Raw genomic sequence first — 54,316 nt, forward strand, 5'->3', positions numbered from 1 at the left:
CCATTGTTGCTGGCGGCCTTCGCCGAGGTCTGGGTCGCCAAGGACCGTGCCGCCGGCGCCCGCGCCGCCGTCGAGAACGGCGCTACCGTGATCGTGCTGGACGACGGGTTCCAGAACCCCTCGGTGGCCAAGACATTCTCGATCATCGTGGTGGATGCGGCCCGCGGCTTTGGCAACGGCTTGTGCCTGCCGGCCGGACCGCTGCGCGAACCGGTCGACGTGGGGCTGCAACGGGCCGATCTGGTGCTGTCGCTGGGCGACTCGGCCGCGCAGGAGCGGTTCGCGCAGCTATGGGGCGACAAGCTGGGCGTTGCGCACGCAACCGGTCAGGTCACGGCGCTGCAAACCGGGATGGACTGGAGCGAAACTCCGGTTCTGGCCTTTGCCGGTATCGGCCACCCCGAGAAGTTCTTTCAGACCCTGCGCCAACAGGGTGCGCGCCTGCTGCGGGCCGAGGCGCTGGATGATCACCAGCCGCTGACGCCGGCCCTGATGACCCGGTTGGAAAACGAGGCGCGGCTGCTGGGCGCGCAGATGGTCACCACCGAGAAAGACGCCGTGCGCCTGCCGCCCGCCTTCCGCAGCAAGGTCATCACCCTGCCGGTGCGCTTGCAGGTGGATCAGGCCGACGACGTGCGACAACGGTTGCTGACGGCCGCGCCGCCGCCCTAGTCGTCTTCGCCCAGTTTCGGGGCGGGGCGCGACAGGTTCAGATCGGCATCCGAAAAGACAAACGGCGCGCGAATCCCCGGCACCCCGTCCAGGTCGATCTGCATGCCGCGCGCGATCACCTGCGGATCGGCCATGACCTCGTCCAGCGTATTGATCGGCCCGGCGGGGATGCCCTGCGCCTCGCAGGCGGCCAGCAGGTCGGCTTTGGCCCAGGTCGCCGTGGCCCCGTTCAGCCGTGCAATCAGGGTGCGGCGATTGGCCAGCCGGTCCTTGTTGTGCAGGTATTCGGGCGCCTCGGCCATGTCGGGCAGGTTCAACACCCGGCACAGGCGCTGATATTGCCGGTCATTACCGGTGGCGATGATGATGTAACCGTCGGCACAGTCGAACACCTGGTAGGGCGCCAGGTTCACATGCGCGTTGCCCATGCGCTGCGGCACTTGACCCGTGGTCAGATAGTTCAGCGCCTGGTTTGCCGTGACCGCCACGGCCACATCCAGAAGGGCCATGTCCACATGCTGCCCACGCCCTGTGCGCTGGCGCTGGTGCAAGGCGGCCAGAACCCCGGCCACCGCATAAATGCCGGTGAACACGTCGGTGATCGCCACGCCTGCCTTCTGCGGCTGGCCGTCGGGCTCTCCGGTCACGGACATCAGCCCGGACATGCCCTGGATGATGAAATCATACCCGGCCCGATGCGCATATGGCCCGGTCTGCCCGAACCCGGTGATGGAGCAATAGACGAGGCGCGGGTTCAACTGGCTGAGGTTGTCAAAGTCCAGCCCGTACTTCTTCAGCCCGCCGACCTTGAAATTCTCGATCACCACATCGGCGTCAGCGACCAGCGCGCGCACCTTCTGCTGCCCTTCGGGGGTCGAGAAATCGGCGATCACAGACGCCTTTCCGCGATTGGTCGAATGGTAATAGGCCGCCGAGACATCCTGATCGCGGGTCACGAAGGGCGGACCCCAGGCGCGGGTGTCGTCGCCGGCCGGGGATTCCACCTTGATGACCTCGGCGCCCAGATCGGCAAAGGTCTGGCCGGCCCAGGGGCCAGCCAGAATGCGCGCCAGTTCGACAACCTTGAGACCGGCCAGAGGCCCGGTCATCAGTTGCCCAGTTCCTTTTCGATCAGCGCCTTGAACTCGTCATAGGACTGGTTGTCGACCTTCTTGCCGTTGACGACAAAGGACGGGGTGGCCTGGATACCGTCTTTCTCGGCGTTTTTCTGGTACCAGGCGACGAGGGTCTGCGCCTTGGTGCCGTCCTGCAGGCAGGCTTCCAGCTGATCGTTGCTCAGCCCGGCCAGACGGCCGATCTTGCGCAGTTCTTCCACGATCTCGGCCGGGCCGCCGGCGCGTGTCCATTCGGACTGGCCCTGATAGATCAGGTCAGTGATGCCAAAGAACTTTTCGGGGCCACCACAGCGCGCCACCATCGACGCCCAGATGCCGTAGCGGTCGAAATAGACCTCGCGGTAGATGAACTTGACCTTGCCGGTGTCGATGTATTCCTTCTTGAGCTGCTTGTACGGCCCCTGATGGAAGTTCGCGCAGTGCGGGCAGGTATAGGACGCGTATTCGATGATCTCGACCGGTGCATCCTCGGCCCCCTGCACCATCTCGACGATGGTCGAGGTGTCCAGATCGGCGTTTTGCGCTTCGGCGCTGCCGACCAGTTGTGGCACAGGCACGGTGCTTGGCGATTGGGTCAGCCAATAGCCGCCTGCGGCCAGCGCCACGGCCGCGCAGATTACGGTTGCAATACGGCTCATACTCAGCCCTTTCTCAGCGTTTTTGTTTGGATAGAACGTTCCGGCCCAGTCGTTCAAGGGCCGCGCGCAGATCCTGGTCGTGAACTTCGCGCGTCACTTTGTCTGCCTCGGCAACGACTTCCGGTGCGATGGTGGGTTTCGCCTGTTTCGGCCGATGCTCGAAACTGGCCTGCCCCTCGGCAAATCCTGTGGGAGCGGTCTGGGTGATGCGGATGCGGCTTATGGCACTGTAGCCATAGACGGCATTCACCTTGTCGCGCAGATGGTCCTTCTGCATCTCGAGCATCGGGGCCTGAGGTCCGGTGGTCAGCACGGTCAGCGTGGCGCCGAGCCCACCCTTGCCATAGCCCACCTTGACCGGCCGTGCGATGGCGGCGATGTCGGGGCCCACGATATCGGCCCAATGGGTCAACAGACGCGACACGGCAAAGCCGCGACTTTCACCGGCTTTGCGGATCCGATCGCTCAGCAAGGACGCGGTGCGTTTGAACCCGCGGGTGGTGGACCGTCTTGGTTGCATCTGGTTTCCAACTCTTGCGCCGCTATTGTAATGGGCGTGCATCCGGGCGCCAGCGAAACCCGACAGAGAAATGGATAAAACTTGCGTGACACCGCCACTTTCGACCTGAGCCGCAGCCTGCTTGCCTGGTACGACCGACATGCCCGCGATCTGCCGTGGCGGGTCAGCCCCGCCGACAGGGCCGCGGGCGTGCAGCCCGACCCCTATCGCGTGTGGCTGTCCGAGGTGATGTTGCAGCAGACCACAGTGGCCGCCGTGCGGGATTATTTCCTGCGCTTCACCGCGCGTTGGCCGAATGTCCGGGCGCTGGCCGCTGCGCCCGATGACCAGGTGATGGCGGAATGGGCCGGGCTGGGCTATTACGCCCGCGCCCGCAACCTGCTGAAATGCGCCCGCGCGGTGGTGGACCAGCACGACGGGCACTTTCCCAACAGCCATGATGCGCTGCTGAAGCTGCCCGGCATCGGCCCTTACACCGCCGCCGCCATCGCGGCCATCGCCTTTGACCGGCCCGAAACCGTGCTGGACGGAAATGTCGAGCGGGTCATGGCCCGGCTGCACGACATCCACGACCCGCTGCCGAAATCGAAACCTCTGCTGAAGGCGAAGGCCGCCGCGCTGACCCCGGAGGAACGCCCCGGCGATTATGCCCAGGCGGTGATGGATCTGGGCGCCACGATCTGTACGCCGAAGTCTCCGGCCTGTGGCATTTGCCCCCTGCGAGATCCGTGCCAGGCCCGCACCGCCGGAACACAGGCCGACCTGCCGCGCAAGACGCCCAAGGCGCCGAAGCCCACCCGGCTTGGCCACGTCTACATTGCACAGCGCGCCGATGGCGCAATCCTTTTGGAGCGCCGCCCGGAAACCGGGCTGTTGGGCGGGATGCTGGGCTTTCCGGGCTCGGACTGGGCCGAGGACGCGGCCGAAGCGCCGCCCTTTCCGGCCGATTGGACCCTGCTGCCCGCCGAGGTGCGCCATACCTTTACCCATTTCCACCTGATCCTGCGCGTCTGGACCGCCGCTGTACCCGCGGAGGTGAGCCCCGAGGGGTCGGTGGTGATGCCTAAACATGCCTTTCGCCCCGGCGACCTTCCGACCGTGATGCGCAAGGCGCATGATCTGTGGCGCGGCAGTTCTGCATCTGGGAAAATGGATCGGGCGGGATTATCCTGACGGCAGAGTTTCGGAGCCTGAACCATGATCCCGACTGACACCCTGTCGCGCTGGCAAACAGCCCTTCCTTTCTGGGTTTCGTTCCTATTGATCCCGATCCTTTGGTTCACCGCTTTTGCCGGCGGCTGGTGGGTGCTGCTGGTGCCGCTGTCCACCTGGTGGTTGTTTGCAGCGCTGGACGGGTTGACCGGGCTGAACCTTGAAAACGCCGACCCCGAAACGCCCGAGGACGCGCTGCGTTGGTACGTCCTGCTGACCAAGGCCTGGGTTCCCGTCCAGTTTCTTACACTCTATGGCTTGATCTGGTACGCCACCCGCGCCGAACACCTGTCATCGCTGGAAAAGATCGGGCTGTTCTTCGGGATGGGCGTGATCTCGGGCACGATCGGCATCAATTACAGCCACGAGTTGATGCACCAGAAGGGCCGGCTGGAGCGTTGGCTGGGTGATATCCTACTGGCGATGGTTCTGTATTCGCATTTTCGGTCCGAACACCTGCTGGTGCATCACCGCTACGTGGGCACGCCGCGCGACCCGGTGACCGCGCGCTACAACGAAGGGTTCCACCGCTTCTACCCGCGCGTCCTGCGCCAGTGCCTGGTGTCCGCGTTTCAGGCCGAAAAGGCCAAGCTGGCGCGCAAGGGGCTGAACTGGACGGACCGGGCGAACCCGTTCTGGCGGTATTGGGCGCTGCAGGGATTGATGCTGGCGCTGGCGCTGCTGCTCGGCGGGTGGGCGGGGCTGGGGCTGTTCCTGGTTCAGGCCGGCACTGCGATCTGGCAGCTGGAGCTGGTCAACTATGTCGAGCATTATGGGCTGACGCGCAAATACTTGGGCGACGGCAAGTACGAATATGTCCGGCCGCGCCATTCGTGGAACGCCGCGCACAAGGCCTCGAACTGGCTGCTAATCAATCTGCAACGCCACTCGGACCACCATTACAAGCCCAACCGGCGGTTTCCGCTGCTGCAGAACCACCCTGCCGAAGCGGCCCCGCAACTGCCCTATGGCTATCCGGTGATGACGATCGCGGCGATGGTCCCGCCGCTGTGGCGGCGTGTGATGAACCCGCGGGTGCGGGCTTGGCGGCGACAGTACTACCCCGAGATCACGGACTGGAAGCCGTACAACAAGGCAATGCTTCCGATGCCACGGTCCTGAGAGCGGTCAACGCAGCGCCCAGATATCGACCGGCCGCTCGACGCCGCCAACCGCCTGTGCATCGTGGCGCTGGAACCCGTTCATCAGATCGGCAGCCGTCGACGCTTCGCTTAGGGCCTTTTCGCGCAGCGCGTCGCTGATGACAATCCGCGCACCCATCTTTCGCGTCATTGCTTCAAGCTTGGCAGCCAGATTGACCGCGTCTCCGATCACCGCGAATTCCAGCCGGTTGGCCCCGATGTCGCCCAGAACGACCGGACCGTAGTGAACACCGATGCCAACCTGAATCTCCTGCTCGCCTGCCCGTCGGCGTTCCAGATTCCAACGGTCGATGATGTCAGCCATTGACCGCGCGCAGGACAGGGCGTTGACCGCGTCCAGCGGGGTTGGAACCGGCGTGCCGAACGTGGCCATCAGCCCGTCGCCCAGATACTTGTCCAAGGTTCCGTGGTGATGGAACACCTCGGCCTCCATTCGCGCATGGAAGCCCCGCAGCACCTCGATCACCTCATACGGGTCGCGGCCGGCAGCGAATTTCGTGAAGCCCACGATGTCGATGAACAGAACCGCGATGTTTTCCTTGCGCACCTGCTTGAGCGGTTCGTCGTTCTGGCTCAGCTCCTCGACCACGTTGGGCGAGAAGTATCGCGACAGGTTGGCGCGTTCCCGCTCCAGTCCGGCATTTGAGATCAACAGGCGATTGAGCCGCCGCATCGACACGCCCAGCGTAACCGCGACCATCATGAACACGATCACCTCTTGCACGCGCATCGGAACCATGAAGCTGTTGGGGTCCAACAGTTCGGCCACGGCCGGATAGCCCTGCAACGCGGTGGCAACCTTTTCGCTGAGGCCAGAGATGGGCGTGGCCACCCACCAGGCGACGATCCAGCCCGCCGTCCACATCAGGGCCGTCCAGCTGCCCATGGCGATCACCGTGCGCCAGGAATAGGCCAGCGTACCTGCGGCCAGGATGATGAAGAAATACTGGAAATTGTCGAACCGGTACTGCATCGCCAGCGGGCGCACATCGTCGCTGAACGGGTTGGGAACGACCATGCCCAGCGTCATGATCAGCAGATCGGCGAAAATCAGCAGAAGCTCGATCCGGGATTGGCCCACACGGCCAGCGCGCCGGATCAGCCAGCCGTTGCCGCAGAGCAGCAGCAGGATGAAATGATACCACATCACATCCCAGTTCGGATTCAGAAACACCAGCAGGACACCGGTCAACGCCATGGCGATCCAGCGGGCGCGGACGGCCAGTTCCAGCCCCTCGCGCTTGTGCCGTTCCAGCGCGGCTTCGGTGTATTTGTTGTCCAAATTGAATTTGTCCGGCGTGGTCACGAAAAACCGCTGAAACCGGGATTGGCTGGCCGTGGTATCAGACATTTCTGATGCTCCCTCGCTATGTAGCGGGATATGGGGTCGAACCATCCAAACATCACGGGGCCAAAAACAAAAGACCCCGCCGGGTTCGGCGGGGCAAGGCTTGGTACCATGTGTCAGGCCACAGGCACCGGCGGTATTGGTGTGATCAGTTGTGCAGTTCGGCCCGGATCTGCTGGCGCAGCACGTCGATCGGAACGGTTTTTCCGTCGCGCTTGAAGCACCAGTATGTCCAGCCATTGCAGGACGGCGCGTTTTCCAGATGCGCGCCCACCTGATGGATCGAGCCCTTGATGTTGTCGCCCACCAGCGTGCCGTCGGCCCGCACCTTGGCCTTGTGCCGCTGGTTCATCGAATACAGCTCTTCGCCCGGGCGCAGCATTCCGCGTTCGACCAACTGGCCGAAGGGCACGCGCGGCTCGGCGCGTTTGCTGGCGCTGACCTCGAGCGCGTCACGGTCGAACTTGCGCACCTTGGCGATGCGCTTTTCGGCCACCTTGCGATAGCTGTCCTCACGCTCGATCCCGATGAACTCGCGGCCCAGCATCTTGGCCACCGCGCCGGTGGTTCCGGTGCCGAAGAACGGGTCAAGCACCACGTCACCCGGATTGGTCGAACCAACCAGAACCCTGTGCAACAGCGACTCGGGCTTTTGCGTAGGGTGCGCCTTGTCACCATTTTCATCTTTCAGGCGCTCGTGGCCCGTGCAGATCGGCAGCACCCAGTCGCTGCGCATCTGCACGCCTTCATTCAAGGCCTTCAGCGCCTCATAGTTGAAGGTGTATTTCGCCCCTTCCCGCTTGCTGGCCCAGATCATCGTTTCATGCGCGTTGGTGAACCGCTTGCCCCGGAAATTCGGCATCGGGTTCGACTTGCGCCAGATCACGTCGTTCAAAATCCAATAGCCCGCATCCTGCAGGGCCGAGCCCACGCGGAAGATGTTATGATACGAGCCGATCACCCAGATCGCCCCATTGGGCTTGAGCAGGCGATGCGCGGCCTTCAGCCACTCGCGGGTAAACTGGTCATAGGCGGCAAAGCTCGAGAACTGGTCCCAATGATCATCGACCGCATCCACCTGGCTGTTGTCCGGGCGATGCAACTGTCCTTTCAGTTGCAAATTATACGGCGGATCCGCAAAAATCAGGTCAACTGACGCCTCGGGCAGACTGTTCATCACCTCGATGCAGTCGCCAGATAGAATCGTGTTTAAAGGGAGCGCGGATGCGCCCTTTGTCTTGGTAGTTGTCATGTCTCTGCCTCAAGTTCCACGGCGCTTTTGCGCTCATTTGGTTGAGACTAGGATGAGTCAAACCGGATTCGGCGTCAAATTCTTTTTTGAATCAGAGGGTTACGATTTACTCTTGATACAAGATATTGTGGACGGGCTTGAACGAACGTCTATGGTGTGGGGTTACCCCAAGATTTTGCAGCGCCTCGCGGTGTTGTTTGGACGGATAGCCCGCATTGGTTTCCCAGCCGTAGCCCGGATGCTGTTGCGCCAAATCCACCATCAGTTGATCGCGCCAATTCTTTGCAAGGATCGACGCCGCCGCAATCGAGACTGACTTCGCGTCCCCTTTGACCACAGCCTGCGCCGGCAAGGTCAGCCCTTTGGGGATCAGATTGCCGTCGATCAACAGGTAGTCCGGCGCAGGATGCAGGGCGGCGACGGCGCGCTCCATCGCCAGATGAGAGGCATACAAGATATTGAGGTCATCAATTTCCTCAACCGACGCCTCGGCAATGGCAAACTCGGCCCGGGCGCGCAGATCTTCGTCAAGGGTGCGCCGCTTTCGCGCCGTCAGCTTCTTGGAGTCATTCAAACCGTCGGGGATGTCTTGCGGATTCAGAATGACCGCAGCCGCCACGACCGGACCGGCCAACGGGCCGCGGCCTACCTCATCTACACCGGCTATTCGGGGGTAGCCCTGCGCAATCAGCGCCTGTTCCAATTCAAACGTCAGAGTCGTCATCCCCTCGGCAAACCGCTTTTTGGTCCGAACCGCAACAAAAAAGAAGGAGGCGACCCAGGCCGCCCCCTTCCCGTACAGCGCTTCTGCGGCGCTGCTCCTGCTCGAAACCGACTACTGGTAAACCACGCGGTATCCTTTCTGGCGCAGGCAGGCGGGTTCGTAGGCCCGCTTCACCTTCTTGCCGTCCCAGAACCCCACTTTGCACTGTTGTGGCAGGCTATCGGCATGTTTGTAGTGTTTCTCGAGGCAATTCGGCCCCAGCAAAGGACGTTTCTTCGAATAGCCGTTGTAGGTCTTCAGGCAACGTTGCGGCAGGTCGTAGCGGGCGACGCGCCGGGGCAGCGGGCGGATATGATCGGGCCGAACGTTTTGCGGCTGGTAGACATAGTTGTTCTGCCGGGTGACACGCTCTTTGCGCTTTTCCTTGTTATAGTGATTGACGGCCGCACCGATGATGGCAATGGCCGCCAACCCGCCCAGAATATCATGGGCGTCGGCCGCCTTGGCCTGGGATGCGGAAACGCCGGTGATGGCGACTGCGGTGGCGACGACGAGGGCGATGAACTTCCGGTGCATGACAAGTGTCCTTTCAAAGCTGGACGCGGCGCCACTGGCTGACCGCGAAACTGATGCAACAGCTTTCGGCCACCCGCCGACAGACAAGCAATAACGGCCCGGTGTTATCCGATATCATCGCCGCAAACCCTTTGAGATATTGAATATCGTGCCAAGCCATGCGCAGGATGCAGCCTATGAAACAGATCCTCTCTTTCCTGGTCGTTGCGACGTTGATATCGCTGAGCACCACCGTTTCGGCGGCCGAATGCTATGCCGATTACAAGGCCAAACAGGACGACCCGCTGCGCCTGCACTATGGCGTGATGCAGGTGTCCGCCTGCAAAAAGGGGCAAGCCAAGCAAGAGGTGGCCAAAAGGCTGAAATCCTCGGGGTGGACGTTGCTCAACGTGATCAGCGTTTTTGGACCGGAAGGGTTGGATCAAAGGAAGGCCAATGCCGGAAAATTCTATCTCCGTTTCTGAGGCGCGGCGGTCTGGCACCCGGCTGGTGGGAGCAGGCATCGCCGCAATCGTCGTGATCCTGATCACGGCCGCCGCCTTCTTGTTCTGGACCCTGCCCGATGCCAATGCTTTCAACGCTCGGGTCGAGCGGCTGTTCGTCGAAAGTGATCTGACCACCCAGGCTGAAATCCGATTGCTGGAGATCCTCGCGCAATCCGGAACCGCATTTGCCGACACGCTGGCCAGCTACCGGATGGTGATCTTCGTGCTGCTGATCTTTGCCACGGCCATGCTGTTGGCCGCCTTGGTCTTTCTGGTGATGCTGGTGACGTTGAACCGTCGAATGGCCCAGATCGAGCGCACGGGAATCCAGGTCACGTCGCTGCTGATCAGTCGCGAAGAGAACACCGTCTACCTGAACAACATGGATTTCAAGCTGACGCCCGCAGCGATGGAAACACTGGCCGTCCTGGCCGAGTCCCGCCTTGACGACGAAGTGCTGTCGGGGGTTCAGATCGAAGCCATGATCTCTGGCCGAGACATATCGGACTGTGACGAAGCTGCCGGGGCCACGCGCATCAAACGGCTGCGGGACGCGCTGGGCAATCAGATGGTCAGCGAGCTGCTGGTCAAAAACATCGCCAAAAAGGGCTATATGCTGGCGATCGAAAAAGACGTGATCCAGATGGTCTGACCACCTCGGCCGTGGATCGCGATCGGTAAATTCTGTGTTGCGCCCCTTGGAAATCGGGCTGCAAAAGCCCATCCTCTAGGGACCCGGGCAAGGGAGACGGCCGATGAATGTCCACGCCACACGGAATACGAACGGCTACGGAATTTCGATCGAAACGCTTGACGGCAGGGTTGCCATCTACCGCGATGACATCCTTCTGGCTGAAAGCACGAATGCCAAGGTCATGTATGAAACCCGGCTGCCGCCTGCGATTTATGTTCCGCGCGAAGACGTGCGCGTTGATCTGAGCGGCGAGACCGAGTTGCAGACCTTCTGCCCGTTCAAGGGCACGGCAACCTATCACGATGTCCTGATTGGCGATGAACGGTTGGCAAACTCGGTTTGGGCCTACGAGGATTCCCTGCCTGAAAGCAAAGCCATTCAGGGTCACATCGGCTTCATGCCGGCGGCCTACACTCATATCGATCTGGGCGACAATCAATTGCGCCAACCGCGAGACGGCAACATCAGCGGCCCGTTGATCGATTGGTTGATGCGTGGCGCGGGGTCGATCTCAACACCGGAAGATTTCACCAAGACCCTGGCCGAAAAAATGCTGGAACACGGCATCGCCATTCAGCGCCTCAGCATCCTTGTCTGGTCGCTGCATCCCCTGATCGCAGGCAAGCACTACATCTGGGAAAAGGGTGCCGAGGAGATTTCGACCAATATTCCAACCTACGAGATTCACGACCACCCCGCGTTCATCAACAGCCCCTTGCGGCATGTCTCGAACGGATTGGGCGGCGTTCGGCAACGGCTGAACGTAGACAACCCCCACAACAGTTTCCCCATCATGGAGGACCTGCGCGCCAAGGGGGGCACCGATTACGTGGCAATGCCTCTGCCGTTTTCCGACGGGCGTATCAATGTCCTGACGTTGACCTGCGACCACCCCAACGGCTTTACCACGGAAAACCTGGGGCTTGTCTTTGAGTGCTCGGCCGTCATCGCCCGCTACTATGAGGTGTTCATGCAGCGCGAGAATTCTCAGGCCCTTCTCGAGACCTATGTGGGCAAACGAACCGGGGCCCGCGTTTTGGGCGGCGACATTCGTCGCGGCGACGGCGATGACATCGACGCGGCCATCATGTTCTGTGACCTGCGCAACTCGACCAGCCTGGAAGAGGATCTGGGCCGCACGGAATACATCAACCTGTTGAACGAATTCTTCGAAACGGTGTCCGGCATCGTCCACGACAACGACGGTGAGGTTCTAAAATTCATCGGCGACGCCGTTCTTGCGGTTTTCCCGGCAGGTGAGGACCCCGGCAAGGCACGGTCAGACGCTCAGCGCAGTGCCGTTGAAATCGTCGAGAAATTGGCCGAGCTGCGTCGCTCCGACAAGAACCGGCAATGCGATTGCTCGATCGGCGTATCGTTCGGGCGTGTCACGTACGGAAATGTCGGTTCGCGCGAGCGGCTTGATTTCACGGTGATCGGACATGCAGCCAATGTCGCGGCGCGGTTGGGCGAGTTCGGCAAGCTCAATGGCCATCGGATCGTCGTTTCCGAAGATATCGAGCCGGCCTGTTCCCGGGCCGTTCCATTGGGGCCGGTCGACTTGCACAACGTTTCGCATCCGGTGATGTCTTTTGCCTTGCAGACATCCGCTGATACGGTTCTGGATGCCTGAGCATCCGGCACCCTTGCCCCCCCGATCCCAAATAGCCATTCATAGCTGCGCACGGCACTGGTGCGCTTTCTGATCCTGGCGCGAGGTACTGACCTTAGCCCGAACGGTTCAACTTGCGGCGCCCAGCAAAATCAACGCAGTTTGCGCGGGAGAAATCGAACTCTGCATCTGTGCGATCTGAGTTCGGGCGAGATAAGTATCCGTCAGTTCGGCAATTGCATCGGCATCGACGAACTGCGAAAGGTTCGGCGAACCGGTCACTCTGCTCAGCTTGTCCCGAAATACGTCCAGCTGCTTGTCGATATCCAGCTGGCCAAAGCTTGACGGCAGGCCCAACGCTGTTTCCATCATGCTACGCAACGGCGGCAGGCTCATCAGATCGTACCACTTCTTGGTCTCGCTTCCGGACTGCCCGGCAAGGTCTTTCAAAGCGTGCTGGGCAAAAAGTGCGATCCGCATCGAGTCGTCGGTTTCTCCGACCGAGCTTTCGAACCCGGCGACGACATTCTTCTGAGCGATCTTGTCCATGTCAGTGATCAGTGCGGTTTTCCGAACTTCGCCCGGACCCAAGCCGAATGCTTCAGAAAACTCCCGATATCTGCTGTCAGCAAGCCGGTTCGCAAGGGCGTCATCCGAACTCGTACCGTCTGACAAGACCTTTTGAATGAAGTACCGATTGTCCAGGTCACCTTCCAATCCGAACGCGCCCAACGCGACCTGCAGCAGTCGCCGGTCAGAGACCAGATCTTCTGCCGATCGGACGTTTCGGATGTTTTCCACAAAATACTGCGTGTCCCGGTCATTGACCGCCGAGGTGGAAAAGGCCTGCAACTGGGCGTCATAGGTGCGCTGCAAAAAACGCCACCCCACGATACCCCCAGTTGGAATGACCGGGAGGAATGTCATTGCCGATAGGCCATCAGACGCTCTTCGCGCGGCAGCAACGATCGAAGCGCCTTCAGGCATTTGTAGTACTGCTCGGTCACCAGGGCTTCGGTCGCCTGTGCCAGGACCCGGCGACTGTCGACATCCGTGAAGACCTGGCTCAGTTCCTCGATCCGTCGCAGCAGCTGTTGTTTTGCGTCTCCGGCTTCCAGATCTCCGGACAGGACCAGCTGGGCCGCGTAACACACGCGCCGGACCGGGGTTGTCACTTCGTCGGGATGTATCGCGTCGCGCAACCGAAGGACATTTGCCTCGGGCGTCATGATTGAAAAGCGGGTCCGCCGATCGCCGTTCTCAATCACTACGCCATTGATCAAAACCCGCTCTTTCGGCGCCAGCTTCAGAACCAGCCCGCCCATTACGCGGTCCCCCGCTGACGCAGCCCGCGCAAAACCGCCAGATTGATTTCAAGCAGCGGCTCGACCCCAGCCTTGCTGGCCAGCACCCGGCCCGTGTGCTGCTCGGTGAACTCGGCCAGATAGAAGATCCGCGCGCGCAGCTCATTCGGCAGTGCATTGTCCGAATCCACGACGCCGTTGGCCAGAACGGACCACAAGCGGCGGTTTTCATGCAGGGCCTGAACAAAGCCCGCGAAATCCGAGGCTTTGCGCGCGGCCGCTGCCTTGAGCCGATGCGTGATCTTTGAAATCGCCTCATATTCGGTATCACGCGGGGTTCGCGTCGGAGCGGCGGACTGAGCATATGCCCGTTGGGCAAGCGTTTGCGGGGTCACTTGAAATCCTTTCAAAAGGCCGTCGTGTTTGCAGTCACGGTCGGGGCGCGTTGGTCACGCCCCGACCAAGTTTCCGCCTTAGCGGAACAGCGACAGGATCGACTGCGGGGCCTGGTTGGCGATCGACAGCGATTGTGTCGCCAATTGCTGCTGTACCTGCAGGGCCTGTAGACGGGCCGAAGTCTCTTCCATATCGGCGTCCACCAGCGAGCCGATGCCGGATTTGAAAGAGTCAGTCAGGTTCGAGATGAACTCCTTCTGCGTCTCGATCCGCCCTTGCGCCGAACCGAACGCGGCCGACGCGTCAATCGCAGTGTCGATCAAGGTTTCGATCGTGCCCAGTGCTGCGGCAGCGCCGGCGCTGGTCGAAACGTCAATCGACGACAGCGCGCCAAGACCGCCAGAACCGGCATTGGTGAACTGGGCCGAAACGGTTACGTCGCGATCTGCGTCAGCACCAGCGGTTGCGGTCCCGGTCACGAAGGACAGGGTGCCCGGCGCGCTGGAGTCATAGTCGATCGCTACACCGGTGATCCCAAGCGCGTCGATCTGGTTCTTCAGCCCCACTGCCACGATGGCATCTGTGTAGGCAGAGTCATAGGTTCCAGAAGGGTCCAGATCGCTGGCCTGCACGGTATACGAAGCAACTTTGTCCCCGATGGTGATCGACACTTTGTCGCCGACGGCGAAGTTGTCGGTCGAACTGTCGATCACGATGTCACCGGACCCGCCGGACTTGTCCATTGTGAACCCGGCGGCGTCATTGTCAGTGGTCGCGTTGTCCGAGCCGGCCAGAACGCCCTTGCTGGCATATCCACCGGTCGACAGGTCCTGGGTGGCCACCGAAATCGACGACGCGGTCACGTTGCCAGCGCTGTCCCGATCCAGCGACGACAGGATCGATGCGGTGCCCGCTGACCCGTCCACAAGATTGAGGCCGTTGAACTGTGCGGCACCGACAACCGATGCGATCTGGTCCCGCAGGGCGGCTACGTCATCATTGATCTTGCCGCGGTCGACGTTGTCCTCCTGCGCGGCGACGATCTTGTTCTTCATCTGGGTCAGCAGGTCGGTCACGGTTTCCGAAGCGTTCCGGGCCACGGCGACAGTCGATTCACCCAGTGCCAGGCTATCCTTGATCGCGTTAAAACCGTTGACGTCGGACTCCATCACCTTGGAAATCGCCCATACGGCCGAGTTGTCCTTGGCCGTTGCGACATCCTTACCCGTCGAAATCGCGTTCTGGGTTGCTGCAAGGTTCTTGTTGACCGATTTCAGGGTCTGCAGCGCAACCATCGCGCCGTTGTTTGTCAGAATGCTGGACATGTTTTTCATCCTTTTCCATTCGGGCCTTCTTCGCCCAGTGACGCCCGACCATCATTGGCGGACGTGTTGTCGTTCTGACCTGTGCGAGCTACCGATCAGTGCTCGCGCCACCTTCTTTCGAGGTGCGGGACCACTTTTGGGCCTGATCTCCTAACGGAGTGCTAAGGCGGTCCGACCGAAAAAGACGGATTTGAATCAAACCCGCCGCTAGGCACGTTTTTCCAGCTTGGGATCCTGACGGACGGCAAAGCCATTGCGTTGCCCGGCCGCGTCATAGGTCGTGAACTCCTGCCGGATTTTTCTGAGTTCAGCCATCCGGTTCATGACCGCCCGAATCCCTTCGGCCGCGCTGTTCAGCAGGCCTTGATTTCGCTCGACCTTCTTGTGCAGCCGAATCAAGTCGTCACTGTCGTGCACCTGCATCTCGTTGAGTGCGCCGATCAGTTTTTCCTTCTGCGGCATCATCTGGCCCAGCTGATCCAGGTCCCCTTCGACCAAAGCCCTGCGCTCGAGATCGAGAACCTCCTCGAGAGCCTTAATCAGTCCTTGCTTGTGCTCAGTCGGCATCGGTCTTCTCCATCATTGCATTGAATAGGGTTTCCGACAGTCCGATCCCGCCGGATCGGGCCAATTGCCTGGCCTGCTCCTGCAGCAGGAAAGACGAGAACTGGTCTTCGCCCGCGCCACCTCCGAAAGCCTGCCGCGCCTTGCCCAGGCCTGCGGCTTTCAGCATTTCGGCTAGAAAAGTTGCCTCAAGCTCGACCGCTGCGGCCTTGAGTCTTTGTTCGGTCATATTGCTGCGCGGTACCGGCGCGAGGTTTGGGATTTCCATCGCCCTCTCCGAAAATTGTTTCGATCTTTGTCGATCAAAGCGAAGAGCGGTTAAAATAAACGTAACTACCTTGAGGGCAGGTTTGGGCCAAACAACCGGAGCCGGAGCAAAATGCCCAACGCCCTGACCATGATGACCAATGTGATTTCCGGCGGAAAGCCGGATTGGGCCGCAAAGTCCGAGCCCCCAACAAAAGGCGACTCGGATTTCGCGGAACTCATGGCCGAAGATGAGATGCCGAACCTCGAGGCCGAAGCGAAACCTCATCCGGACAGCCGCGCGGGTCCGGAAATCGTGGATGGCGATGAAAACACCGACCCTGACGTCCCGCAGGTCGAACCCGATTTGGCTGAACCGCTGGAATTGCAGGGATCACAACAGGACGCTCGACAGAAAGACACGCCTCTGCCCATGGCAACGCCCGGTGAACCTCCAAAGCGCGAGGCGACGGCGCACGCCACTCCCGGGGCCAGCCCTCCGGCGGAGGGACGCCAGTCAACCGCCGCCGCGGCCATGCGCGCAGTAACCTCTGATCCCGATCGCCGATCGCTCGCGGGCGACACGGGCAAGGGAGCCGAAGCGCCCGAGCGTGCCGGGAACACACCGTCGCAACCTATGCCAGCTGCAAAAGAGCAGTTGAACGCCACCGAACCTGGAATGAGTGGGGGCCTGCAGAACCGAAAGGACGAATTGCGCACTGCAGCCGGAAAAGAAGCCAGACGCGACGAGCAGGCCACCGGATCGGGGGTGGTGGTTCAGCGGCCGACCAAACCTGCAGGCCAGGGAACGGAATCCATCATCCGGGCGCAGATCGTCGGTATATCGGAACGCGCAGCACTGAAGGACCCGATGCCAGAGGACAGTCTGCACGACCGGATGCCAACGCAGGACTTGGGTACGACCCCAGCGCAAAGGGATACAGGCCCGACCAACGGCGCCCCGTTCTCGGGCCGGGCGGAAATTGCTCGGGCAGTCGCCGGGCAAATGGCGGCAACCATCGTCGCAAAGCCGGGAAGCGGAAGCGTGGAAATCGCACTGACTCCGGAAGAGCTGGGCAAAGTTTCGATCAAGGTGACCGGGCGCGAAGACGGGTTGCACATGATGATCGTCGCTGACCGGCCCGAAACCATGGATCTCATGCGCCGGCATATTTCGATCCTTTCAGCCGAGTTCAAAGAGATGGGGCTGGGCGATCTTTCCTTTGAACTGGGCACCTCGGCGAACCCAGAACAGGACGCTGAGCCAACTGAACGAAGCACATTCATCACCACAGGGGAGCTTGACCCTGCAACCGAAACACCCGCTCTGGCCCGCCCAACTCAGGTGGACCGGGCGTTGGACCTGAGGCTTTGACCCATGATCACCACAGCGGCATCCGCGACACATACACCCTCAACAGCGCAGCCAACGAGAACTTCGACAGCGACAGGGCTGACCTCGGACTTTGAGACGTTTCTGATGATGTTGACGGCGCAGGCGCGCAACCAGGATCCTCTGGAGCCACTGGATTCGTCGGAATATGCGTCGCAACTCGCCCAGTTTTCGATGGTCGAGCAGCAGGTGCAGACCAACGACCTTCTGGCAAACCTCACCGCCACCCTGAGCAGCGTCAATCTGGATGAGCTGTCCAACTGGATTGGGGTCGATGTTCAGGGGGCAGCCTCCTTCCGGTTTGATGGCCAGCCGCAGACCATGTTCACTCAGCCCGACCTGGGCGCGGATGCGTCTGTGCTGGTCATCAAGGATTCTGACGGAACCGAAATCGACCGGGTCTCTGTTCCGGTCTCCGAGACCGAGTTTCTTTGGGCTGGAGTGGATGCATCGGGCAATCCGCTGCCCAACGGCACCTATTCCGCAACGCTGGAAAGCTTTTTGGGGGATGAACTGCTCTCGGCGCGGCCTGCGGCCACCTACAGCCGCGTCGTCGAAGCCCAAGTCGGGGCCGGTGTCGTCATGTTGACCTTGGACAGCGGCGTCGTGATTCCGGCAACCGACGTCGTTGCCGTTCGTACCGGCGCTTGAACTCGGGGGCGCTGCGGGCCAAGGATTGGCCGTCCAGATTCGCAACGCTCCGGTGTCTCAACTGTCCGTTCCAACCGCTCCTCCAACCGGCCTTGCAGACCAACTTGTCGAAAGCGGGTTGATCACAAAAGACGCCCAGTTCGAAACGCTGTATGGCGGACGCACGAACCAGGTGTGGAAGGTATTGGACGCCGAGCCGGACCGGGTTTTGAAGTTCTATCGGTCTTCCCTTCAAAACCCGCTGTTTCGCAACGACGCCCAACTCGAAGCAGCCTGTCTGCACGCACTTGCTGCGACGGGGTTTGTTCCGCGGCTTCGCGCCTCGGGCAGCTTTGGCCCGGATCGCTGGGTTTTCTATGACCATGCGGCTGGCACTCCGTGGCGAGAAGGGACCGCGCAGGTGGCGAAACTGCTGCATAATCTGCACGCCCGAGAAATCGTGCTAGAGGTCCCTAAGGGATGCAATGGAAGCGTTGATCTCGATCATCACGGCACCCGTATTTTGAACGGTTGCCGCTCGGGACTCAGCGCCGTTCTGGCCGAACGCAAACCCAGGGTCCGGGTGCCGCCGACCCCCCGAGTATGCCTGATCCATGGCGACCCGGTGGCCGGCAACATCCTCGTCTCCTCTGCGGGGCTGACACTGATCGACTGGCAATGCCCGGCGATGGGTGACCCATGCGAGGATCTTGCCCTGTTCCTGTCACCCGCCATGCAGCATCTCTATCGCGGCAAGGCGCTGACCCCCGAGGAAGAGGCTACGTTTCTGTCGGCCTATGACAGCCCGCCGACGGTGCGCCGATACCTCGAGCTAAAGCCCTGGTACAATTGGCGTATGGCTGCCTACTGCCTGTGGCGGGCCGAGAATGGTGCGCCAGCCTATAGGGCCGGGTTTGACCTTGAGGTTGCGGCCCTCTGACCGTGGGCCGTATCACAAATCGGCAAGAGCCATGGCCGCATAAGCCGGTGGCATCAGCAGTCGCCGCCAGCGCCCGAATGGGAACTTTGACGGCGGTTTGGCCATGACGTCCGGAATATTCGCGGGCTCACCCAAAACCAAGCGGGCCAATGCCCGCCCGCAATAGCTGCCCATCGCCACGCCGTTCCCGTGATAGGCCAGACCGGCAAACAAGCCCGGGTGGCCCGGAACCTCCCCGACAAAGGGCAGCAGGTCACGGGTCAGGCAAACCATACCTGACCACATATGAGTTGCCTCAACCTCGGCCCAACCCGGGAACATGCGATCAAAGTCACTGCGTACTTTGCGACGGATCGCAGCTTCGGCGCGCGGCGAGGACATTAGGCCTCCTCGCATTCCGAACAGGAACCGGTTGTCCGGCATCAGACGGAAATAGTGCAGCAGGTTGCGCGTGTCGTACGCCATCTGGCGCGAAGTCCAACCCTGTTCCTGCAATTCAGCTTCGGTCAGCGGACGTGTCACCATGACCGTAGACTGGGCGGGCATGTAACGGGCGGCCAACCAGTCGGGCAGATCGTCGCTGGAATAACCGTTGGTGCAGATCAACACCGTCTTGGCCTGGATACGGCCCGCGGGGGTGGTCATCTTGTACTCGGACCCGGCTTTTCTGATGTCCTGAACCGGGCTTTTCGAGAATACTGCGGCACCTTGCGCCTGCGCGGCCCGGGCCAACCCGAACAGGTATTTCTGCGGGTTCAGCCCAAAACCGACCGGGTCGGTATATCCGCCAAGGAAACGGCCCCGCATACCGAGGCGTTCCAAATCCGACGGCTCATGCAGAACCCCACCGCTTTCCGCGTGACGCCGCAGCCGCTCCATCGCGCGCGGGCTGTGCGCCAACTGCGTCTCCCCTTCGGAGTGAACGTCTGCGTCGATCCGAAAGCGCTGCAAAAGATCCGCAACCAAGGCGACCGCGTCGGTTTCGGCCTGCGCATAATCCTGTGCCGCCGAAATCCCATAGCGCCGCGCAAGTGTCGCCGAACCAAGCTTGGACCCTCCTTGGCAGCAAAACCCACCATTGCGCCCCGAAGCGCCCCAGCCCGGAGTTTCGGCCTCGAACACAGCGACAGACACACCGCGTTCGGCGAGGTGCAGGGCAGCAGACAATCCGGTGAACCCGCCGCCGACAATCGCAACGTCGGTCGACAAATCACCCGAATGAACGGGCCAGTCAGGCGCCGTAGTGGTTTCATCCCACCAACACCCCTCACGGGGGCCGGGGCCATAGGTATAGGCCGGAAAGATCCGCCTCATTCGGTGCGCGCGGCAGCTTGTTCCTCTTGCCGCTGCCGGACCATCGCGCGTTTCGACACCAGCGAAGCGGTGATAACGCCCACGGTGACCACGGCGATCATGATGGTCGACAGCGCGTTGATTTCCGGGCTGACCCCCAGACGTACGGCCGAGAAAATCTTGATCGGCAGGGTCGTGGCCGAGGGGCCGGACGTGAAGGACGCGATCACCAGGTCATCCAGCGACAGGGTGAAGGCCAGAAGCCACCCCGAGATCACCGCAGGCGCGATGATGGGGAGCGTCACCAACCTGAAGGCCTGCGCCGGCGAGCAGCCCAGATCCAGCGCCGCCTCTTCCAGCGACCGGTCGAACGTCACCAGCCGCGAGGACACCACGACCGAGACGTAGCACATCGAAAAGGTCGTATGCGCCAGCACGATGGTCAGGATGCCTCGGTCCAGCCCGATCCCGATGAACAGCAGCAGCAGCGACAGGCCGGTGATCACCTCGGGCATCACCAGCGGCGCATAGATCATCCCGGAGAACAGCGTACGGCCAAAGAACCGCCCGCCCCGCACCATGACATAGGCTGCCATGGTGCCCAGAATGGTCGCCAGCGTCGACGAGAACACGGCAACGCGAACGGTGACCCAAGCCGCATCCAGAAACGCCTGGTTCTGCATCAGTTCGCCATACCATTTGGTCGAGAACCCAGCCCAGACCGTGACCAGCTTGCTTTCGTTGAAGCTGAAGATGATCAGGATCACCATCGGGATGTACAAAAACGCAAAGCCCAGCGTCAGCGAGACCGTGTTGAACCAGCTCAGCCTGTTCATTGCTCTGCCTCCGCCTGTTTCTGCTGGTTGCGCTGGAACAGCACGATCGGGATCACCAGGATCAGCAGCAGGATCACCGCCACGGCGCTGGCCACCGGCCAGTCGCGGTTCGAGAAGAACTCCTCCCACAAGACCTTGCCGATCATCAGCGTGCCCGACCCGCCCAGCAGCGAGGGGATCACGAATTCACCGATCACCGGAATCATCACCAGGAAGCATCCCGCGATGATGCCTGGGCGCGACAGTGGGATGGTCACCAGCCAGAAGGCCTGCGTGCGCGAACAGCCCAGATCCTCAGCCGCCTCGATCAGCGAGCCGTCCAGCCGATCGAGCGCGGCGTAGATCGGCAGGATCATGAAGGGCAGATAGGTGTAGACGATGCCGATATAGACAGCCGTCTGCGTGTTCAGGATGGTCAGCGGGGTCGAGATGATGCCCGTCCACAGCAGGAACTGGTTCAGGTAGCCTTCGTTCGACAGGATCCCCATCCACGCATAGACGCGGATCAGGAACGAGGTCCAGAACGGCAGGATCACCAGCATCATCAGCGTCGGGCGCCATTCCTCGGGCGCGCGGGCCATGCCATAGGCGATCGGATAGCCCACCACCAGGGTCAGCGCGGTCGCGATCAGCGCGATCTTGACGCTGGACAGGTAGGCTTTCCAGTACAGGTCGTCCTCGGTCAGCCAGACGAAATTCTCGAAATCCAGCTGGCTGAAGAACTCCTTGATCCCGGCCCAGCCCTGCGACAAATCAAGGGTCGGGGTGTAGGGCGGGATCGCAAGCGCGATGTCCGACAGCGAGATCTTCAACACGATGAAGAACGGCACCAGAAACAGGGCCAGCAGCCAGACATAGGGGATGGCGATCAGGACCGCGCGGCGCATCAGTCTGCCAGCAGAACCGCCGCCGTGGCTGTCCAGGACAGCCAGACAGGGTCTTCCCATGTGAAGGACCGGCGCGAGATGCGGCGGGTATTGGCCGTTTGCGCCTTGATGATCGTCCCGTTTGGCAATTCGACATGGTAGGTCGACAGGTTGCCCAGATAGGCAATGTCATGCACCTTGCCCTGCACGGCGTTGACGGCATCGGCGGGACGCTCGGCCGAGATCGTTACCTTTTCCGGCCGGATGGCCAGGTGACAGGCCTGCCCGTTTCCGAAGCTTGCCGCGGACGTGGCGGTCAGAGGCGGCTGGCCCTCGGCCCATTCGATACTGTACGTGCCCTCACCGGCTGCGGTTGCACGGCCTTCGATGATGTTCACGTCCCCGATGAAATCGGCGACATAGACAGAATTGGGGTTTTCATAAATGCGGTCGGGCGTGGCGACCTGCATCAGCTTGCCCTGATCCATCACGGCAACGCGGCTGGCCACCGTCATCGCCTCTTCTTGGTCGTGGGTCACGATCACGAAGGTGGTGCCGGTCTTTTCCTGAATGTCCATCAGCTCGAACTGGGTGTCCTGGCGCAGCTTCTTGTCCAGCGCGCCCAGCGGTTCGTCCAGCAGCAGCAATTTGGGCGCCTTGGCCAGCGACCGGGCCAGCGCCACGCGCTGACGCTGGCCACCGGAAATCTGGTGCGGTTTGCGGCGGGCGAATTTCTCAAGACGGGTCAGGCGCAGCATCTCCTCGACCCGGTCTTCCAGATCATGCTTGGGCATGTTGTCCCGGCGCAGGCCAAAGGCGATGTTGTCCCAGACGTTCAGATGGGGAAACAGCGCATAGGACTGGAACATCATGTTGACCGCCCGCTTGTTCGGCGGCACCGGGTCGATGTCCTGACCACTCAGCATGATGTGACCTTCGGTGGGTTTCTCGAACCCCGCCAGCATCCGCATCATCGTCGTCTTGCCGCAACCCGACGGCCCCAGCAAAGCAAAGAATTCCCGCTCGAAGATGTCCAGCGACAGATTGTCGATGGCAGTAAAGTCCCCGAATCGCTTGGTCACATTTTTGAACTGGATCAAGGGTTTCGCCTGCGGATCTTCCCACGGCGCAAAGACGGTAGAGTTCAAATCGGCCCCCGTAAGTCAGCCTGTACAGGTTGTGCGCAAGGCAGAACCATTCTGCCTTGCGCAATCATTTCGGATCAGGTGCCCGATTTGATCTTGGTCCACAGACGGGTCACGACCCGCTGCGTTTTGGCCGGGTAAGGCGTGGTGATGTAGAGGTTCTGCATCGTGGCATCATCCGGGTAGATCGCCGGATCGCCGATCACGTCTTCTTCCAGAAACTCCTGCGACGCCTTGTTGCCGTTGGCGTAGTAGACGTAGTTCGACGCCGCCGCCATGTTGTTGGCATCCAGGATGAAGTTCAGGAATTTATGCGCGCCGTCCGGGTTGGGTGCATCCACCGGAATGGCCATCTGGTCGAACCACATCAGCGAGCCTTCGGCAAACGGATGGTATTCGATGGTCACACCGTTGTCGGCCTCATCCGCCCGATCGCGGGCCTGCAGAATGTCGCCCGACCAGCCCACGGCCACGCAGATGTCGCCATTGGCCAGCGCATTGATGTATTCCGAGCTGTGGAACTTCTGGATGTAGGGACGCACGCCCGTCAGCACTTCTTCGGTCTTGGCGATCACGTCGGTGTCATGGCTGTCCGGGTCTTCGCCAATGTACTGGAGTACCATGGGAATGATCTCGGACGGCGCGTCCAGGAAATGGACGCCGCATGAGGCCAGCTTTTCCATGTTCTCGGGCTTCAGCACCAGGTCCATGCTGTTCAAGGGCGCATCGTCGCCCAGCACTTCCTTGACCTTGTCGACATTCACGCCCAGCCCCGTGGTGCCCCACATGTAGTTGATCGAATAGGCGTTGTCCGGGTCATATCCGGCCGTACGTTCCTGGATCACATCCCAGAGGTTAACTGCATTGGGCAGCTTGGTCATGTCCAGTTTCTGGAAGGCTCCAGCCTGGATCTGGCGCTGAAGGAAGGTGCCCGACGGCACCACCACATCGTAACCGGATCCTCCGGCCAGCATCTTGGTTTCCAGAACCTCGTTGCTGTCGAACACGTCGTAGATCAGGGTCAGACCCGTCTCTTCCTGGAATTTGCTCAGCAACTCCTCGTCGATGTAGTCCGACCAGTTGTATACGCGCACCTCTTCCGCAACAGCGGCCGACGTCCCCAATGCGACAATTGCCGTCATCGTCAGCGTTTTGATTTTCATTTTCTTCTCCCTGCAAGTGTACGGGCATTTTCCCGTTTTTTTGGATTTGATCAAGTTTTGCGTTTTCCCTCGATACGTCGTATGGTTTCACGGGGCAAGAAACCTGACAAGCCGGGAGCATTGGGATCGGGGTGAACCAATTGGATTTGATCAAAAATAAGGCATCTGCTGCAGTGACCCAGACCGAAAAACGACCAGCACATGAACAGGTGTACCAGACACTGAAGTCGCAGATCATGTTCGGCGATCTGGTGCCGGGGCAACCGGTCACGATCCAAGGCTTGACCGATTCGCTGGGCGTAGGCATGACCCCGGTGCGCGAGGCTATCCGGCGCCTGATCTCGGACGGTGCGCTGATCTTTCAGGGCAACCGGCGGGTCAGCGTTCCCCTTCTGACCGCAACAGATGTCGAACAGATGATTTTCGCCAGAAATGCCGTAGAATCAGAGCTTTCCCGGCGCGCAGCAGTCAACATGACCACGGCGGATATCGACCAGCTTGAAAAGATCGACGAACAGCTGGATCGCACGATCGCCGACGGGGACGTTGGCGGCTATCTTCGCCTGAACCATGCATTCCACGAAAAGCTCTATGACCACGCCGGCGCGCCGATTCTAAAGGATCTGGCCGAGCGCCTGTGGCTGCGATTCGGGCCGTCCTTGCGCGTCGTCTGCGGGCGTTTCGGCACCCAGAGCCTTCCGGACCGGCACAAGGACATCATCGATGCCTTGCGCGCCAGCGACGCTGAAAAAGTCGCAAAAGCAACGACCCAGGACATCGAACAGGGCATGGAACTGATGGCCGAGGCGCTGGCGACCGAATAGGTCAGCGCGATTCGATTGACAGGAAAAAATTTGATCATATTGTGACGGCAACCGCTGTTGCAGGAGTAGAGACCGATGTCGACCATCACCAACCACATGCCGACCGCCGAATTGCAGGCCCTGGATGCGGCGCATCACCTTCACCCGTTTTCGGCCAACGGCGCACTGGGCAAGGAAGGCGCGCGCGTCATCACTCGTGCCAAGGGCGTTTATCTGACCGACAGCGAGGGCGAAGAGATCCTGGACGCCATGGCCGGTCTGTGGTGCGTGAACGTCGGCTATGGCCGCGACGAACTGGCCGAAGTGGCGGCGCGCCAGATGCGCGAACTGCCCTACTACAACACCTTCTTCAAAACGACCCATGTCCCGGCGATCGCGCTGGCGGCGAAACTGGCCGAGCTGGCGCCGGGTGACCTGAACCATGTCTTCTTCGCCGCCGGCGGGTCCGAGGCCAATGACACCAACATCCGTCTGGTCCGCACCTATTGGGCGGAAAAGGGTCACCCCAACAAGAACATCATCATCAGCCGCCACAACGCCTATCACGGGTCGACCGTCGGGTCGGCCTCGCTGGGCGGCATGGCCGGCATGCACGCGCAGGGCGGCATCCCGATCCCGAACATCCACCACATCAACCAGCCCAACTGGTGGGCCGAGGGCGGCGACATGACGCCCGAAGAATTCGGCCTGGCCCGCGCACGCGAGCTGGAAGAGGCGATCCTGGAACTGGGCGAAGACCGCGTTGCCGCCTTCATCGCCGAGCCGGTCCAGGGTGCGGGCGGCGTGATCGTCGCGCCCGACACCTACTGGCCGGAAATCCAGCGCATCTGCGACAAGTACGACATCCTGCTGATCGCCGACGAGGTGATCTGCGGCTTTGGTCGAACCGGCAACTGGTTCGGCTCGCAGACCATGAACATCCGCCCGCATATCATGACCATCGCCAAAGGGCTCAGCTCGGGCTATGCGCCCATCGGCGGCTCGATCGTCAATGACGAGATTGCCGAGGTGATCGGCGGGACCGAGTTCAACCACGGCTATACCTATTCGGGCCACCCCGTCGCGGCGGCCGTCGCGCTGGAAAACCTGCGCATTCTGGAAGAAGAAAAGATCGTCGAGCATGTGCGCGATGTCGCCGCCCCCTATCTGAAACAGAAATGGGAGGCGCTGGTCGAGCACCCGCTGGTGGGCGAGGCCAAGATCGTGGGCATGATGGCCTCGATCGCGCTGACGCCGGACAAGGCCAGCCGGGCCAAGTTCGCCTCCGATCCGGGCACGGTCGGGTACATCTGCCGCGATCGCTGCTTTGCCAACAACCTGATCATGCGCCATGTGGGCGACCGGATGATCATCTCGCCGCCGCTGGTCCTGACCCCGGCAGATATCGACGAGATGTTCGTGCGCATTTACAAGTCGCTGGACGAGGCGCAGGCCGAGATCATCGCCCAGGGCTTGATGAAAGCGGCCTCGTGAATTCAGGGAAATATCAAAAAAGGGCGGTCCGGTAGGGCCGCCCTATTTCGTTCACCGCATCCGTTCCAGCAATTGCACGGTTGCGTACCCATCCGGCAAAAGACCACGCGCCATCTGATAGGCCCGCAGCGCATTGATGGTGTTCGGACCGATCCGCCCGTCGATGGCCTGCGTGTCGAACCCGGCCAGGGTCAGGCGCAGCTGCAATTCCTTGCGTTCGGTAAAACTCAGCACCCGGTCGCCGCGCGGCCAGTTGGCGCGGAACGGACCCTGCCCGGCCAGCCGGTCTGACAGATGGCCGATGCCGATCACATAGGCATCGGCGCCGTTGTAGCGCTCGATCACGCTGAAATTGTCAAAGATCATCAAGGCCACGCCACCGCTGCCCGCCGGCAACAGGATCGAGGCGGGTCCAAAATCTGCAATGCCACCGCCGTTCGCGGCGCGGACGCCGCGTGCGGCCCATTCCGAAGGCATCAGACTAACGTCCCGACTGGCGCTGGCATAGTCGAACCCCTTCGGCAAACGCACCTCGACCGCCCATGGCTGACCTTTGGTCCACCCGAACTTGGCAAGGTAGGCGGCAGCAGACGCAAGCGCATCCGTAGGATCGTCCGACCAGATGTCGCGGCGTCCGTCGCCGTCGAAGTCAACCGCGTGCTCGAGGTATGAGGTCGGCATGAATTGCGTGTGCCCCATGGCACCCGCCCAACTGCCCGTCATTCGGTCCGAGGTGATGTCGCCGGCCTGCACGATTTGCAATGCCGCGAGCAACTGTGTTTCAAAAAACTGCGCGCGCCGCCCGTCATGGGCAAGCGTTGCAAGCGACCGGATTGTCTGGCTGCTGCCCCGATACGTGCCGTAGGATGTTTCCAGCCCCCAGACCGCGACCACCACCTCTTTTTCGACCCCGTACCGGGCTTCGATCCGGTCCAGCGTATCCTTGTACCGCACCAGCGCCTTGCGCCCATTCGCGATGCGCAGGTCTGACACGGCCGAATCCAGATACTCCCAGATCGGTTTCGAGAACTCGGCCTGACTGCGATCGCGCTTGATGGCGTCGTTGTCGTAGGTCAGGCCTGACAATGACCGGTCCAGGACCTGCGGCCGGATACCTGCCGCAACTGCCCGGTGCCGGAAGGCGTTCAACCAAGTCTCGAAGCTGGTGTTGCCTTCGACGACCACCCGGTGCATGCCGGTGGTCGGCCTTGGCACCGGCCGGATCGAAACCGTCAGATCGGCCGACGCCAACTGGATCGAATCCAGCGCCGGTCTGATCTGCGGTCGTTTGGTTGTATTCGAAGTCTCCGCCTGCAAGATGGATGCCCAAAATGCGGCGGCCACAAAGCCACACACATATTTCATGATTCAGGTTTTCCTGATTACTGCTCGCAGACAGGGTACCCCAGATTGCGCAAATCACAAAGCGCTCAGGACTGGCTCTCTTGATCTTTTGCTTCGCGCTCGGCCCGGATCTTGGCCAGCGCCTCTCGCAGCAAAGGCACGCGGTTGGGGCGGAAACTGTCCTGGGTGACGGACATCGCGCGCATCCGGTCCAACCGAAACACGCGAAAATCCCGCCTCAGATGGCACCAGCTGAGCAGTACGCTGGCATGATCCATGTACACGATGCTCAGTGGGCTCACGCGGCGCTGGGTGTCGTCACCTTTCGCATCGGTATAGTCGAACTCGACCACACGCTCGTCCCACGTCGCCTGCCGCAGGTCGGCAACTTCGATGCCGGGTGCGGCAGGACGGTCGAACCGGGTGGCGGTCAGCACTGCGTGGCTCAGGCGGTGGGACTGGCGGTGGGGCAGCCGGCCCTGCAGTTTGCGCAGCGCCGCACCGGCGGCGTCCGACAGAGCCGGGTCTCCGATCAGTTGCACCTCGCGCAGGCCAAGAACCAGCGCCTCCAACTCGTCATCGGTGAATCCCAGCGGCGGCAGTGTCGCATCTTCGATAAGGGTAAACCCGAACCCGGCCTCGCCATCAATGACTGCACCGAGACCACGCAGAGCGTCGATGTCGCGATGCACGGTGCGTGCCGAAACCCCCAGATCCTGCGCCAACTGCGCCGAGGTCTTGGGCGGCGGGCCAGACCGCAAGGCCTGCATCAATTGGAACAGTCGGGCGGTGCGGGACATGATGTCATTCAACCTAAACCTAATGACAGAAACTGTCATTAGCCCGCGTTAGACCGGCGGCACCCCAATTTCGGAGCCCATTATGTTGACCCTTCTTACCTACCCTTCCGCTTTCGGACTTTTCAGCGCCAGCCCCTTTTGCGTCAAAACCGCCTATATGCTGCAGCTGGCCGGGCTGCATTGGCGCCGCTCGGACATGGTCGATCCGCGACAGATGCCGCACAGCAAGTTGCCGGTTTTGCGCACACCCGAACGTCTGGTGCCGGACAGCGACCAGATTCGCGACTGGTTGGAAGCGCAGGGCGCCGAATTCGACCGTGGCCTGAGCGATGTGCAAAAGGGCCAGTCCCGCGCGTTGATCCGCATGGCCGAGGAACATTTGTACTTCCAGATTGTCATGGACCGCTGGGCCAACGACGAGGTTTGGCCAGTTCTGCGCGACACCTTCTTCTATGAGATTCCCCGAATCGTCCGACGCCCGATCTCGAACTCGGTCCGGAAATCGGTCTTGAAAGGCCTTCGGTCGCAAGGGATCGGGCGCTTCTCCGAGGCTGAACGGATGGCGCGGGTCGAACGCGACCTCGAGGCGATCTCAGCCTATCTGTGGCAGGCCCCGTATCTTTTGGGGGATCACCCCACTTCGGCCGACCTCAGCGTCGGCCCGATGCTGGCTGCGATGCGGGCCACTCCGGCCGATACCCGGCTGACCCGGCGCATCAAACAGGATACGCTGCTGAACAGTTATGTTGACCGGATGGAACAGGCGATCCCCCTGCCATGAGGCCTTTCGATGACCCAAACGTGGCGTCTGCCTACGAGGCATTCGCCGCGGACACCAGAAGCGGCGCTCTGGCTCTGCGCGATCTGGTCTTCGCCACTGCGCAGGAACTTCAGCCGGCAGTTTCGGTGACCGAGGCTCTGCGATGGGGTCAACCGGCCTATCTGAGTCCCAAGGGGACAACCATCAGGCTGGGTAGACACACCTCCTCCCGGTTTGCCCTGTTTGTCCACTGCCAGACCCGGCTTATCGGTGAGTTTACCTCGGCCTTTCCCGACGCTGACAGGATTGACGGCAATCGCGCCATCCTGTTCGACGGGATCGAACAGATCGACCCCGTCCGGCATGGATGGCTGATCGCCCGAGCGTTGACCTATCACCGCTGACGGCGCTTGCGCTCGACCTTGCGTTTGATCTTGTCCTTTTTGCGCTTGGTGCTGACCGACTTGCGCCGTGTCGGACGGCCGGGCCGCCCACGTCCGCCGCCGCGCGGCATGGCCTGATCTTCGATCGACAGCAGCTCCAACTCCAACCCGCCGGTTACCGGCGTGGCCTCGGTCAGGCGCACGGTGACGCGCTGGCCGATGGCGATGGTCAGGCCGGTATCGGCCCCCATCAGGGTGCCGGCCTCGGCGTCGAAGTGAAAGAACTCGCGCCCCAGCGACCGCACCGGCACCAGCCCGTCGGCCCCGGTTTCGTCCAGCTTCACGAAGGCCCCGAACCGGGCGATGCCGCTGATGCGGCCGGTGAACTCGTTGCCGACGCGCTCGCTCAGATAGGCCGCCAGATAGCGGTCGGTCGTGTCGCGCTCGGCCATCATCGAGCGGCGCTCGGTGTCCGAGATGTGGGTGGCGATCTCCTCCAGCCGCTCGATCTCGTCGGCGGTCAGACCGTCCTTGCCCCAGCCATGGGCCGAGATCAGCGCCCGGTGCACGATCAGGTCGGCGTAGCGGCGGATGGGCGAGGTGAAATGCGCATAGTTGCGCAGGGCCAGCCCGAAATGGCCAAAGTTCTCGGGGCTGTAATAGGCCTGCGCCATCGACCGCAAGGTGCTGAGATTGATCAGCTCGGCATCCTCGGTGCCGGCGGCGGCATTCAACAGCGCGTTCAGGTGACGGGTCTGCAGCACCTGCCCCTTGGCCAGATTCAGCCCGGCGGCCTGCGCCGTCTCGCGCAGGCTTTCCAGCTTTTCGGGCGCGGGTTCTTCGTGCACCCGGAACAACAGCGGGCTGCGCTTGGCGATCAGCGTCTCGGCCGCGGCCACGTTGGCCAGGATCATGAACTCCTCGATCAGCCGGTGCGCGTCTAGCCGCTCGCGGAAGGCCACGCTTTCGACCTCGCCCTTGTCGTTCAGCACGATCTTGCGTTCCGGCAGATCCAGGTCCAGCGGCTGGCGTTCGTTGCGGGCCGTCTTCAGTGCGCCATAGGCGGCATAGAGCGGTTTCAGGACGCTCTCCAGCAGCGGCACGGTTCGGTCATTGGGGGTGCCGTCGATGGCCTCCTGCACCTCGGCATAATGCAGAGACGCGGCCGAGCGCATTAGCCCCCGCACAAAGCGGTGGTCGATCTTGTTGCCGTTTGCATCGATCCGCATCCGAACCGCGATACAGGCGCGCGGCACGCCTTCGTGCAGCGAACACAGATCGCCCGACAGACGGTCGGGCAGCATCGGCACGACGCGGTCAGGGAAATAGGTCGAGTTGCCCCGCTTGCGCGCCTCGCGGTCCAGCGCGCTGCCGGGGTGCACATAGGCGGCCACATCGGCAATGGCGACCCAGATCACGTGGCCGCCCGGGTTTTTCGGATCATCATCGGCATGGGCATAGCAGGCGTCGTCATGGTCGCGCGCATCCGATGGGTCGATGGTCAGCAGAGGGATGTCCCGCAGATCCTCGCGCCCTTTCAGCCCGACGGGCTTGGCCCGGTCGGCCTCGGCGATCACGTCATCGGGAAAATCATCCGGGATGCCATGCTGGTGGATCGCGATCAGCGACACCGCCTTGGGCGCGGACGGATCGCCCAGCCGTTCCACGATACGCGCACGCGGCAGCCCCATACGATTTTTCGGCCCGGCCTGCTCGGCCTCGACCAGTTCGCCATCCTTGGCGCCCAGCGCCGCGTCTTCGGCAACCAGCCATTCGGTCGATCCGGCCTTGTCGATGGGCACGATTCGACCGCCCTCGGCGCCCTTGCGGAAAATGCCCACGACCCGGCGCGGATTGGCGCCGATGCGGCGGATCAGGCGGGCCTCGTAATTGTGGTCTTCTTCATGCACCTGGGTCAGCCGGGCCAAGATCCGGTCACCCTCGCCCAGCGCCGGGTCGCTGGCGCGGGAAATGATCAGCACGATCGGCTCGACCCCTTCGCCATGCCATTCCAGCGGCCGCGCGAACAGGTCGCCGTCGGCGTTCGGCGCCTTGACCTGCAGCACGCTGACCGGCGGCAGGCGGTCCGGGTCGCGATAGCTGCGCTTGCGCTTTTCCAGATGGCCCTCGGCCTCAAGCTCTTTGAGGATCCGTTTCAGGTCGATCCGGTCCGCGCCCTTGATGCCAAAGGCCTTGGCAATGTCGCGTTTCGAGGTGAGCGTGGGGTTCGCCGAGATCCAGTCGAGGATCTCCTGCTTGGTCGGTATGCGTTTCATGATTTCCGCCTAGCACGCCGATACGACCGCGTCATGACCAAAAAGTGGCCGGACGCATCAATCGCTCAGGCGAAATAATCGGCCAGGATCCGGGCATAGATCGCCTTGAGCTGGCGGACCTGCTCGACCGGGACGGATTCGTCCACCTGGTGCATGGTGCGTCCGACCAGGCCGAACTCGACCACGGGGCAATGATCCTTGATGAACCGCGCGTCCGAGGTGCCACCGGTGGTGGACAGCTCGGGCCGGCGGCCGGTCTCGGCCTCGACCGCGCGGGCCACCAGTTCCGACAGCGGCCCCGGAGGGGTCACGAAGCTTTCGCCCGAGACCTTGATCCGCGTGTCGATCTGAACGCCGAACTCGGCCGCCACGTCGGCCGCCTGCGCCTTCAGCCAGTCACTGAGACTGGCGCCTGTATGCAGGTCGTTGAACCGGATGTTCACCGCGCCACGGCACTGGGCGGGAATGACGTTGGTGGCCGCGTTGCCGGTGTCCATCGTGACCACCGCCAGGGTCGAAGCGTCGAAATGGTCCGTCCCCCGATCCAGCTCTTGACTGGCCAGCCGATCCATCAGCCGCGCCAGCGCGGGCAGCGGGTTCCTGGCGCGATGCGGATAGGCCGAATGACCCTGCACGCCCGTCACCTCGAACCACGCGGTCATCGACCCGCGGCGGCCGATCTTCATCATCTCGCCCATCTCGTTGGGGCAGGTCGGCTCGCCCACCAGACAGACCGACATCCGCTCGTCTTGCGCCTGCATGTAGTCCAGCAGCGCGGTGGTGCCGTCAACCGCGTCGCCTTCCTCGTCCCCCGTGATGGTCAGGATGATCGCCCCGTCTGGCGGGGTGTCGCGCACGAAATCCACCGCCGCCGCGACAAAGGCCGCCACCCCCGATTTCATGTCGGTCGCGCCCCGACCGTACAGAATGCCATCATGGATTTCCGCGCCGAACGGCGGGCGGGTCCATGCGGCCTCATCGCCCACCGGCACCACGTCGGTATGGCCGTTGAACCCGAAACTGCGCGCATGCCCCTTGTCGCCCCACCGGGCGAACAGGTTGCAGACGCCGCCGCGATCCACCCGCGTGCAGGTGAAAGCGGCCCGCGCCAGGATATCTTCCAGCAGAATCAGCGCCCCGCCTTCCTCGGGTGTGACCGAGGGGCAACGGATCAGGTCTGCGGTCAACTGGACAGAGTCGGTCATTCAGGGGCCTCGCAGGGTCGGCAGGATGTGGGTTCATGCACAGATTCAACGAATTGGCCGCAATGCCAACCCCGATCGGCGGTTTTCCGGTCGCCCAGCCCGAAAAAACGGCAAAAAGAAATCCCGGTCGATGACCTCGCGACGACCTTGCCGCGCCATGGCAAATTGCGCTAGAGCGCCGCGAAACAGGTGAACCAGCCATGACGCGCGCCCTTTTCGCATTGATCTGCCTGACCTTCGCGGTCTTTGCACAACACAGCCAAGCCGAAACTCTGACGGTCACGACGGTGGAGCGTCCTCCGTTCTCGTATGTGGATGAGGGCGAGGACACCGGCTTCTCAATGGACCTCTTGGCCGCGCTGGCTGAAGAACTGGGCTGGGAATACACGGTCGTTCGTGTCGACGCATTCGGGGACATGCTGTCAGCGGTTGAAAACCGCGAAGCCGACATGGCGATCGCGAATATTTCGATCACAGCAGGCCGTGAAGCCCGAATGGATTTCAGCCAGCCGATTTTCGAAGCCGGCCTTCAGATCATGGTACCATCAGACGCGGCGCGCAGCCCGTCCCTGATGCAGGCGCTGCTGTCACGCGAGCTGTTCATCGCCATCGGGCTGGCCTTTGCCATCTTGCTGGGTGGCGGCATGCTGATGTGGGGGTTCGAACGCCGATCCCAACCCTATTTCGACCGCGACCTGAACGAGGCCTGGTTCCCGTCCTTCTGGTGGGCGTTAAACCTGGTGGTCAATGGCGGATTTGAAGAGCGGATGCCCCGGACCCCGTTCGGGCGAATTCTGGGGGTGATCCTAGTCGTATCCTCGCTGTTCATCGTGTCGGTGTTCACCGCGCGGATCACCTCGGTCATGACGGTGGATGCGATCACCAGCAACATCAACTCGGTCAATGATCTGTACGGCAAACAGGTCGGGACAATCTCGGGTTCGACCGCCGCCAGTTTTCTGAACCGGCGCGAGGTCGAATTCACTGGGTACGAAGACCTGGACAGCATGTTGACCGCGTTCAAGGATGGGGACCTGGATGCCGTCGTGTTCGACGCGCCGATCCTGTCGTATTTCGCCGCACATGAAGGCCGCAAGATTGCGGCAATGACCGGCGGCGTCTTCCTGCGCGAGAATTACGGTATCGTCTTCCCGACCGGGTCACCTCTGGTCGAGGATGTGAACCAGGCGCTTCTGGGCCTCCGGGAAGATGGCACCTATGACCAGATCTATCGCAAGTGGTTCGGCACGCGCCGCTAGGCGCCTTCGAGCTTGTCGCCGAAGAAGGGCGTCATCTGCGCAACAATAACCGCGTTTTCCTCAAGCGCCCTCTGCATCAGAGCGCGTTCGTCGGGGTCGATCTCGTGCCCCTGCGCCTCGCGCTCGGCCAGGGTGCCATAGCCGGTTACGTCCAGTGGAGCCGTATCGGCCTGCTTGAGAATGGCCACGGTTTCGCGCACGGCCTCGGCCTCGTCCACTCCGCTGGCATAGCACATAAGCGCCGCGCCGGTGGCGCCTTCGGGCAGGCCGTCGCCATCCTTGCGGCCAATCTGAACCAACAGAGTATAGACCTGCTGGCGCGAGGGTTTCTTTTGCTTTTCCATGCCGTGGGCCTTAGCCGGGGGCCGGTCGATGGTCAAGCATGGCAGCTGGACGCGGTTCCCGGATGCCGTGTCGTTTTTTGACGCGCTCAGGCCCACCATCCGGTCAGACTGGTCCCTAAAAACGACGGAGGACATCATGACCAAACGCGGCCGCTGCCTGTGCGGTGAAACCCGCTGGGAGTTTGAGGGCGCCGAGACCTGGAGCTGCTATTGCCATTGTGACGATTGCCGCCGCAACTGCGCCGCGCCCGTGGTCGCGTGGTTGGGCGTACCCTTGCGCAATTTCCGATGGACCGCCGCAACACCTCGTAGTTTCGCCAGTTCGAAAGGCGTCCAGCGACATTTCTGCGCAACCTGTGGCTCTCCGATGGGGTTCGAGGCCGACCACTATGAAGGCGGGATGCACCTGTACGCGGCCTCACTGGAAGACCCTTTGGACTTTGCGCCAACCTTTCACGTCAATTTTCAAAGCAAGCTGCCCTGGCTGGAACTGCACGATGACTTGCCGAAATACGACGGCACCCTGCTGCACGCGCCCGAGGATCTCGCCGACTACACGACGGGATAGGTCCGACCCTGCCGAACAAAAAAGGCCGCGGACCAGAGCCGCGACCTTTGGAACTTTGAACAATGCCTGCGATCAATCGCGCAGCAGCTCGTTGATCCCGGTCTTCGAACGGGTCTTTTCATCCACCCGCTTCACGATCACCGCACAGTACAGGTTGATCCCGTTCTTTGACGGCATCGAACCGGACACCACCACCGAATAGGGCGGCACCTCGCCATAGAACACCTCGCCCGACTCGCGGTCGACGATCTTGGTGGACTGGCCGATATAGACTCCCATGCCCAGAACCGAGCCCTCGCGGATGATGCAGCCCTCGACCACCTCGGAGCGGGCGCCGATGAAGCAGTTGTCCTCGATGATGGTCGGGCCGGCCTGCATGGGTTCCAGCACGCCGCCGATGCCGACGCCGCCGGACAGGTGGACGTTCTTGCCGATCTGCGCGCAGGACCCGACGGTGGCCCAGGTATCGACCATCGTGCCTTCGTCCACATAGGCGCCGAGGTTCACGAAAGACGGCATCAGCACCACGCCCGGCGCGATATAGGCCGACTTGCGAACCACGCAGTTGGGCACCGCGCGGAAACCGGCCGCGCGCCACTGGTTTTCACCCCAGCCGGCGAATTTGCTGTCGACCTTGTCCCACCAGCCGCCGCCCTGCGGGCCGCCGGACTGAATTTCCATGTCCTTGATGCGAAAGCCCAGCAGAACCGCCTTCTTGGCCCACTGGTTCACATGCCAGCTGCCATCGGTCTGCTTCTCGGCGACCCGCAGCGTGCCGCTGTCCAGCGCGTTCAGCGTGTCCTCGATCGCTTCGCGCTGTTCACCGGTGGTGGCGGGCGTGATCGTGTCGCGGGCCTCCCATGCGGCCTCGATGGCGGTTTCCAGTTGGGCGTTGGACATGGGGTTACTCCGTGCTGACTCTCGTTTGGTTGGTGTTGCCTATATGAAAGCCGGGGCCAATGCGCAATGCGACGTTGGCGGAGCCGTTTGCGGCCACCCGGCGCGAAAACCCGTCGGTTTCAGCTGGCGCGGCGGATATGGCGCACCAGAATCGCTGTGGCCGTGGCGGTATCGCGGCGCTTCATCGCCTGCACGATGGCGGCGTGGTCGGTGTCTTTCCGCTGGACCCAGCGGTGACGCCAATGGGCGAACAGATGGCGGGCGCTGGCGATATGCAGATCGTCGATCGTATGCAGCAGGCGCGGCCGCGCGCAGGGTGTCAGGATCGCCCGATGAAAGGCGCGGTTCCGGGTTTCCCATGTGGGCATGTCCTGCGCCTCGTCGCAGGCGATGCGGGTCTTGTCGGCCGCCTTGAGATCCGCCGGTGTCAAATTCTGGATCGCATGTTGCAGGGCCAGCGATTCCAGGGCCACCCGCATCTCGATCACCTCGCGCACCTCGGCCGGGTCCAACGCGGTGACGCGCATGCCGCGCCGTGGTTCGCTGTGGGCCAGGCCATGCGCCTGAAGCCGCAACAGCGCCTCGCGCACCGGGACATGGCTGGTGTCGAACGCCCGCGCGATATGGTCCTGCCGCAGTTTCTCACCCGCAGGCAGCTCGCCCGTGATGATGCGCTGGCTGAGCCGGTCATAGATGGAATCTGCGATCGTGGCGGTCATGGGATTTTATCTATAATCCCAAGGCTCGGGCCTCAAGGCGCAAATTCAGGCGGTCAGAGGGTCAGGTGCGATATTGCCCCCGCAGACCAGAACCGCGACCCGCTCGCCCGGTTCCGGCGTGTAGACGCCCGAGGTCAAGGCCGCCAGGGCCGTCGCGCCCGCCGGCTCGACCAGAATGCGATGCGCCTGCCACAGGCGCTGCTGCGCCTCGGCGATCGCGTCATCGCTGACCAGCACCGACGTCATCCCCTGCGCCAGCCCGAAACAGATGTCGCCGATCCGCCGCGCACCCAGCGCGTTGGCGGCTATGCCGGAAACGGACACATCCACGGGCGCTCCGGCCTGCAACGCCGCGTTCAAGGCACATGAGGTTTCCGGCTCGACCGCAACGACCTTGCGCGCGCCCTGAAACCAGGCCAGCGCCCCCGCAATCAGCCCGCCGCCGCCCACTGCCACCAATACGGTATCGGCCTGCAGGCCCTGGCTGTCCCATTCGGCAAAACAGGTGCCCTGCCCGGCCACGGTGGCCGGCGCATCATAGGCATGGATCTGCATCGCACCTGATCGATCTTCGTGGTCACGCGCCATCGCCAGGGCGTTTGCGTATTCACCCGGCACCACGCTCAGATCCGCGCCGATCCGTTCGATCAGGGCGATTTTGGACGGGCCGGCCATCTCGGGCACGAAGATCTTGGCCGGATGGCCCAGCGCCCGCGCAGCATAGGCCGCAGCCGCACCGTGATTCCCGCCCGAGGCGGCCACGACCCCTGCCGCCGGCACATCGAGGCTGAGCAACGTGTTGAACGCCCCGCGCGCCTTGAAACTGCCGGTGTGCTGGAAATGCTCCAGCTTCATCTCGACCGGCTGCGCCAGTCCCAGCGCGTCGCTTGTCATGACCGGTGTCACCTGCGCGTGGCCATTGATGCGTTCGGCTGCGGCCGAAATTTCGGTCTTCCAATCCATTCTCGTCTTTCCGTGACTGGCACTCTGCCCGCGAACCCTATAGCTGTTTGAAAAACACGCAAGCAGGGAACCCCCAGCAATGAGAGAAGACCGCCTCAGCCCTTTCCGCGATGCGCATACCGACCGCTCGACCGCAAGCGAAGTCCCCGACACGCCGCAGACACGCTCGCCCTCGTACCGGCTGGCCTTTGCCGATGACGATTTCCTGTGCCGCGAGGAACTGCGGCCCGTGCGTCTGCAACTGGAACTGCTGAAGCCCGAAATGATCATGGCCGAACGCCAGATCACGTCGACCATCGTGATGTTCGGCGGCGCGCGAATCCCGGAACCGGCCAAAAAGGACAGCGCCCGGACGGCCACGTTGGCCGGTCTGTCGCAATACTATGACGAGGCGCGCGAATTCGCCCGGCTGATGACCGAGAAATCCAAGCAAAGCGGGTGCCGCGAGAACGTCATCGTCACCGGCGGTGGCCCCGGCGTGATGGAGGCCGGAAATCGCGGCGCCAAGGATGCCGGTGGCTGCTCGATCGGGCTGAACATCGTGCTGCCGCACGAGCAGGCGCCCAATGCCTATGTCACCCCTGAGCTGAGCTTCAATTTCCACTATTTCGCCATACGCAAAATGCATTTCCTGATGCGCGCCCGTGCGATCACCATCTTCCCCGGCGGATTCGGCACGATGGATGAGTTGTTTGAGTCCCTCACCCTGATCCAGACCGGCCGGATGGAGCGCGTGCCGTTCCTGCTGTTCGGGCGCGAGTTCTGGGAGCGGGTGATCAATTGGGAAGCGCTGGCCGATGCCGGGACCATTTCCGAAGAGGATCTGGACCTGTTCCGCTTTGTCGATACCGCGCAGGAGGCGGTCGACATCATCGAGCGCTGGGAACCCGCCCCGCCGCGCGACGACATTCCGGGGCGCTGAGCGATGGCGCGCACCCCCAAGACAGGTGAGATGCTGCATCTGCGCGGCAATGCCCTGAGCAAAGGCGAACCGGTGGCCTTGCCGCTGACCCAAAGCAGCATGTTCCACCTGCCCGGCGCGCCGGACGGTCACCCGACCTATGGCCGGGTGGACAACCCGACCTGGACACAGGTCGAGCATGTGCTGGCGCATCTCGAAGACGCACCCTGCCTGATTTTTCCGTCCGGCATGGGTGCAATTTCGGCGGCGTTGTTCGCGACCGTGCGCGCGGGGTCGCGCATCCTGATCCCGTCGGACGGGTATTATGTCACCCGCCTGCTGGCCGACCGGTTCCTCGCCCCGCTTGGCGTGTCGGTCGAAGAGCGCCCAACGACCGCATTTGCGCAGGGCGGATTCGACGGGTTCGATGTTGTCTTCGTCGAAAGCCCGTCCAACCCCGGGCTCGACATGATCGACTTGGCGCAGGTGGCTCGCGACGTGCGCGCCGCGGGTGGCGTCACCATCGCCGACAACACGACGCTGACCCCGCTGGGACAGCGCCCGCTGGACCTGGGCATCGACATCGTCGTCGCCTCGGACACCAAGGCGATGGGTGGGCATTCCGACCTGCTGATGGGCCATGTGGCCAGCCGCGATGCCCGGATCATGGAACGGGTCGAGGAATGGCGCCGCGTCTCGGGCGCGATCCCCGGCCCGCATGAAGCCTGGTTGCTGCATCGCGGATTGGAGACGCTGGACGTCCGGTTCGACCGCATGTGCAGCTCGGCGCAGGCTCTTGCCGAACGACTGGCCGATCATCCGGCGGTCACGCAGATCCGCTATCCCGGCCTGCCGTCGGACCCGTCGCACGATCTGGCTCGCAAACAGACTGCGCGGTTCGGTTTTCTGCTGACGATCACGCTGGCCTCGGAAGACCAGGCCGAACGGTTCATCAATGGCTGCCCGCTGTTGCGGCCTGCCACGTCCTTTGGTGGCGTGCACAGCTCGGCCGAGCGGCGCGCGCGCTGGGGGGATCAGGTCGATCCCGGCTTCGTGCGCCTGTCGGTCGGGTGCGAACCGGTGGACGAGCTGTGGCAGGCCCTTAAAGACAGCCTTAATGCGCTGTCCTAGGCCCTATTTCTTGGGCTCGCGCAGTTCGGTGAACACATAGATCGGCAGCAGAACCCCGGCGATCAGGGCGCCCAGCCACACCAGCAGCGTCGCCGCCAGCAGGTTCGAGATACCGCCGACGGTCAGCCCTGCGGCGACCAGATCGGTGATCAGCAGGCCCACGAAGGTGACCACCAGCGCGATGCCGCCCTTCAGCGCCGGTACGTTCTTTTCCCCGATCTTCAGGATCAATGGCTCGGCCACGACCTGAACCAGGGTGAACACGATCACCACCACGATGAAGGACACCGGCTTGATCGAAAAGCCGGTCAGCAACAGGCTGGCCAGCAACAGACCGATGGCATTGCCCGCCAACAGGGCCAGGGCCGACTTGATTCTGCGTGACATGCGTTTGACTCCATCCGCAACAGTTCGAAACATGCGGATACTATCAGGATGCCGGAATTTTTCGAGAAAATTCAACCTCCTCGGTATTCGGTCCTGTTGAAATTCCATGACACGACACAATCTGAAAGGTTAACTGCCAACAACATCCACTGGCGCAACCCATCAGAAACGAGAGATATATGAGCGACAATCCATATTCGGTGTTGGGCGTCTCGAAAGACGCCAGTGCCGCCGAAATCAAGAAAGCCTACCGGCGCATCGCCAAGGACTGCCACCCGGACCTCAAGCCCGGGGACGCCAAGGCCGAGGCCAAGTTCAAGGCCGCCGCCGCAGCCTATGACCTGCTGAAGGATCCCGAAACCCGGGCAAAGTTCGACCGGGGCGAGATCGACGCCTCGGGCCAGGAGCGCCCGCAGCAGCAATATTACCGTGAATATGCGGAAACCGCGGGCAACCCTTATCGCGCGGGCGGCGGGGTCGAGGACGACGACATGTCCGACATCTTTGCCCAGTTCTTCGGCAACCGTGGCAACGGAGGCTTCAACGGGGGGCGTGCGCGCGAGTTTCATGCGCCCGGTCACAACATGAACTACAGCCTGCAGATCAGCTTCCTGGATGCCGTCTTTGGCGCCACGCAAAAGCTGACCCTGCCCAGTGGCGACCGGATCGAGGTGAAGATCCCCGCCGGCATCACCGACGGCCAGATCATCCGCCTGCGTGGCAAGGGCGCGCCGGGCTATGGCGAGGGGCCGCCGGGCGACGCGCTGGTCACGATCCGCGTGGCCGAACACCCGGTGTTCAAGCGCGAGGGCGACGACATCCGCATCACCCTGCCGATCACCATCGACGAGGCCGTTCTGGGCGGCAAGGTCCCCGCGCCCACGATCGACGGCCGCGTGAACGTGACCGTGCCCGAGGGCACAAGCAGCGGCAAGACCCTGCGCCTGCGCGGCAAAGGCGTCAGGAAACGCGGCTCGGACAAACGCGGCGACCAGCTGATCGAGCTGAGCGTGGTGCTGCCCGACAAGATCGACGACGAACTGAAGCAGTTCATGCAGAACTGGCGCAAGTCGCACAGCTATGACCCGCGGAAAGGAATGCCGGCATGACCCGTTCTCTGACCGAAGCCGAACTGATCGAAGCCGTCCAGAACCTGACGTCCGAGCGGTTGTCCCGGTTCCTGTCCGCCCGGATCGTGATCCCACGCCAGTCCGACCAGGGGCTGGTCTACGAGCGGCTGGACATGGCGCGCCTGCAACTGGCTTGCGAGTTGGATGACCAGTACGAGATGGAGCCCGACGCCCTGTCGATGGTGCTGTCGCTGATCGACCAGATGCACGGCCTGCGGGCAGAACTGCGCGAGGTGCTGCGCGCCATCGACGCCCAACCCGACACGGTCCGCAGCCAGCTGGTCGAACGGATCGGAACAGCGCGGTTCCGCCGCAGCTAGGGCCTGCGTGCAAGGCGGGTTTGCCCTTCTGGACTCGGTGGTTTTGCCTTAGAAGGCGCCATCGAGTCGGAACCGGGTGATGCGATGACACGGACCAAGTCGGAATTGCTGATGCCTGCAGGCAATCTGCGCAAGCTGAAACTGGCCATCCTGTACGGGGCGGATGCGGTGTATCTGGGCACGCCCGACATGTCTCTGCGCACCAAGTCCGAGTTTTCGCTGGACGAGGTGATTGAAGGGGTCGAGTTCTGCCACGCGCATGGCAGCCGCGCCTATCTGACGCTGAACCTGTTTTCGCACAACAAGGACATCCCCAAGCTGGACGAATACATCGACACCGTGCGCAAGGTACGGCCGGACGGGTTGATCATCGCCGACCCCGGCGTATTCCAGTATGTGCGCGACCGCGCGCCCGAACTGCCGCTGCATATCTCGACCCAGGCCAATATCTGTTCGTGGCTGTCGGTGAAGTTCTGGCAGGATCAGGGGGCGGAGCTGGTGGTGCTGGCGCGCGAGGTTTCCTACCCCGAACTGGTGGAAATCCGCGAGAAATGCCCCGACATCCGACTTGAGACCTTCGTGCACGGCGCCATGTGCATGACCTATTCGGGCCGCTGCCTGCTGTCGAACTTCATGGCGGAACGCGGCGCCAACCAGGGCAACTGCGCCAATTCCTGCCGCTGGAACTATGCGCTGAAGCTGCGCCTGAAGGACGGCACCCATCAGGAACTTCGGATCACCGAAGAAAACGCCGACCTGTTCGAATTCCTGCTGGAAGAAGGCTGCCGCCCGGGTGAACTGATGCCGATCGAAGAGGACGGTCGCGGCTCGTACATCCTCAATTCGCGCGATCTGTGCATCATGCCCAAGCTGGACGAATATCTGAAGATCGGCGTCGACAGCCTCAAGGTCGAGGGGCGCGGCAAGTCGGAATACTACGCCGCCATCGTCGCGCGCGCCTATCGCATGGCCATCGACGATTACTATGCCGACCCCGAGAACTGGGACCCGAAGCCGTATATGCGAGAGTTGGAGACCGTGGGGAACCGCGGCTACATGCTGGCCTTTCACGAAGGGCGGCTGACCAATTACGCGCATGATTACGAGCACACCGCGACCATCGCCCAGTGGGAATATGCCGGACTGGTGACCGACGTGACCGAGGATGCCTTCCTGGTCGAGGTGAAGAACAAGCTTGAACCCGGCGACGTGCTGGATTTCGTCTCGCCCATCTCGCGCGAGACGGTCCTGCTGCGCGTCTACGAATTTGAACGCGCCAGCGACGGCGCCAAGCTGGACGTGGTGCATGGCAGCACGAAAACCGTGATCCGCCTGCCGTTTTCCCTGTTCGATCACGAAGACCCCGACGACCTGCGCGCCCGTTTCCCGGTATATTCGGTCCTGCGCAAGGAGCGCGCTCTGACCGACGAACATTGGAGCCGCATCCGTTTTGACAAGCTGGTGCAGGGCTTGGAAACCTCGGGGCGCGACAATCCCGCCGCCTATGCCCGCCGCCGGGACGAGCTGGTGGAGAAGATCGGTCAGGACGGCACCGCGCGCCGGTTCAAGACCAACCGCGTGGGCACCGAGGGCTGTTGCGGCAAGGGGTGCAACGGCTGCCTGATCTTCTGGCAGGATGACAGATACGCCCTGGCGCGCGAGGTTCTGTCGAAACGCAAGCAGGGTGAACAGCTCAGCCGGCGCGAGGCCGCCGCCCTGAAACTGCCCGGTGACGCGGCCCGCGATCAGTTGCCGACGCGGTAATCCTCGGGCACGAAGAACGTATAGTCGCGGTCGGCGACCGCTTCGTGGCAGTCATGGCAATAGGCAACCGCCCCCGCGCGATCCCCCTTCGTGTCACCGAACAGCGACCCGTCGGGCATCACCATGACATAGCGCCAGTCGGCGGTGTCGGGGTTGGTGCCTTCCGGCAGTTTCTCCATCACGAACAGGGCGCCGGGATGCACCCGGCCCTCATCCGTGACGGTCATGCTGTCCTTGGCCAGGACCGAGCCCACGGGCAGCTTTTCCCCCGGTTGCAAGGTGCCGTAATTGTGGGCCATCCGGTTGGCATAGCTGTTGACGTAGCGCTGCCCATGCGTGGCCGACAGGTACGGCGCGTCGTTGAACAACGGCCAGTTCTGATAGTTCATCAGTTGATCCAGATGCGCGGTGGCATAGCCGCGATCCATCTGTTTCCTGAGGGCGCGATAGTGCTGCTGCGCGTCCTCTTTGCTCAGGTCCGCCGGGTTCTCGATCGCCAGATGCGCCTCGGTCTCGTTGGATTGCGCCCATGCAATGGCTGCGCCCGATGCAACCAATACGGCGGTCATGCAGATCGTGGACAGGTTCGTCAGTGCGTTCATGTATTGGCCCACCCTGTTCCAGGCTTGCCTGAATTCCGCAGATTTCCCCGACAAATTTGAGCGGACTGGACGAAACGCACCAGAACCGGACTGTCCAACTCACCGTCTTGTGCGCAGATTTTACGTGCGCGCAACCGCGCACCTCTCATGCCTCAAGACTACCAAATTCAGCCGTAGAATTACAGACCATTTGCCCGCGAACCCGCGGGCATCGGATCAACCTTTCAGCCCGGCCTCGGCCTCGATCTGGCGGCGCGACTTGCGGGCGCGCTCGGTGGCCGATTTCAACTGACCGCAGGCGGCCATGATGTCCTCGCCCCGCGTCTTGCGGATGGGCGAGGCGTACCCGGCCTGATAGATGATGTTGGCAAAGGCCCGGATCCGGTTGTTCGAGCTGCGCTTGTAGGGCGCGCCGGGCCACTCGTTGAACGGGATCAGGTTGATCTTGGCCGGAATGTTGTGGCGTTTGATGTGGTCGATCAGGCGATGCGCGTCCTCGTCGCTGTCGTTCACGCCGTCCAGCATCACGTATTCAAAGGTGATCCGCTCGGAATTCGACGCGTTGGGATAGCTGGCCAGCGCCTGCAGCAGTTCCTCGATGTTCCAACGCTTGTTGATCGGCACCAGAACGTCGCGCACCTCGTCCGTGGTGGCGTGGAACGAGATCGCCAGCAGGCAGCCGATCTCTTCCGCCGTGCGCGCGATTTCGGGCACCACACCCGACGTCGACAGGGTGATCCGCCGGCGCGACAGCGAAATGCCCTCGGGATCCATCGCGATCTTCATCGCGTCGCGGACGTTTTCGAAATTGTAGAGCGGCTCGCCCATGCCCATCAGCACGATGTTGGAGAGCAGGCGCGTCTCGTTCCTGGGCGCGCCCGGGGTGGGCCATTCGTCCAGATCGTCACGCGCCATCATCACCTGACCGATGATCTCGGCCGCAGTCAGATTGCGCACCAGCTTCTGCGTTCCGGTGTGGCAGAACGAACAGGTCAGCGTGCAGCCCACCTGCGACGAGATGCACAGCGTGCCGCGATCCTCTTCGGGGATGTAGACGACCTCGACCTCGTGCCCACCGGCGATGCGCACCAGGTACTTGCGGGTACCATCTTCCGAGACCTGGCGGGTGACCACCTCGGGGATTTCGATCACGAAATTCTCGGCCAGCTGCGCGCGATAGGCCTTGGCCAGATTGGTCATCTGGTCGAAGTCGCGCACGCCCCATTGATAGATCCACTGCCAGATCTGGTTCACCCGCATTTTGGCCTGCTTTTCAGGCGTTCCATGTTCGATCAGAACCTCGCGCAGCCGGTCGCGGGTCAGACCGACAAGGTTGATCGTTCCCTCGGGCAATTTGCGGGGAATGGTCATGACATCCTGGGTGATCGGCGCTTTGGCGGACATGGCGGTTCTCGGGCGTTCTGGCTTGGGATGCGCCTCTATATAGGAACGCCGGCAAAGATCAAAAGGATTCGTGAGAACCTGTCCGGACGTCAGTCGAGGAACCGCAACAGTTCGGTGACACGGGCCCGCCCCAACTCGACCCGGCACGAGGTGATCGCAATGCCCGTTCCGGATCCACCACCAAAAGACGCGCCAACTGCTTCGCACTGCGCATCGCGATAAGTCTTCCAGGCCTCTTGAGAAGTTTCAAGCGCTGGCAAAGCAACAGCCCGACCCGTCACTTCGTCCAGTTCCTTCGCCGCATCGACTGCGAACCCAAACGCCGCGACCAAAGCGGCCTCGACATTGGTCTCGGCCCGACCGACGCATGTCCCGATCTCGACCTGAGATCCGGCATCGGTACATTCCAGCGCCGGGTCTGCAAATGCCGATACCGGAAGAAGAATTGCTGCCCAAACCCAACGCATGTCCGTCTCCTCGCCTGTCTACCCATGGTTTCAGACAGAGCTTAGCACAGTGGTCAGGCTTGGGCACGTTTTAGGTGCAGCGAGCGATCACACCCCGGCTGGCGGGATGTAGCAGTCCTCGGCATCCAGTGTCTTGACCGGATCATTCGGGCCGCATTGCTCGCCCGTGACCGGATAGGTTTCGGTGGATTTCTCGCACGCGCTCAGAGTTGCCGCTGCAACAATCAGAACCGCAATAAGGGGTTTGGTCGACATGTCTGGACTCCTTCTTTGTTGTCTGAACCGATTGGTTCAGAAATCGAATCCGTCAGCCTTGATGCGGATCAAGTTTTGGTGCCGACGTTGCGTAAACGGATGCGCAAAAACGCAAAACCCCGCCATTTTGGCGGGGCATGAGATCTGGACGGGTTGGGCAGTTATTTGGTGCAGCGCTTCTCGGCGTCTTCGATGGCTGCGGTAAAGCCCAGCAACGAGAACGTGTCCTTGGTCTGGGTGCCGCGTTCGGACCGTGCGGTCAACACGGCCTCGGTCCCGCGCTTCATCGCCGTGACGATCTTGGCATCATCCGCGGCGCTGGCGGGCCACGCCCACTCGCCCTCGGTGAACAGTTCGAACTCGGACCCGTCGATTTCCAGGTTCACCGTGGACCCGGGGGCGAATGGGTAGCCTCCGGTGAATGTCACCTGACCTTTGACCTCGGCGTTGGGGCGATAGAACACGAACAGCAAAATGTCGCTGCGACGCACCGATACCACACGGCCACCGCGGGTATTCACGGTCTCCTTGGGGGCGGATACGCTCCAGCACTCGGTCGGATCGTCTTCGACGAACACGCTCCAATCAGTCTGAGCGGACACACGGTTCGTACTGGTCGCCTGCTGGGCGATCGCTGTCGTGGCCATCCCTGCCACACAAAGGCCCGCGCATACGCGGGCGAGCATTGTTTTCATTCGTTCAGCCTCCTGGCTCGACCCACACCTCAACTCCATCCCGGAAGGCCGCGAACTCTGACGGTCCGTCTGTTGCAGTTGCGCATCCGGATGATTGCCGACATACACACACTAACGCAGGTTTCGCCACAGGCGAAAGGGCGATTGGCAGAATTTTGCGCACATTCCGGAGGGACGACATGACGCAGCCAGTACCGATGACCGAACTGTGGCGCGGACCGCTGTTGGAGAGCCTTCATCTGGGCCATGCGGTGATCTGCGACGACAGCGGCCAGATCGTGCGCAGCTGGGGCGATCCGAACGCGGTGATCTATCCGCGGTCGTCAGCCAAGATGATCCAAGCGCTGCCGCTGATCACCTCGGGCGCGGCGGCCAAATACGGGCTGGGCTCCGAGCATCTGGCGCTGGCCTGCGCCTCGCACAACGGCGCGGCGATCCATACCGAGCGCGTGACCGCCTGGCTGGATCACCTGGGCCTGTCCGAGCCCGATTTGCGCTGCGGCCCGCAGGAGCCGGCCGACATGGCCGCGCGCGACGGCCTGATCCTGGCCGACGACACCCCCTGCCAGATCCACAACAACTGCTCGGGCAAGCATTGCGGGTTCCTGACCCTGGCCCGGCACATGGGCGCAGGCCCCGAATATATCGAAATCGACCACCCCGTGCAGCAGGCCTGCCTGTCGGCCTTCGAAGAGACCACGGGCGAGGACAGCCCCTGTTACGGGATCGACGGTTGCTCGGCGCCCAATTTCGCCACTTCTCTGATGGGACTGGCGCGGTCGATGGCGTGGTTTGCCTCGGCCGGCGACCGGTCGGACCGGGCCAGCGACGCGGCCCTGCAATTGACCCGGGCGATGGTCGCCCACCCCGAATTGGTTGCCGGCGAAACCCGCGCCTGCACCGAACTGATGCGGGCGATGAACGGCCGTGCCGCGATCAAGACCGGGGCCGAGGCCGTGTTCGTGGCCATCATCCCTGAAAAGAAGATGGGCGTGGCGCTTAAGATCACCGATGGCGCCACCCGCGCCAGCGAATGCGCCATTGCCGCCATTCTCGTCAGCCTCGGCGTGCTCGAGGCCGATCACCCGGCCACGCGCAAATTCATGAACGCCACGCAATACAGCCGCCGCGGGCTGGAATGCGGCGTGATCCGCCCCGCGCCGGGTTTCCCCGGCTGAGGGTCACATCTCGATCTCGTGGATCTCGGCCACCTCGACCGAGCCCGAGCCGTTGACCACCATGGGGCAGCCCTTGGCCATGTCGGTGGCGGCTTCGATGCTGTCGGCCTTGACGACGGTAAAGCCCGAGGCCGGGTTCGGCCCGCCATTGCCGGCCACGCCATCGGCGCTGACGGTATGGGACTGGCCCACCGGGTTGCCGGGGATTTCCAGCGCCGGCCCCATGTTCTGGAACCACGCGCCCCAGGCGGCCATGGTGGCTTCGATCTCGGCCGGGTCGGTCGGCGTGGTGCCGCCGTGATAGACAAACAGGTACTGAGGCATTTTCTGGTCTCCCTTTTGGTCAGACGGGGTTGGCAAGCCGGGCTTCCAGCTTGCGCAGCGACGAGGTCCAGCCGCTTTCATGATTGGCCGAGACGTCGTCATCGCCCAGATCGCGGTGATCCAGGATCAGGCGCGCTCCGGTGTCGGTCGGCTCAACCGCTAGCGTCACGTGGCTCTCGGCGCCACGCTGGTCCTGGTCGTCATGCCAGCCCCAAGTGAACCCGACCGAGTTCGGCGGGTCCACATGGGTCACATGCCCGGACACCTTGAACCGCTGCCCGTCGCCATTGACCATGACCGAATACCACGGGCCAAGGCGCGAGAAATCCAGATCGTGTTCCGGTACCTCGACCCCTTCGGGACCCCACCACTGCAACAATCTGGTTCCGTCGCTGATCCAGGCGAACAGGGTTTCGGCGCTGACCGGAAAGTCGCGCACCAGCTTCAGGTCGGCCATGAGGGGTCCTCCTGCAGAATGTCTCCCAGGCGGTCCAGGCTGGCCTCCCAGAACTGTCGTTTCGAGATGGTCCATTCGGCAATCGCGCGCAGCCCCTCGGGGCGGATCGAATAGATGCGCTGGGTGCCGTTGACGCGCTGATTCACCAGCCCGGCCTGCCGCAGAACCTTCAGGTGCCGGGAAATGGCCGCGCCGGACATGCCCTTGCCCTGGGCTAGGTCTCCGGCAGGCAGTTCGCCGTGATCCATCAGTTGTTCAACGATCGTGAATCGGGTCGGGTCAGACAGGGCCGAAAAGGCATCGAGCAGCGTGTTCATAGCTATTGATTAACACGAATGTTAAACAATGGGAACCCGAAACCGTCGGATCAGCCCCGCGCAAAGTCCGATCGGGCATATCCCTGCAGGTACAGCAGCGCGGTCAGGTCGCCATGGTTGATGCGCACGTCGCATTGCGCGGCGACCGAGGGCTTGGCGTGCAGGGCCACGCCTGTTCCGGCGCGCTCCAGCATGCCCAGGTCATTCGCCCCGTCGCCCACGGCGATCACTTCGGCCTCGGAAATACCCAGCCGGGCCGATATCTGCTCCAGCGCCTCGACCTTGGCCTGACGGCCCAGGATCGGGCGCTGCACGTCACCGGTCAGCTTGCCGTCCTCCGCCAGTAGCGTGTTGGCGCGGTTCTCGTCAAAACCCAGCAGCTCGGCCACGCGGGCCGTGAACGCCGTGAACCCGCCAGAGACCAGCGCGGCATAGCCACCATTGGCCCGCATCGTCGCCACCAGTTCGCGGCCGCCCGGCATCAGGGTGATGCGCTGGTTCAGCACCCGGTCGATCACCGACACGTCCAGCCCCTTCAGCAGGCCCACCCGCTCGGTCAGCGCGCCTTCGAAATCCAGCTCGCCATTCATGGCGCGGGCGGTGATGTCCTTGACCCGCTCGCCTACCCCGGCCTCGTCGGCCAGTTCGTCGATGCATTCCTGCTGGATCATCGTGCTGTCCATATCGGCCAGCAGCATCTTCTTGCGGCGGCCCTCGGCCGGCTGCACCACCAGATCGACGCCCAATTTCTGCAGGTCGGCCCAGACATCCCAACGGTTGGCCGGAACCGCCGGCAGGGCAAATTCGGCCGCCTCGTCGGGGCTCAGCCACTGGATGTCGCCCCCGCCCCAGGCATTGCGCAACGAGTCGATCAGCGCCCCGTCCAGCGACGGCGTCTTGGGGTTGGTCAACAGGGTGGCAACGTACATTTCGATCCTCCAGCAGCCTGCCCTGCGCATATCGCAGGCGCAGCATTTGCGCCAGAGGCCAATTCCGCGCCGCTACCCCAGAATGCCCGGCAGGCGCAGCCCGTGTTCGCGGGCGCAGTCCTTGGCGATGTCATACCCCGCATCCGCATGACGCCACACGCCCGAGGCCGGGTCGTTCCACAACACCCGCTCCAGCCGCCGCGCGGCGTCCTCGGTGCCGTCGGCGCAGATCACCACGCCCGCATGCTGGCTGAAGCCCATGCCGACCCCGCCGCCGTGATGCAACGACACCCAGGTCGCGCCGCTGGCGGTGTTGATCAACGCGTTCAGCAGCGGCCAGTCCGACACGGCGTCGGACCCATCCAGCATCGCCTCGGTCTCGCGGTTGGGGCTGGCGACCGAGCCGCTGTCCAGATGATCCCGTCCGATGACGACCGGAGCGCTCAGTTCTCCCTTCGCGACCATCTCGTTGAAGGCCAGACCCGCGCGGTGCCGGTCGCCCAGCCCGATCCAGCAGATCCGCGCGGGCAGGCCCTGAAACGCGATCCGGTCACGGGCCATGTCCAGCCAGCGATGAAGATGCTCGTTCTCGGGGAACAACTCCTTCATCTTGGCGTCGGTCTTGTAGATATCTTCGGGGTCGCCCGACAGCGCGCACCAGCGGAACGGGCCGATGCCACGGCAGAACAGCGGGCGGATATAGGCCGGGACGAAACCGGGAAAGGCAAAGGCGTTCTCAAGCCCCTCGTCCTGCGCCACCTGCCGTATGTTGTTGCCATAGTCCAGCGTCGGCACGCCCACGTTCCAGAAATCGACCATCGCCGCGACATGCTGCTTCATCGAGGCGCGTGCGGCCTTTTCCACTGCTTTAGGGTCTGTTTCCCGCTTTTCGCGCCATTGCGCCAGGGTCCAGCCCAGCGGCAGATACCCGTTGATCGGATCATGGGCGCTGGTCTGGTCGGTCACGATGTCAGGGCCCATCCCGCCGGCCTGCATCCGGGCGTATATCTCGGGAAAGATCTCGGCCGCATTGCCCAGCAGACCCACGGACTTCGCCTCGCCCGCCTTGGTCCAGCGGTCGATCATGGCGAGCGCCTCGTCCAGCGTTTCGGCTTTTTCATCCAGGTATTTGGTGCGCAGGCGAAAATCGATGCTGTCAGGATTGCATTCCACCGCCAGACAGCAGGCCCCGGCGAAGACTGCCGCCAGGGGCTGAGCTCCGCCCATGCCGCCCAGCCCACCGGTCAGGATCCATCGCCCGGTCAGGTCACCACCATAGTGCTGGCGCCCGGCCTCGGCGAAGGTTTCATAGGTGCCCTGAACGATGCCCTGCGTGCCGATGTAGATCCACGACCCGGCCGTCATCTGGCCGTACATCATCAGGCCCTTCCGATCCAATTCGTTGAAATGATCCCAGGTCGCCCAATGCGGCACGAGGTTGGAATTGGCGATCAGCACCCGCGGCGCGTCCTTGTGAGTGCGGATGATCGCCACCGGCTTTCCGGACTGCACGATCAGGGTCTCGTCGGACTCGAGATCCTTCAAACTGGCCACAATAGTGTCGAAATCCTTCCAGGTTCGAGCCGCACGGCCGATGCCGCCATAGACCACCAATTCGTGCGGGTTTTCGGCAACGTCGGGGTGGAGGTTGTTCATCAGCATCCGCAACGGGGCCTCGGTCAGCCAGCTTTTGGCATTCAGGTCCGGCCCGGTCGGTGGAAAGACGTCACGGGTGTTCTTGCGCGGGTCACTCATTTCGGGGCTCCTTTTTCGGCCAGTGCGCCCGACAAGGCCAAGGCAAGCAGGCGGTCAAGCATCTCTTGCAGGTGCGGGCGCAGGCGTTCAGCCCGGTCCGCGCGCCAGGTCCAGGGCGGGGTCTCGTCCATATAGGCGCGTTGGGCGATCTCCATCTGGATCGCATGTATACCCTTGTCTGGGCGGCCATAGTGCCGGGTGGTCCAGCCGCCCTTGAATCGGCCGTTCAGCACCGCGGTACAGCCCGACGCATGGGCCACGGCATCCACCGCATGCGCGACCTCGGGTGCGCAGGTGGTGCCGTCATTGGTGCCCGTGTTGAACACCGGCAACTCTCCGTCGAACAGGAAGGGGATCAGGGACCGGATCGAGTGGCAGTCGAACAGGATCGCCACGCCATGCCTGGCCCGCACCCGCTCCAATTCTTCCTGCAACGCGGCGTGGTAGGGGGCGTGGAACTTCTCGCGCCTCTCCTCGATTTCATCTTCCGACGGCTCCTGCCCTTCCAGCCATATGGGTTGCCCGTCGAAATCGGTCAGCGGCACCAGGGTCGTCGTGTTCTGCCCCGGATAGAGCGACACGTCCGCCGGATCGCGATTGGCGTCGATCACATAGCGGTGCACGCGGGACTGAACCACCGTCGCATCGCCCAATAGCCGCTTATAGAGCCTATTTATGTGCCAATCCGTATCGGCCAACGCCCGGCCAGTCTGGTTCAGGCGCGCATGGATCTCCTCGGGCACGACGGTTCCGCCATGCGGTTGGCCCAGCACGATCGGGCCCTGCCCCCGCTGCACCTCGACCATGGTCATGCCGTCACCTCCGGCAGCGGTACGCCCAGCGCCTCGAGTATCGCGCCGCTGGCCACAAGATCCTTGGCCTGCTCCAGTTCCGGGGCCAGGTACCGGTCCTCCGCCAAAGGCGGGATATCGGCGCGCAGCCGCGCAATCACCCGCTGCAAGGGCGCGCTGGTGACCAGCGGGGCGCGAAACTCGACGCCCTGGGCGGCGCAGAGCAGTTCGATCCCCAGAATATGGTTCAGGTTTTTCACCATGCGCGTCAGACGCCGCGCCCCATGGGCGGCCATCGAGACGTGATCTTCCTGGTTGGCCGAGGTGGGCGTGCTGTCGGTGACGCACGGATTGGCCAGATGCTTGTTTTCGCTCATCAGCGCGGCGGTCGTGACCTCGGCGATCATGAAGCCGGAATTCAAGCCCGGGTCGGGGGTCAGGAATGGCGGCAGATCGAAGCTGAGCGTCGGATCCACCATCAGCGCGATCCGGCGTTGCGCGATGGCCCCGATCTCGGACAGGGCCAGCGCGATCATGTCGGCGGCAAATCCCACCGGTTCGGCGTGAAAATTGCCGCCCGAAACGATCATGTCGGGATCGGACAGCACCAGCGGGTTGTCAGTGGCCGCGTTGGCCTCGGTCTGCAGGGTGGCGGCAGCCTGCCGGATCACGTCCATCGCGGCACCGGTGACCTGCGGCTGGCAGCGAATGCAATACGGATCCTGCACGCGGCTGTCGCCCTCGCGATGGCTTTCGCGTATTTCCGACCCCTGCAACACGGCCCGCATGGCGCTGGCGGCCTCGATCTGGCCGCGATGACCGCGCAGGGCATGGATCTCGGGTTGCAGCGGCGCGGTGGAGCCCATGATGGCATCGGTCGATACGGCCGAAACGACGAGCGCGTTCTGCGCCGCGCGCCAGCCCTCGAACAGGCCCGCCAAGGCGTAGGCCGTCGAAAACTGGGTGCCGTTGATGAAGGCCAGCCCCTCTTTCGGCCCCAGTTGAACAGGCTCTAATCCGGCCTTTTTCAAGGCTTGTGCGCCCGGCATGACCGTACCGTTCAGCTCGGCTTCGCCTTCGCCGATGATCACCGCCGTCATGTGGGCCAGCGGCGCCAGATCACCCGAGGCCCCCACCGAGCCCTGCGCCGGGATCACCGGTGTCACGCCACGGGCCAGCATCTGCTGCAGCAGGTCCACCAGCGCCCACCGCACCCCAGATGCGCCGCGCCCGAAAGACAACAGCTTGAGCGCCATCATCAGGCGCGCCAACCGCCGCGGCACCGCCGGGCCGACCCCGCAGCAATGGCTGAGGATCAGGTTGCGCTGCAGCGCCGAGGTGTCCTTGGCCGCGATCTTTAGGCTGGCCAGCTTGCCGAAACCGGTATTCACGCCATAGACGGGCTGGTCACCGGCGGCGGCCTCGGCGATGCGGGCGGCGGCGGCCTCGAAAGCCGGGCGACAGCCCTGATCCAGAACCACCGGCGTTTCGTTCCAGTAGATCTCCGCCAGTTGGGCCAGCGAGACCAGCCCCGGAACCAAGGTCAAAGCGCTCATGC

Annotated in this window: 61 protein-coding genes (2 of these 61 only partly in view); 21 read left to right on the top strand and 40 right to left on the bottom strand. The window is 62.6% G+C overall.

The window, feature by feature from the left end; genetic code table 11:
• Window positions 1–672 carry the 3' portion of a tetraacyldisaccharide 4'-kinase gene (lpxK, locus tag ACR3EK_RS13680; RefSeq protein ID WP_480633635.1) on the top strand. It extends 327 nt beyond the left edge of the window, so only the last 672 of its 999 coding nucleotides appear in the window; its start codon lies off the left edge, out of view; its stop codon occupies window positions 670–672.
• Here the strand turns inward: lpxK and ACR3EK_RS13685 are convergent.
• Genes ACR3EK_RS13685 through ACR3EK_RS13695 form a run of 3 tightly spaced genes read right to left on the bottom strand, consistent with a single transcriptional unit; the run spans window position 669 to window position 2,966 of the window.
• Entirely contained in the window at window positions 669–1,781 is a 1,113-nt protein-coding gene (locus ACR3EK_RS13685; RefSeq protein ID WP_170360785.1) for a CaiB/BaiF CoA transferase family protein, read from the bottom strand. The two genes, lpxK and ACR3EK_RS13685, sit on opposite strands and share 4 nt — an antisense overlap.
• Entirely contained in the window at window positions 1,781–2,446 is a 666-nt protein-coding gene (locus tag ACR3EK_RS13690) for a DsbA family protein (RefSeq protein ID WP_170360782.1), read from the bottom strand. Before ACR3EK_RS13690 ends, ACR3EK_RS13685 begins: the two co-directional genes overlap by 1 nt.
• A gap of 13 nt (window positions 2,447–2,459) precedes the next feature.
• Complete coding sequence (locus ACR3EK_RS13695; protein ID WP_170360780.1) at window positions 2,460–2,966, bottom strand: DUF721 domain-containing protein; 507 nt, start codon at window positions 2,964–2,966, stop codon at window positions 2,460–2,462.
• 81 nt (window positions 2,967–3,047) lie between these two features.
• On the opposite strand from ACR3EK_RS13695, the gene mutY reads away from it, so the two are divergent.
• Window positions 3,048–4,139, top strand: a complete 1,092-nt coding sequence (gene mutY, locus ACR3EK_RS13700) for an A/G-specific adenine glycosylase (protein ID WP_480633636.1) — start codon at window positions 3,048–3,050, stop codon at window positions 4,137–4,139.
• Window positions 4,140–4,163: 24 nt separating this feature from the next.
• Window positions 4,164–5,300, top strand: coding sequence for an alkane 1-monooxygenase (locus ACR3EK_RS13705; RefSeq protein WP_480633637.1), 1,137 nt, complete (start codon window positions 4,164–4,166; stop codon window positions 5,298–5,300).
• A gap of 6 nt (window positions 5,301–5,306) precedes the next feature.
• On the opposite strand, the gene ACR3EK_RS13710 is transcribed toward ACR3EK_RS13705, so the two are convergent.
• From ACR3EK_RS13710 to ACR3EK_RS13725, 4 genes are all read right to left on the bottom strand, one after another.
• Complete coding sequence (locus ACR3EK_RS13710; protein ID WP_170341274.1) at window positions 5,307–6,692, bottom strand: adenylate/guanylate cyclase domain-containing protein; 1,386 nt, start codon at window positions 6,690–6,692, stop codon at window positions 5,307–5,309.
• 145 nt (window positions 6,693–6,837) lie between these two features.
• Entirely contained in the window at window positions 6,838–7,941 is a 1,104-nt protein-coding gene (locus tag ACR3EK_RS13715; RefSeq protein WP_170341272.1) for a site-specific DNA-methyltransferase, read from the bottom strand.
• A 106-nt stretch (window positions 7,942–8,047) separates the two neighbouring features.
• A complete protein-coding gene (locus ACR3EK_RS13720; protein ID WP_480633638.1) occupies window positions 8,048–8,665 on the bottom strand; it encodes a ribonuclease HII in 618 nt (205 codons plus the stop codon).
• Between the two features lie 111 nt (window positions 8,666–8,776).
• Window positions 8,777–9,241: a hypothetical protein gene (locus tag ACR3EK_RS13725; protein WP_170447665.1), complete on the bottom strand. Its 465-nt coding sequence runs from the start codon at window positions 9,239–9,241 to the stop codon at window positions 8,777–8,779.
• A 176-nt stretch (window positions 9,242–9,417) separates the two neighbouring features.
• On the opposite strand from ACR3EK_RS13725, the gene ACR3EK_RS13730 reads away from it, so the two are divergent.
• The 3 genes from ACR3EK_RS13730 to ACR3EK_RS13740 all read left to right on the top strand — a co-directional run bounded on the left by ACR3EK_RS13730 (window position 9,418) and on the right by ACR3EK_RS13740 (window position 12,053).
• On the top strand, window positions 9,418–9,705 hold the full coding sequence (locus ACR3EK_RS13730) for a hypothetical protein (RefSeq protein WP_170433957.1): 288 nt from the start codon (window positions 9,418–9,420) through the stop codon (window positions 9,703–9,705).
• Window positions 9,677–10,378, top strand: a complete 702-nt coding sequence (locus ACR3EK_RS13735) for a winged helix-turn-helix domain-containing protein (protein ID WP_093964234.1) — start codon at window positions 9,677–9,679, stop codon at window positions 10,376–10,378. The genes ACR3EK_RS13730 and ACR3EK_RS13735 overlap by 29 nt, the downstream gene beginning before the upstream one ends.
• Before the next feature lie 103 nt (window positions 10,379–10,481).
• Entirely contained in the window at window positions 10,482–12,053 is a 1,572-nt protein-coding gene (locus ACR3EK_RS13740) for a DUF427 domain-containing protein (RefSeq protein ID WP_170360768.1), read from the top strand.
• 108 nt (window positions 12,054–12,161) lie between these two features.
• On the opposite strand, the gene ACR3EK_RS13745 is transcribed toward ACR3EK_RS13740, so the two are convergent.
• From ACR3EK_RS13745 to ACR3EK_RS13770, 6 genes are all read right to left on the bottom strand, one after another.
• Window positions 12,162–12,959, bottom strand: a complete 798-nt coding sequence (locus ACR3EK_RS13745; RefSeq protein WP_170433955.1) for a DUF1217 domain-containing protein — start codon at window positions 12,957–12,959, stop codon at window positions 12,162–12,164.
• Window positions 12,956–13,357, bottom strand: coding sequence for a flagellar biosynthesis repressor FlbT (gene flbT, locus ACR3EK_RS13750; protein ID WP_170341263.1), 402 nt, complete (start codon window positions 13,355–13,357; stop codon window positions 12,956–12,958). The genes ACR3EK_RS13745 and flbT overlap by 4 nt, the downstream gene beginning before the upstream one ends.
• Window positions 13,357–13,731, bottom strand: a complete 375-nt coding sequence (flaF, locus tag ACR3EK_RS13755) for a flagellar biosynthesis regulator FlaF (protein ID WP_480633639.1) — start codon at window positions 13,729–13,731, stop codon at window positions 13,357–13,359. Before flaF ends, flbT begins: the two co-directional genes overlap by 1 nt.
• Before the next feature lie 78 nt (window positions 13,732–13,809).
• A complete protein-coding gene (locus ACR3EK_RS13760; protein WP_170444271.1) occupies window positions 13,810–15,057 on the bottom strand; it encodes a flagellin in 1,248 nt (415 codons plus the stop codon).
• A 207-nt stretch (window positions 15,058–15,264) separates the two neighbouring features.
• On the bottom strand, window positions 15,265–15,624 hold the full coding sequence (locus ACR3EK_RS13765) for a flagellar biosynthesis protein FlgN (RefSeq protein WP_480633640.1): 360 nt from the start codon (window positions 15,622–15,624) through the stop codon (window positions 15,265–15,267).
• Entirely contained in the window at window positions 15,614–15,850 is a 237-nt protein-coding gene (locus ACR3EK_RS13770) for a rod-binding protein (protein ID WP_480633641.1), read from the bottom strand. The genes ACR3EK_RS13765 and ACR3EK_RS13770 overlap by 11 nt, the downstream gene beginning before the upstream one ends.
• Window positions 15,851–16,000: 150 nt before the next feature.
• Here ACR3EK_RS13770 and ACR3EK_RS13775 point away from each other — a divergent pair, with 150 nt between their 5' ends.
• Genes ACR3EK_RS13775 through ACR3EK_RS13785 form a run of 3 tightly spaced genes read left to right on the top strand, consistent with a single transcriptional unit; the run spans window position 16,001 to window position 18,830 of the window.
• A complete protein-coding gene (locus ACR3EK_RS13775) occupies window positions 16,001–17,242 on the top strand; it encodes a flagellar hook-length control protein FliK (protein WP_480633642.1) in 1,242 nt (413 codons plus the stop codon).
• Window positions 17,243–17,245: 3 nt separating this feature from the next.
• Window positions 17,246–17,911 (top strand): flagellar hook capping FlgD N-terminal domain-containing protein, encoded by a 666-nt coding sequence (locus ACR3EK_RS13780; RefSeq protein ID WP_480633643.1) that lies wholly within the window; start codon window positions 17,246–17,248, stop codon window positions 17,909–17,911.
• A 25-nt stretch (window positions 17,912–17,936) separates the two neighbouring features.
• Entirely contained in the window at window positions 17,937–18,830 is an 894-nt protein-coding gene (locus ACR3EK_RS13785; RefSeq protein WP_480633644.1) for a phosphotransferase, read from the top strand.
• A gap of 12 nt (window positions 18,831–18,842) precedes the next feature.
• On the opposite strand, the gene ACR3EK_RS13790 is transcribed toward ACR3EK_RS13785, so the two are convergent.
• From ACR3EK_RS13790 to ACR3EK_RS13810, 5 genes are all read right to left on the bottom strand, one after another.
• Window positions 18,843–20,144 (bottom strand): NAD(P)/FAD-dependent oxidoreductase, encoded by a 1,302-nt coding sequence (locus ACR3EK_RS13790; protein WP_480633645.1) that lies wholly within the window; start codon window positions 20,142–20,144, stop codon window positions 18,843–18,845.
• Window positions 20,141–20,959, bottom strand: coding sequence for an ABC transporter permease (locus tag ACR3EK_RS13795; protein ID WP_005980381.1), 819 nt, complete (start codon window positions 20,957–20,959; stop codon window positions 20,141–20,143). The genes ACR3EK_RS13790 and ACR3EK_RS13795 overlap by 4 nt, the downstream gene beginning before the upstream one ends.
• Window positions 20,956–21,846, bottom strand: coding sequence for an ABC transporter permease subunit (locus ACR3EK_RS13800; RefSeq protein ID WP_170364861.1), 891 nt, complete (start codon window positions 21,844–21,846; stop codon window positions 20,956–20,958). The genes ACR3EK_RS13795 and ACR3EK_RS13800 overlap by 4 nt, the downstream gene beginning before the upstream one ends.
• On the bottom strand, window positions 21,846–22,973 hold the full coding sequence (locus ACR3EK_RS13805) for an ABC transporter ATP-binding protein (RefSeq protein ID WP_170372953.1): 1,128 nt from the start codon (window positions 22,971–22,973) through the stop codon (window positions 21,846–21,848). The genes ACR3EK_RS13800 and ACR3EK_RS13805 overlap by 1 nt, the downstream gene beginning before the upstream one ends.
• 74 nt (window positions 22,974–23,047) lie before the next feature.
• A complete protein-coding gene (locus ACR3EK_RS13810) occupies window positions 23,048–24,133 on the bottom strand; it encodes a polyamine ABC transporter substrate-binding protein (protein ID WP_480633646.1) in 1,086 nt (361 codons plus the stop codon).
• A 140-nt stretch (window positions 24,134–24,273) separates the two neighbouring features.
• Here ACR3EK_RS13810 and ACR3EK_RS13815 point away from each other — a divergent pair, with 140 nt between their 5' ends.
• Together ACR3EK_RS13815 and ACR3EK_RS13820 are read left to right on the top strand one after the other, a co-directional pair.
• The gene (locus ACR3EK_RS13815; protein ID WP_093964408.1) at window positions 24,274–24,957 is read left to right on the top strand and encodes a GntR family transcriptional regulator; all 684 of its coding nucleotides are present in this window, start codon (window positions 24,274–24,276) and stop codon (window positions 24,955–24,957) included.
• 75 nt (window positions 24,958–25,032) lie between these two features.
• Entirely contained in the window at window positions 25,033–26,430 is a 1,398-nt protein-coding gene (locus ACR3EK_RS13820) for an aspartate aminotransferase family protein (protein ID WP_170439808.1), read from the top strand.
• Between the two features lie 51 nt (window positions 26,431–26,481).
• Here the strand turns inward: ACR3EK_RS13820 and ACR3EK_RS13825 are convergent, their stop codons facing one another.
• Complete coding sequence (locus ACR3EK_RS13825) at window positions 26,482–27,795, bottom strand: lytic murein transglycosylase (protein WP_480633647.1); 1,314 nt, start codon at window positions 27,793–27,795, stop codon at window positions 26,482–26,484.
• A 65-nt stretch (window positions 27,796–27,860) separates the two neighbouring features.
• Window positions 27,861–28,574, bottom strand: coding sequence for a helix-turn-helix transcriptional regulator (locus ACR3EK_RS13830; RefSeq protein WP_480633648.1), 714 nt, complete (start codon window positions 28,572–28,574; stop codon window positions 27,861–27,863).
• A gap of 82 nt (window positions 28,575–28,656) precedes the next feature.
• Between ACR3EK_RS13830 and ACR3EK_RS13835 the strand changes: the two genes are divergently transcribed.
• Both ACR3EK_RS13835 and ACR3EK_RS13840 read left to right on the top strand, forming a co-directional pair.
• Window positions 28,657–29,355 (top strand): glutathione S-transferase family protein, encoded by a 699-nt coding sequence (locus tag ACR3EK_RS13835; RefSeq protein ID WP_093964218.1) that lies wholly within the window; start codon window positions 28,657–28,659, stop codon window positions 29,353–29,355.
• Window positions 29,352–29,738: a DUF1801 domain-containing protein gene (locus tag ACR3EK_RS13840; protein ID WP_480633649.1), complete on the top strand. Its 387-nt coding sequence runs from the start codon at window positions 29,352–29,354 to the stop codon at window positions 29,736–29,738. Before ACR3EK_RS13835 ends, ACR3EK_RS13840 begins: the two co-directional genes overlap by 4 nt.
• On the opposite strand, the gene rnr is transcribed toward ACR3EK_RS13840, so the two are convergent.
• Together rnr and dapE are read right to left on the bottom strand one after the other, a co-directional pair.
• Window positions 29,729–31,993: a ribonuclease R gene (rnr, locus tag ACR3EK_RS13845; RefSeq protein ID WP_480633650.1), complete on the bottom strand. Its 2,265-nt coding sequence runs from the start codon at window positions 31,991–31,993 to the stop codon at window positions 29,729–29,731. The genes ACR3EK_RS13840 and rnr overlap by 10 nt on opposite strands.
• Before the next feature lie 65 nt (window positions 31,994–32,058).
• Complete coding sequence (gene dapE / locus ACR3EK_RS13850; RefSeq protein WP_480633651.1) at window positions 32,059–33,198, bottom strand: succinyl-diaminopimelate desuccinylase; 1,140 nt, start codon at window positions 33,196–33,198, stop codon at window positions 32,059–32,061.
• Between the two features lie 200 nt (window positions 33,199–33,398).
• Here dapE and ACR3EK_RS13855 point away from each other — a divergent pair, with 200 nt between their 5' ends.
• Window positions 33,399–34,457, top strand: coding sequence for a transporter substrate-binding domain-containing protein (locus ACR3EK_RS13855; protein WP_480633652.1), 1,059 nt, complete (start codon window positions 33,399–33,401; stop codon window positions 34,455–34,457).
• Here ACR3EK_RS13855 and ACR3EK_RS13860 read toward each other — a convergent pair.
• On the bottom strand, window positions 34,454–34,801 hold the full coding sequence (locus tag ACR3EK_RS13860; protein WP_480633653.1) for a hypothetical protein: 348 nt from the start codon (window positions 34,799–34,801) through the stop codon (window positions 34,454–34,456). The genes ACR3EK_RS13855 and ACR3EK_RS13860 overlap by 4 nt on opposite strands.
• A 136-nt stretch (window positions 34,802–34,937) precedes the next feature.
• Between ACR3EK_RS13860 and ACR3EK_RS13865 the strand changes: the two genes are divergently transcribed.
• Window positions 34,938–35,369, top strand: coding sequence for a GFA family protein (locus tag ACR3EK_RS13865; protein ID WP_480633654.1), 432 nt, complete (start codon window positions 34,938–34,940; stop codon window positions 35,367–35,369).
• Window positions 35,370–35,441: 72 nt separating this feature from the next.
• On the opposite strand, the gene dapD is transcribed toward ACR3EK_RS13865, so the two are convergent.
• From dapD to ACR3EK_RS13880, 3 genes are all read right to left on the bottom strand, one after another.
• Window positions 35,442–36,269 (bottom strand): 2,3,4,5-tetrahydropyridine-2,6-dicarboxylate N-succinyltransferase, encoded by an 828-nt coding sequence (gene dapD / locus ACR3EK_RS13870; protein ID WP_480633655.1) that lies wholly within the window; start codon window positions 36,267–36,269, stop codon window positions 35,442–35,444.
• A gap of 119 nt (window positions 36,270–36,388) precedes the next feature.
• Window positions 36,389–36,988, bottom strand: coding sequence for a GntR family transcriptional regulator (locus ACR3EK_RS13875; protein ID WP_170459874.1), 600 nt, complete (start codon window positions 36,986–36,988; stop codon window positions 36,389–36,391).
• Between the two features lie 45 nt (window positions 36,989–37,033).
• Window positions 37,034–37,951, bottom strand: coding sequence for a threonine/serine dehydratase (locus ACR3EK_RS13880; protein WP_480633656.1), 918 nt, complete (start codon window positions 37,949–37,951; stop codon window positions 37,034–37,036).
• Between the two features lie 79 nt (window positions 37,952–38,030).
• Between ACR3EK_RS13880 and ACR3EK_RS13885 the strand changes: the two genes are divergently transcribed.
• Window positions 38,031–38,873 (top strand): LOG family protein, encoded by an 843-nt coding sequence (locus ACR3EK_RS13885; protein WP_093964208.1) that lies wholly within the window; start codon window positions 38,031–38,033, stop codon window positions 38,871–38,873.
• A gap of 3 nt (window positions 38,874–38,876) precedes the next feature.
• Window positions 38,877–39,983 carry a cystathionine gamma-lyase gene (locus ACR3EK_RS13890; protein WP_480633657.1) on the top strand — a complete coding sequence of 369 codons (1,107 nt, stop codon included), beginning with the start codon at window positions 38,877–38,879 and terminating at the stop codon, window positions 39,981–39,983.
• Between the two features lie 3 nt (window positions 39,984–39,986).
• On the opposite strand, the gene ACR3EK_RS13895 is transcribed toward ACR3EK_RS13890, so the two are convergent.
• The gene (locus ACR3EK_RS13895) at window positions 39,987–40,370 is read right to left on the bottom strand and encodes a hypothetical protein (RefSeq protein ID WP_093964407.1); all 384 of its coding nucleotides are present in this window, start codon (window positions 40,368–40,370) and stop codon (window positions 39,987–39,989) included.
• A 179-nt stretch (window positions 40,371–40,549) separates the two neighbouring features.
• Here ACR3EK_RS13895 and ACR3EK_RS13900 point away from each other — a divergent pair, with 179 nt between their 5' ends.
• The 3 genes from ACR3EK_RS13900 (at window position 40,550) to ACR3EK_RS13910 (ending at window position 43,584) form a co-directional block, all read left to right on the top strand.
• Window positions 40,550–41,479, top strand: a complete 930-nt coding sequence (locus ACR3EK_RS13900; protein ID WP_480633658.1) for a DnaJ C-terminal domain-containing protein — start codon at window positions 40,550–40,552, stop codon at window positions 41,477–41,479.
• Entirely contained in the window at window positions 41,476–41,820 is a 345-nt protein-coding gene (locus ACR3EK_RS13905; protein WP_480633659.1) for a hypothetical protein, read from the top strand. Before ACR3EK_RS13900 ends, ACR3EK_RS13905 begins: the two co-directional genes overlap by 4 nt.
• Window positions 41,821–41,904: 84 nt before the next feature.
• On the top strand, window positions 41,905–43,584 hold the full coding sequence (locus ACR3EK_RS13910) for a U32 family peptidase (RefSeq protein WP_480633660.1): 1,680 nt from the start codon (window positions 41,905–41,907) through the stop codon (window positions 43,582–43,584).
• Here the strand turns inward: ACR3EK_RS13910 and ACR3EK_RS13915 are convergent.
• From ACR3EK_RS13915 to ACR3EK_RS13935, 5 genes are all read right to left on the bottom strand, one after another.
• Entirely contained in the window at window positions 43,566–44,186 is a 621-nt protein-coding gene (locus tag ACR3EK_RS13915; RefSeq protein WP_480633661.1) for a cytochrome P460 family protein, read from the bottom strand. The two genes, ACR3EK_RS13910 and ACR3EK_RS13915, sit on opposite strands and share 19 nt — an antisense overlap.
• A gap of 216 nt (window positions 44,187–44,402) precedes the next feature.
• Window positions 44,403–45,590, bottom strand: coding sequence for a dual-specificity RNA methyltransferase RlmN (gene rlmN / locus ACR3EK_RS13920; protein ID WP_480633662.1), 1,188 nt, complete (start codon window positions 45,588–45,590; stop codon window positions 44,403–44,405).
• Between the two features lie 89 nt (window positions 45,591–45,679).
• Window positions 45,680–46,057, bottom strand: a complete 378-nt coding sequence (locus ACR3EK_RS13925; RefSeq protein WP_170370152.1) for a lysozyme inhibitor LprI family protein — start codon at window positions 46,055–46,057, stop codon at window positions 45,680–45,682.
• A gap of 87 nt (window positions 46,058–46,144) precedes the next feature.
• On the bottom strand, window positions 46,145–46,312 hold the full coding sequence (locus tag ACR3EK_RS13930; protein WP_170342136.1) for a hypothetical protein: 168 nt from the start codon (window positions 46,310–46,312) through the stop codon (window positions 46,145–46,147).
• A 161-nt stretch (window positions 46,313–46,473) separates the two neighbouring features.
• The gene (locus ACR3EK_RS13935; RefSeq protein WP_170342134.1) at window positions 46,474–47,007 is read right to left on the bottom strand and encodes an invasion associated locus B family protein; all 534 of its coding nucleotides are present in this window, start codon (window positions 47,005–47,007) and stop codon (window positions 46,474–46,476) included.
• 179 nt (window positions 47,008–47,186) lie between these two features.
• On the opposite strand from ACR3EK_RS13935, the gene ACR3EK_RS13940 reads away from it, so the two are divergent.
• The gene (locus ACR3EK_RS13940; RefSeq protein WP_480633663.1) at window positions 47,187–48,185 is read left to right on the top strand and encodes an asparaginase; all 999 of its coding nucleotides are present in this window, start codon (window positions 47,187–47,189) and stop codon (window positions 48,183–48,185) included.
• 3 nt (window positions 48,186–48,188) lie between these two features.
• Here the strand turns inward: ACR3EK_RS13940 and ACR3EK_RS13945 are convergent, their stop codons facing one another.
• The 8 genes from ACR3EK_RS13945 to hutI all read right to left on the bottom strand — a co-directional run.
• On the bottom strand, window positions 48,189–48,509 hold the full coding sequence (locus ACR3EK_RS13945) for a YciI family protein (RefSeq protein ID WP_170341211.1): 321 nt from the start codon (window positions 48,507–48,509) through the stop codon (window positions 48,189–48,191).
• A 19-nt stretch (window positions 48,510–48,528) separates the two neighbouring features.
• Entirely contained in the window at window positions 48,529–48,966 is a 438-nt protein-coding gene (locus ACR3EK_RS13950; protein ID WP_480633664.1) for an SRPBCC family protein, read from the bottom strand.
• Window positions 48,954–49,283 (bottom strand): ArsR/SmtB family transcription factor, encoded by a 330-nt coding sequence (locus ACR3EK_RS13955; protein WP_170451472.1) that lies wholly within the window; start codon window positions 49,281–49,283, stop codon window positions 48,954–48,956. The genes ACR3EK_RS13950 and ACR3EK_RS13955 overlap by 13 nt, the downstream gene beginning before the upstream one ends.
• Before the next feature lie 50 nt (window positions 49,284–49,333).
• Window positions 49,334–50,212 (bottom strand): phosphoserine phosphatase SerB, encoded by an 879-nt coding sequence (gene serB, locus ACR3EK_RS13960; RefSeq protein ID WP_170370156.1) that lies wholly within the window; start codon window positions 50,210–50,212, stop codon window positions 49,334–49,336.
• 72 nt (window positions 50,213–50,284) lie between these two features.
• Window positions 50,285–51,967 carry a urocanate hydratase gene (hutU, locus tag ACR3EK_RS13965; RefSeq protein ID WP_480633665.1) on the bottom strand — a complete coding sequence of 561 codons (1,683 nt, stop codon included), beginning with the start codon at window positions 51,965–51,967 and terminating at the stop codon, window positions 50,285–50,287.
• Window positions 51,964–52,779: an N-formylglutamate deformylase gene (gene hutG, locus ACR3EK_RS13970; RefSeq protein WP_170391206.1), complete on the bottom strand. Its 816-nt coding sequence runs from the start codon at window positions 52,777–52,779 to the stop codon at window positions 51,964–51,966. Before hutG ends, hutU begins: the two co-directional genes overlap by 4 nt.
• On the bottom strand, window positions 52,776–54,314 hold the full coding sequence (gene hutH / locus ACR3EK_RS13975; RefSeq protein ID WP_480633666.1) for a histidine ammonia-lyase: 1,539 nt from the start codon (window positions 54,312–54,314) through the stop codon (window positions 52,776–52,778). Before hutH ends, hutG begins: the two co-directional genes overlap by 4 nt.
• On the bottom strand, window positions 54,311–54,316 hold the end of the coding sequence (gene hutI / locus ACR3EK_RS13980; protein ID WP_480633667.1) for an imidazolonepropionase. Its footprint extends 1,203 nt past the window's final position; only the last 6 of its 1,209 coding nucleotides appear in the window; its start codon lies off the right edge, out of view — the gene reads right to left on this strand; it ends in the stop codon at window positions 54,311–54,313. The genes hutH and hutI overlap by 4 nt, the downstream gene beginning before the upstream one ends.

It is taken from the genome of Ruegeria sp. BC8 (assembly GCF_056535705.1).

Bases quoted from the DNA above. Each gene is read 5' to 3' on its own strand.
- ACR3EK_RS13685 (WP_170360785.1), bottom strand. From the start codon at position 1,781: ATGACCGGGCCTCTGGCCGGTCTCAAGGTTGTCGAACTGGCGCGCATT.
- ACR3EK_RS13690 (WP_170360782.1), bottom strand. From the start codon at position 2,446: ATGAGCCGTATTGCAACCGTAATCTGCGCGGCCGTGGCGCTGGCCGCA.
- ACR3EK_RS13695 (WP_170360780.1), bottom strand. From the start codon at position 2,966: ATGCAACCAAGACGGTCCACCACCCGCGGGTTCAAACGCACCGCGTCC.
- ACR3EK_RS13705 (WP_480633637.1), top strand. From the start codon at position 4,164: ATGATCCCGACTGACACCCTGTCGCGCTGGCAAACAGCCCTTCCTTTC.
- ACR3EK_RS13710 (WP_170341274.1), bottom strand. From the start codon at position 6,692: ATGTCTGATACCACGGCCAGCCAATCCCGGTTTCAGCGGTTTTTCGTG.
- ACR3EK_RS13715 (WP_170341272.1), bottom strand. From the start codon at position 7,941: ATGACAACTACCAAGACAAAGGGCGCATCCGCGCTCCCTTTAAACACG.
- ACR3EK_RS13720 (WP_480633638.1), bottom strand. From the start codon at position 8,665: ATGACGACTCTGACGTTTGAATTGGAACAGGCGCTGATTGCGCAGGGC.
- ACR3EK_RS13725 (WP_170447665.1), bottom strand. From the start codon at position 9,241: ATGCACCGGAAGTTCATCGCCCTCGTCGTCGCCACCGCAGTCGCCATC.
- ACR3EK_RS13730 (WP_170433957.1), top strand. From the start codon at position 9,418: ATGAAACAGATCCTCTCTTTCCTGGTCGTTGCGACGTTGATATCGCTG.
- ACR3EK_RS13735 (WP_093964234.1), top strand. From the start codon at position 9,677: ATGCCGGAAAATTCTATCTCCGTTTCTGAGGCGCGGCGGTCTGGCACC.
- ACR3EK_RS13740 (WP_170360768.1), top strand. From the start codon at position 10,482: ATGAATGTCCACGCCACACGGAATACGAACGGCTACGGAATTTCGATC.
- ACR3EK_RS13745 (WP_170433955.1), bottom strand. From the start codon at position 12,959: ATGACATTCCTCCCGGTCATTCCAACTGGGGGTATCGTGGGGTGGCGT.
- flbT (WP_170341263.1), bottom strand. From the start codon at position 13,357: ATGGGCGGGCTGGTTCTGAAGCTGGCGCCGAAAGAGCGGGTTTTGATC.
- ACR3EK_RS13760 (WP_170444271.1), bottom strand. From the start codon at position 15,057: ATGTCCAGCATTCTGACAAACAACGGCGCGATGGTTGCGCTGCAGACC.
- ACR3EK_RS13765 (WP_480633640.1), bottom strand. From the start codon at position 15,624: ATGCCGACTGAGCACAAGCAAGGACTGATTAAGGCTCTCGAGGAGGTT.
- ACR3EK_RS13770 (WP_480633641.1), bottom strand. From the start codon at position 15,850: ATGACCGAACAAAGACTCAAGGCCGCAGCGGTCGAGCTTGAGGCAACT.
- ACR3EK_RS13775 (WP_480633642.1), top strand. From the start codon at position 16,001: ATGCCCAACGCCCTGACCATGATGACCAATGTGATTTCCGGCGGAAAG.
- ACR3EK_RS13780 (WP_480633643.1), top strand. From the start codon at position 17,246: ATGATCACCACAGCGGCATCCGCGACACATACACCCTCAACAGCGCAG.
- ACR3EK_RS13790 (WP_480633645.1), bottom strand. From the start codon at position 20,144: ATGAGGCGGATCTTTCCGGCCTATACCTATGGCCCCGGCCCCCGTGAG.
- ACR3EK_RS13795 (WP_005980381.1), bottom strand. From the start codon at position 20,959: ATGAACAGGCTGAGCTGGTTCAACACGGTCTCGCTGACGCTGGGCTTT.
- ACR3EK_RS13800 (WP_170364861.1), bottom strand. From the start codon at position 21,846: ATGCGCCGCGCGGTCCTGATCGCCATCCCCTATGTCTGGCTGCTGGCC.
- ACR3EK_RS13810 (WP_480633646.1), bottom strand. From the start codon at position 24,133: ATGAAAATCAAAACGCTGACGATGACGGCAATTGTCGCATTGGGGACG.
- ACR3EK_RS13820 (WP_170439808.1), top strand. From the start codon at position 25,033: ATGTCGACCATCACCAACCACATGCCGACCGCCGAATTGCAGGCCCTG.
- ACR3EK_RS13825 (WP_480633647.1), bottom strand. From the start codon at position 27,795: ATGAAATATGTGTGTGGCTTTGTGGCCGCCGCATTTTGGGCATCCATC.
- ACR3EK_RS13830 (WP_480633648.1), bottom strand. From the start codon at position 28,574: ATGTCCCGCACCGCCCGACTGTTCCAATTGATGCAGGCCTTGCGGTCT.
- ACR3EK_RS13835 (WP_093964218.1), top strand. From the start codon at position 28,657: ATGTTGACCCTTCTTACCTACCCTTCCGCTTTCGGACTTTTCAGCGCC.
- ACR3EK_RS13840 (WP_480633649.1), top strand. From the start codon at position 29,352: ATGAGGCCTTTCGATGACCCAAACGTGGCGTCTGCCTACGAGGCATTC.
- rnr (WP_480633650.1), bottom strand. From the start codon at position 31,993: ATGAAACGCATACCGACCAAGCAGGAGATCCTCGACTGGATCTCGGCG.
- dapE (WP_480633651.1), bottom strand. From the start codon at position 33,198: ATGACCGACTCTGTCCAGTTGACCGCAGACCTGATCCGTTGCCCCTCG.
- ACR3EK_RS13855 (WP_480633652.1), top strand. From the start codon at position 33,399: ATGACGCGCGCCCTTTTCGCATTGATCTGCCTGACCTTCGCGGTCTTT.
- ACR3EK_RS13860 (WP_480633653.1), bottom strand. From the start codon at position 34,801: ATGGAAAAGCAAAAGAAACCCTCGCGCCAGCAGGTCTATACTCTGTTG.
- ACR3EK_RS13865 (WP_480633654.1), top strand. From the start codon at position 34,938: ATGACCAAACGCGGCCGCTGCCTGTGCGGTGAAACCCGCTGGGAGTTT.
- dapD (WP_480633655.1), bottom strand. From the start codon at position 36,269: ATGTCCAACGCCCAACTGGAAACCGCCATCGAGGCCGCATGGGAGGCC.
- ACR3EK_RS13875 (WP_170459874.1), bottom strand. From the start codon at position 36,988: ATGACCGCCACGATCGCAGATTCCATCTATGACCGGCTCAGCCAGCGC.
- ACR3EK_RS13880 (WP_480633656.1), bottom strand. From the start codon at position 37,951: ATGGATTGGAAGACCGAAATTTCGGCCGCAGCCGAACGCATCAATGGC.
- ACR3EK_RS13885 (WP_093964208.1), top strand. From the start codon at position 38,031: ATGAGAGAAGACCGCCTCAGCCCTTTCCGCGATGCGCATACCGACCGC.
- ACR3EK_RS13890 (WP_480633657.1), top strand. From the start codon at position 38,877: ATGGCGCGCACCCCCAAGACAGGTGAGATGCTGCATCTGCGCGGCAAT.
- ACR3EK_RS13895 (WP_093964407.1), bottom strand. From the start codon at position 40,370: ATGTCACGCAGAATCAAGTCGGCCCTGGCCCTGTTGGCGGGCAATGCC.
- ACR3EK_RS13900 (WP_480633658.1), top strand. From the start codon at position 40,550: ATGAGCGACAATCCATATTCGGTGTTGGGCGTCTCGAAAGACGCCAGT.
- ACR3EK_RS13905 (WP_480633659.1), top strand. From the start codon at position 41,476: ATGACCCGTTCTCTGACCGAAGCCGAACTGATCGAAGCCGTCCAGAAC.
- ACR3EK_RS13910 (WP_480633660.1), top strand. From the start codon at position 41,905: ATGACACGGACCAAGTCGGAATTGCTGATGCCTGCAGGCAATCTGCGC.
- ACR3EK_RS13915 (WP_480633661.1), bottom strand. From the start codon at position 44,186: ATGAACGCACTGACGAACCTGTCCACGATCTGCATGACCGCCGTATTG.
- rlmN (WP_480633662.1), bottom strand. From the start codon at position 45,590: ATGTCCGCCAAAGCGCCGATCACCCAGGATGTCATGACCATTCCCCGC.
- ACR3EK_RS13925 (WP_170370152.1), bottom strand. From the start codon at position 46,057: ATGCGTTGGGTTTGGGCAGCAATTCTTCTTCCGGTATCGGCATTTGCA.
- ACR3EK_RS13930 (WP_170342136.1), bottom strand. From the start codon at position 46,312: ATGTCGACCAAACCCCTTATTGCGGTTCTGATTGTTGCAGCGGCAACT.
- ACR3EK_RS13935 (WP_170342134.1), bottom strand. From the start codon at position 47,007: ATGAAAACAATGCTCGCCCGCGTATGCGCGGGCCTTTGTGTGGCAGGG.
- ACR3EK_RS13940 (WP_480633663.1), top strand. From the start codon at position 47,187: ATGACGCAGCCAGTACCGATGACCGAACTGTGGCGCGGACCGCTGTTG.
- ACR3EK_RS13945 (WP_170341211.1), bottom strand. From the start codon at position 48,509: ATGCCTCAGTACCTGTTTGTCTATCACGGCGGCACCACGCCGACCGAC.
- ACR3EK_RS13950 (WP_480633664.1), bottom strand. From the start codon at position 48,966: ATGGCCGACCTGAAGCTGGTGCGCGACTTTCCGGTCAGCGCCGAAACC.
- ACR3EK_RS13955 (WP_170451472.1), bottom strand. From the start codon at position 49,283: ATGAACACGCTGCTCGATGCCTTTTCGGCCCTGTCTGACCCGACCCGA.
- serB (WP_170370156.1), bottom strand. From the start codon at position 50,212: ATGTACGTTGCCACCCTGTTGACCAACCCCAAGACGCCGTCGCTGGAC.
- hutU (WP_480633665.1), bottom strand. From the start codon at position 51,967: ATGAGTGACCCGCGCAAGAACACCCGTGACGTCTTTCCACCGACCGGG.
- hutG (WP_170391206.1), bottom strand. From the start codon at position 52,779: ATGACCATGGTCGAGGTGCAGCGGGGGCAGGGCCCGATCGTGCTGGGC.
- hutH (WP_480633666.1), bottom strand. From the start codon at position 54,314: ATGAGCGCTTTGACCTTGGTTCCGGGGCTGGTCTCGCTGGCCCAACTG.